We start from the raw sequence: 50348 nt of genomic DNA, 5'->3' as shown, positions 1-50348 counted from the left end.
TCCGCCACCACCCGATGCAGCAATCCCCACTCGAGTGCCTCGGCGGCGGTGAGCACGCGGTTGGTGAGCATGAGGTCCTGGGTGCGGCGCAGGCCGATCAGGCGCGGCAGGTAGTAGGACGCGCCGCCGTCCGGGCTCAGCCCGACCTTGGTGTACGCCATGGTGAATTTGGCGGACTCGCCCGCGACGACGAGGTCGCCGGCGACGGCGAGACTGAACCCGGCCCCGGCCGCGGTGCCGTTCACCGCGACGATGAGCAGCGCGTCCATCCGGGCCAGCGCGGACACCGCCTCGTGCAGGGTTCCCGCCAGCTTCTCGATGAACTGCCCGGTGTCGGCGCTGTTCGCCATGGCCTGCAGATCCCCGCCCGCGGAGAAGAACTTGCCCGCCCCGGTGAGCACGACGACCTTGACGGCCGGATCCTCGGAGCAGTAGGTGGCGGCGCGGACCAGCTCGTCGGCCAGGGCCTGGTCGATGCCGTTCGCGGCGGTGGGCCGGTTCAGCGTGATGCGGGCGATCGGGCCGGCGGGCTCGAAGCTGATGTTCTCGTACGTGGTCATCGGATGCGTGCCTTCCGTCTGTATTCCTGGACCCAGCATGTCAAACGCGGCCGCTCACCCCGGTTCGGGACCGAATTCGACGCGGACGCCGAGCAATCGGATGGGGCGGTCCAGTTCGAAGGAGTGCAGGACCAGCAGTGCGGTCCGCACGACCTCGTCCGGGTCGGTGGTGGGCGCGCGCAGTTTCTTCTGTTTGGTGCGGGTGAAGAAGGTGCTGGTGCGCACGGTGACGCCCACCCGCCGCACGGTGCGCCCCTCCGCGAAGGTCTCCTCGGCCACCACGGTGGCGAGCCGGGTGATCGCCGCGTCGAACTCGGCGCGTTCGGTGAGATCGGCGGCGAAGGTCTCGGAGTGACTGCGCCCGACGGGTTCTCGTGGTTCGGCGACGTCGGTGTCACCGGCACCGTGCCCGAGTACCCACAGATAGGGTCCGGTATTCGGGCCGAATTCGGCGGCCAGCGCCGCGCGGTCGGCGGCGGCGAGTTCACCGATGGTGTGAATGCCCAGGGCCGCCATGCGTTTCGCGATGCGACCGCCGACGCCCCACAGCGCGGTGGTCGGCCGGTGCGCCATGAGCTCGGTCCAGTTGTCCGCGGTGAGCCGGAAGACGCCGGTGCCCGCGCCGGGAATCGGTTCCTCGGTGGCGCCGGACTTGCCCACCGCCTTGGCGAATCCGGTGGCGAGTTTGGCGCGAGTCTTGTTGTCCCCGATGCCGACCGCGCTGGTCAGTCCCAATCCTTCGATGGCGGAACGGATGTCGCGCGCCAGTTCTTCGGGGTCGTCGGTGTCGGCGGCCAGGAAGGCCTCGTCGAAGCCGAGGACCTCGACTCGCCCGGGAAAGGTGCGCAGCAGCTCCATGATCTCCTCGGAGGCCACCGCGTAGGCGGGCAGATCCTGGGCCAGGAACACCCCGTCGGGGCAGTGCCGCAGCGCGGTGCGCAGCGGCATCCCCGCGTGCACCCCGCACGCGCGGGCCGGGTACGAGGCGCACGAGACGACCTTGCGCGGCTCGTTCGGATCCCCGTTGCCGCCGACGATGACCGGGAGTCCGCGCAGCTCGGGACGGCGGCGGAATTCGACCGCGGCCTGGAATTGGTCGAGGTCGACGTGCAACAGCCAGCGCGCCACCCCTCCGTCATACCGCATGGTCTGTGGAAATGCCGGGATTCGGGGTTGCGGGATCGGGCAAAACAGAACTAAATTCTGGACATGAAGATTCGAGATCGGTTGCTGCTCGCGGCCGAGCGGCAGTTCGCCGAGCACGGCGCTCTCGACGCCACCCTCACCCAGATCCGGGACGCGGCCGGGGCGAGCGTCGGCGCGCTCTACCACCACTTTCCCGACAAAGCCGAGCTGTACCGGCAGGTCTGGGCACACGCGCTGGCCGACTACCAGCGGTGTTTCTGGGCGGCGGTGGGCGAGAGCGCGGACGCCGAGTCCGGGGTGCGCGCGGCGGTGACCGAACATCTGCGCTGGGTGACCGAGAACCAGTACCGCGCACAGGTTCTCACCTCAGCGCGACCGCCGGGGGTGCGCGAGAGCGAGAGCAACCGCGAGTTCATGCGCTCGGTGCTGCGCTGGTGGCGCACGCACGCGAGCTACGGCGCGGTGCGCGAACTGGATTTCGACCTGCTGTACGCGCTGTGGCTGGGGCCCGCGCAGGTGTACGCGCGGCAGTGGCTCGGCGGCGAGATCGTCACCGCGCCGATCGAGGTGGCCCCGCAGTTGGCCGACGCCGCCTGGCAGGTGCTGCGCGCCGATCGAACCGAGGCGAAGGAAGAACGATGACCACCACCGAATTGAATCTCGAACTGGGACAGCGGATTCTCGAGGCGCAGGGCTTCAGCCGGCTCGTCGGCGCGGAGCTGACCGCCTTCGGCGACGGCCGCGCGACCCTGGAGATTCCGGTCCGCCCCGAACTCGGCCAGCAGTTCGGCTACGTGCACGGCGGCGTCCTGGCCTACGCCGCGGACAACGCGCTCACCTACGCCGCGGCCACGGTGCTCGGCGCGAACTTGCTGACCGGCGGCTTCACCATCACCTATCTGCGGCCCGCGGCGGGGGAGCGGTTGCGCGCGGAGGCGAGCGTCATCGACGCCACGCGCCGCCAAGCCGTCTGCCGCTGTGAGGTTTTCGCCGACGGCCCGGACGGCTCGGTGCTCTGCGCGGTCGCGCAGGGCACGACGCGCGGCGTCGAACGGCCGCTCAGCGGGAACGGCGCAGCCACTCCATCGGAGAGCGATACGCGTAGCGCGCCTTGACGACCCCGGTCTCGATCTGACCCACGACCCGGATCAGCGGAGCGCCCGGAAAACGCGGCAGGTTCACCCGATCGGCGACGGTCGCGTCCGCGCCGCGGCGCAGGCCGTCGAGGTCGACCCGCCAGCCGCGCGGCACCACGATCACGATGGTGCCGGACCCGGCGTGCAGCTCGAGATCGATTTCCCGGCGGGTGCAGTGCGCCCGGGTGAAGTCGATGACGACCCTGCCCGAAGTGCAGTGGGCGACAAGCTGTTTCGGTACCGTCCACTGCTCCGGGGTGCGCTGGAAGCCGGAGGTCACCCGCAGTTCCAGCGGGTGCTCGGCCAGCGGCGACCGCTGCGGGGCGGTACGGCTCGCCGGGTGCGCGCCCTCGGGGAAACGGTAGGCGGAAACCCGCTGCTGCTCCGTCGTACGACTCACTGATACTCCTCCCCCGGCCTGTGAAACAAGCATCCGATCGGCTGTGCCAGGGAAGTCGAATTATGCCGTACACCAGGGTGTTTCGGACCGGCCGGACCTTAACGGTCCGGTTACGGGCCGGTCTCGCTCCGGCACCCTTCGGACATCATGTTCAACCCGGAATCGCTGCGGCACTGGTCCCGGCCCGATCCCGGTGATCCGGGGTCCACGATCACTGGCGTGGCGCCGCGCAGGACGCGGCTCAGCGCTGCCCGAGATAGATGGTCGACGCGCCGAGCATGAAGATGTCCTCGCGCGCGGCGACATGGGTGGGCGCGGTGGAATCCAGCAGGGCGTCGATGGTTTCGCGATCCGCGGCCGCGATGTCGTCGCCGATATGGGTGCGCAGCGCCGCGAGCCAGGCGACCACGCTCTCGCGGACCTGTGTGCTCGGCGGCGCGGGATGTTCGGTGAGCACGCTGAACGAGGTGACGGTGTGCAGGCCCGCGCGTTCGAGCGCGCTGCCCCAGCCGTACGGCATGCGCACGGCCGCCGGGATTTCCGCGCGCATGCGAGCGAATCCCGCGTCGCGCGCGGCGAGCAGCCGGTCCTGCAGGCCCGGTTCCCCGATGCCGAGATCCCAAGGCAGGCAACGGGTCGTGAGCCCGCCCTCGGACAGCGCCAGCCAGCCCTCCGGGTGCAGCAGCCGGGCCAGTCGGTCGGTGCCCGCCTGCTGATCGGGCAGGTGATGCACCATGCGCGAGGCCCACACCACGTCCGCGGCCGGGACGAGATCGAGCAGCGCGTCGTCCGCGGCGTCGGCGTGCACGGTTTCCACGCGAACCCGGTCGTCCCCGGCGAGCGCGTTGTCGACGGTCTCGCGCGCGGCCTCGATGAGTTCGGGCACCGCGTCGACGATCACCAGCCGCCCGCCGCCGCGCCCGGCCAGCTCCCGCGCCAGCGCCGCGCTCTGCCCGCCGGCCCCGGCGCCGATGTCGACGATGGTCGGCAGATCGGTGGTCACGAGGCCGATGAGCCTGCGCGCGATCAGCGCGCTGCTCTCCTGGCCCATCGCGTCGTCCCGCCGCAGGTTCGCCAGCTGTTCGGTCCAGTCGATGCCGTCATGGGTGTGCCCATGAGCGTGGCTGTGGTGCCGGCCGTGTGAGTGCCCGTGCCCGTGCCCGAGCCCGTGTGAGTGCCCGTGCCCATGACTGTGCGTGTGTGCTCCCATGGGTTCGACGCTACTGCGCGCCCCGGGCGGCGAGCACGAACGCCTCGGATCGGCCGGTGGGCCCGGGCGTTCGCCACACACGGCGGAGGCCGGACGCGTGGTGCGCGTCCGGCCTCCGGTCGGTGTGGTGACCCCGGCCCCGCGTCAGGCGGCCGCCGAGTCGGCGTCGTCGGCGAACTGGGTGCGGTACAGCTCGGCGTAGCGCCCGCCCGCGGCCAGCAGCCGGGTGTGCGTTCCGCGTTCGACGACCCGGCCGTGCTCGAGCACCACGATCTGATCGGCGTTGCGGATGGTGGAGAGCCGGTGCGCGATGACCAGCGCGGTCCGGCCGGTCAGGGCCTCGGCCAGGGCTTCCTGGACGGCGGCCTCGGAGGTGGAGTCCAGCGAGGCGGTGGCCTCGTCCAGGATCACGACGCGGGGTTGCTTGAGCAGCAGCCGGGCGATGGTCAGGCGCTGGCGTTCCCCGCCGGAGAGCCGGTAGCCGCGCTCGCCGACCACGGTGTCCAGGCCGTCGGGCAGCGAGGCGATCAGCTCGCGCAGGCGCGCCCGCTCGAGGGCGTCCCACAGTTCCGCCTCGGTGGCGCCGGGGCGGGCCAGGGTCAGGTTGGCGCGGATCGAGTCGTGGAACAGGTGGCCGTCCTGGGTGACCAGACCGACGGTGTCCTGGATGGAACGGCTCGTCAGCTCGCGCACGTCCTGCCCGCCGAGCCGCACGGCGCCCGAATCCACATCGTAGAGTCGCGAAACCAGTTGGGCGATGGTGGATTTGCCCGCACCGGAGGAGCCGACGAGGGCGACCATCTGCCCGGGTTCGGCGCGCAGCGACACCTCGTGCAGCACCTGTTCGCCGCCGCGGGCGTCGAGGGTGGCCACATCCTCGAGCGAGGCCAGCGACACCTTGTCCGCGGCAGGGTAGCCGAAGTTCACCCGGTCCAGCTCCACGGCGATGGGGCCGTCCGGCGCAGGGGTGGCGTCCGGCGCGTCCTGGATGAGCGGCTCGAGATCCAGGATCTCGAAGACCCGCTCGAAACTCACCATGGCGGACATGATGTCCACGCGGGCGCTGGCCAGTGCGGTGAGCGGGGAGTACAGGCGGGTGAGCAGCAGCGAGAGCGCCACCACCGAACCGGCTTCCAGCTGTCCGCGCAGCGCGAACCAGCCGCCGAGCCCGTACACCAGCGCCAGCGCGAGCGCCGAGACCAGGGTCAGCGCGGTGATGAACACCGTCTGCAGCATGGCCGTGCGCACCCCGATGTCGCGCACCCGCCCGGCCCGCGCGGCGAATTCGCCGGATTCGCGGCTCGGCTGTCCGAAGAGCTTGACCAGGGTCGCGCCCGGTGCGGAGAACCGCTCGGTCATCTGGGTGCTCATCCGGGCGTCGAGCCCGGCGGCCTCGCGCTGGATCCCGGCCAGCTTCTCGCCCATGCGCCGCGCGGGGATCACGAAGACCGGCAGCAGCACCAGCGCCAGCAGGGTGATCTGCCAGGACAGGCGCAGCATCACCACGAGGGTGAGGACCAGCATCACCACGTTGGTGACCACGCCCGAGAGGGTGGAGCTGAACGCGCGCTGCGCTCCGATCACGTCGTTGTTCAACCGGCTGACCAGTGCGCCGGTCCGGGTCCGGGTGAAGAACGCGACGGGCATGCGCTGCACGTGATCGAACACCGCGGTCCGCAGATCGAAGATCAGTCCCTCCCCGATGCGCGCCGAGAGCAACCGGATCACCAGTCCCAGACCGGCATCCAGCACCGCGACCAGCGCGATGATCACCGCCAGCGTCACCACCGTCGAGGGCGCGGAGCCGCTGACGATGTGGTCGACCACGCGGCCGGCCAGAACCGGTGTGGCGACGGCCAATACCGCGGCCACGACACTGAACAGCAGGAAGGCCAGCAGTCGCCGATGGTGGCCGCGGGCGAATTCGAAGATCCGCCTGGCCGTCACCATCCGCAACGGTCGTTCATCCGTGTTGGCGTGCATCTGCCGATACAGCTGATCCCACGCCACCGATTCCATACTCATCGCCGAACTCCTCACCACGTCCGAGCTCATCGAACCCCGGACCACCGACACTAGAACCTCAACAAAGGTTCAGAGCAAGCGATGCCGGCGGCTTCTTCGCCGAGAGCGAACGGCGCTCCGGCGCCGGGATATACGTCCGGGCGCGACGCTCGTCGCGGGGCTCGGAAAAAAAATTTCGCCGCGACCGATGAGTTCCGAATCGGCCCGTCGTCCTAGCTGTTGAACGCGCTACCAACCCGGCGCGACGGACCAGAAGGACAAGACGATGACCACCGCGAACCCCACCGCCGCTTTCACCGCCGACCGCACCGACCGTCCCGGCAAGACCCGCAACCGGGTGCTGTGGACCCTGCAGATCGTGCTCGGCTTCTTCTTCATCATCGCCTCGGGCGGCCCGAAGCTCGTCATCCCGAACACCCTGATGGAGAACCCGCCGGAGAACCTGACGATCCCGATGGGCCTGCTCATCTTCATCGGCCTCGCCGAGGTGGCGGGCGGCATCGGCCTCATGGTCCCGAAGCTGACGGCCCTGGCGGCCGCGGGCCTGACGGTCCTGACGATCCTGGCCGCCGGCGCCCAGGGCATCGTCGCCGGCAAGCCCGAGCTCGCGATCTTCCCCCTGGTCCTGGCCGCGGTCTTCGCCTGGATCGCCTACGAGCGCCGCGCCTCCCTGACCGACCTGCGAAACACCTTCTCCCGGTGACGGTTTCCCCGCCCCCAAGTTCATAGCCCGACCCGGCGACCGGTGGCCCCCACCGGTCGCCGAGCTGCGGCTGAACACGTCGATCGCTCGTCGGGTTGGCAGCGATCGATCCGCGGCCACCCGGTCGCGCCCCCTCCCGGGCGGCGCACCGGGTGGCCGTTGCCCTGTCACGCGACGGCCACCCGGACCACGAAGCCCAGGGTCGCGGGTTGTCGTGTCGGTCGAGCAAGGCGTGCATGACGGGGGAGCGGGACCGCTGGTTCTAGGCTGGCCGGGTGAGTGAAACGTTGCTGCGTGAGCTGCGGGGGCGGCTCGGCGGCGAGGTCGACGGGTCGGAGCGGCGGCGGGTGGAGTACTCGTCGGACGCTTCGAACTATCGGGTGCTGCCGGTCGGTGTGGTGTTTCCGCGCACGGACGACGACGTCGCGGCGACGCTCGAACTCGCGCGGGGAGAAGGGATCGGGGTCACGGCTCGGGGTGCGGGGACATCGGTGGCGGGCAACGCCATCGGGGCCGGGCTGGTGGTGGACTTCAGCAGGCACATGAACTCGGTGCTCGAGGTCGACGCCGAGCGGCGGGTCGCGCGGGTGCAGCCGGGGACCGTGCTGCGGCAGCTGCAGGGGCGGGCCGCGCCACTGGGGCTGCGGTTCGGGCCGGACCCGTCGACGCAGAACCGGTGCACGCTCGGCGGGATGATCGGCAACAACGCCTGCGGGCCGCGTGCGGTGGCGTGGGGGCGAACCTCGGACACCGTGCGGGAGCTGCGGGTGCTCGACGGTCGCGGGCAGGCGCGGCGGCTGGCGAACGACCCGGCCGCGGTGCCGGGACTGGCGGAGTTCACCCGGGCCAACCTCGCCGTCATCCGCACCGAACTCGGCCGGTTCGAGCGGCAGGCCTCCGGCTACTCGCTCGAACACCTGCTGCCCGAACGGGATTCGGCCGTCGCCAAGGCGTTCGTCGGCACCGAGGGCACCTGCGGACTGCTGCTGGAGGCGACCGTCGCGCTGGTGCCGGTGCCCCGGGCCACGGTGCTGGTGGTGCTGGGCTATCCGGATATGCCCGCGGCGGCGGACGACATCGCCGCGGTCATGGTCGCCGCGCCCATCGCGGTCGAGGGCATGGACGCGCGGCTGGTGAACGTGGTTCGCGCCCATCGCGGCCGGATACCGGACCTGCCGCGCGGTGCAGGCTGGCTGCTGGTGGAACTGGCCGCGCACACCCCCGACCTGGCCCGCGCGGCGGCCGAACTGCTCGCCGGCGCCACGAACGCCGTAGACGCCCGCGTCGTACTGGACCCGCGAGAAGCCAAGGCGCTGTGGGCGATCCGCGCGGACGGCGCGGGTCTGGCCGGCCGCACCCCCGACGGTGCGCCGGCCTGGCCCGGCTGGGAGGACGCGGCCGTGCCGCCGGAACGGCTCGGCGACTACCTGCGCGAATTCGCCGAGCTCACCCGTGAACACGGCGTGGACGGCCTGGTCTACGGTCATTTCGGCGACGGCTGCATCCACGTGCGCCTGGATCTGCCGATAGCCGATGCGCCGCAACGCTTCCGCGCCTTCCTCGAGGACGCCGCCCGCCAGGTGGTGCGCTTCGGCGGCTCCCTGTCCGGCGAGCACGGCGACGGCCGCGCCCGGTCGGAACTGTTGCGCCACATGTACTCCGATACCGCCCTGGCCGCCTTCGCCGGCTTCAAGGCCCTGTTCGATCCCGACGACGTCCTCAACCCGGGCGTCCTGGTCCGCCCCCGTCCCGTGGACGCCGACCTGCGCGTCGCCGGTCTGCGCCCCCTGCCCACCGCAGGCGGCTTCGCCTTCCCTCTCGACGGTGATCTCGCCACCGCCGTGCACCGCTGCGTCGGACTCGGCGCCTGCCGCGCCGACAACTCCGCCACCGGCGGTTTCATGTGCCCGTCGTACCTGGCCACGGCCGACGAGAAGGACACCACTCGCGCCCGCGCCCGGGTGCTGCAGGAGGTGGTGCGCGGCGACCTCGACTGGCGCTCGGACGCCGTGGCCGAGTCCCTGGACCTGTGCTTGTCCTGCAAGGCCTGCCGCTCCGACTGCCCCGCGGGCATCGACATGGCCACCTACAAGTCCGAGACCCTCCACCGCCGCTACCGGCACCGCCTCCGCCCCCGCGACCACTATTCCCTCGGCCGCCTCCCCCAATGGCTCACCGCCGCAACCCGTGTGCCCCGACTGGTCAACCGGCTCACCGCCGCCCCGGCCCTGCGCCGCCTGGCCGCCCGCGCCGCCGGCCTCGATCCCCGCCGCCCGTTCCCGGCCCTCGCCGCCGAGTCGTTCCGCCGCGCGTACCGATCGACCCCCCTCGGCCCGGGGCACACGCCTCCCACCGGGGGCCGGCTCGGTCTTCACGACCGGCGCGCCGAGGATTCGGCAGGCACCGACCTCCTCGGTACAGGAGACGAACCACCCACCACCCGCGCTCGGGAACATGCCGTCGAGCCCGCGCGGTCTCCACGGCTTCCCGCCGATGGCTCACCGATCGACGCCCCCGAACTCATCGGCCAACGCGGCGCGAGCGTCCCGGCGCTGCCGGTGATGCTGTGGGTGGACACGTTCGGCGACGCCTTCGACCCGCAAATCCTCCGGGCGGCAACGGAATTGATCGAATCGCTGGGATACGAGGTGAGAATTCCGGACCGCCGCGTGTGCTGCGGCCTCACCTGGATCAGCACCGGCCAGCTGGACGGCGCGCGCAAGCGGCTGCGGGCCACGGTGGACGCGCTGGCCGAGCATGCCCGCGCCGGGGGAGTGGTGGTCGGGCTGGAGCCCTCGTGCACCGCCACCCTGCGCGAGGACCTGCCGCACCTGCTGCCGGACGACGCGCGCGCGGCCGCTGTGGCGGGCGCGGTCCGCACCCTCGCGGAGTTCCTGGAGGCCCAGCCGCACTGGCGGCCACCCGATCGGAGCGACCGCACCGTGGTGGTGCAGCCGCACTGCCACGAGCACGCGGCGTCCGGGTTCGCGGCCGACCGCCGCGTCCTGGAACGTACCGGCGCGACCGTGCGCGAGATCGCCGGCTGCTGCGGACTGGCGGGGAACTTCGGCATGCAGCGCGGCCACCACGAGGTCTCGGTCGCGGTCGCCGAGAACGGCCTGCTCCCGGCTTTGCGCGCGGCCCCCGGCGCCACGCTCCTCGCCGACGGGTTCAGCTGCCGCACCCAGGCCGACCACCTGGCCGGGCGGAAGGCCCAGCATCTCGCCCAGTTCCTGACCGAGCGCGCGGACCCCGGGGATACCTCTCGACCATGACCGCCGTCACTGGCGCAGAATGTTCCGGTGACCTCCGCCCCGCCCACCACCGCCGCCGCCGTGCGCACGGTGCGGTCCGAGCGGCCGATCGACCTGGCGGCCACCGTCACGCCCCTGCGCCGCGGTTTCGGCGATCCCACCCATCGCGAGACCCCGGACGGCGCGCACTGGCACGCCTCGCGCATGCCGAGCGGCCCGGTCACCTTCCGGCTGCGCCAGGCCGACCGGTGCGCGGTCGAGGCCCGGGCGTGGGGCCCCGGCGCGCAGGAGTTCCTGGACGGGCTGCCCGCCATGCTGTGCCTGGACGAGGACATCACCGACTTCACCCCGGACCACCCCAAGATCGCCGAGGCGCACCGCCGCAACCCCGGGCTCCGGATGCTGCGCACCGGCCTGGTCTTCGAAGCGCTGGTCCCGGCGGTGCTGGAGCAGAAGGTGCACACCAGGACCGCACACGAGTCGTGGCGGAAACTGGTGTGGCGCTTCGGCACCGAGGCGCCGGGCCCCGCGCCGCGCGGACTGCGCCTCATGCCGGACGCGGAAACCTGGCGGCGCATCCCGTCCTGGGAGTACCACCGCGCGAACGTGGGCCCGCAACGCTCGAAAACCATTGTGCTGGCGGCCCGTATCGCCGCGAAGCTGGAGGAGGCCGCGACCCTCGGGCACGCCGACGCGGCCGCCCGCCTGCGCACCGTCCCCGGTATCGGGGTCTGGACCGCCGCCGAGATCGCCCAGCGCGCCTTCGGTGATCCGGACGCCCTGTCGGTCGGCGATTTCCACCTCGCCGCCACCGTCGGCTGGACGCTGCTCGGCAAGCCGATCGACGACGACGCCATGATCGAGTACCTGGAACCGCTACGCCCGCACCGCTATCGGGCGGTCCGCCTGCTCGGCCTCGCGGGTTTCGCCCACAAACCCAAGTTCGGCCCCCGCACCCCTTACACCGACCACAGCCGCATCTGACGTACCCCCGCACGGCTGTGCCCGCAGCAGCGCAATGTTTCCGGCCGAGCCAGGCTCCCGCTCACCCCGGGAGGGATATTCTTCCCGCCCACAGCGAGTCCGACCGGATCCGACACGTTCCCCAACGCCGGGTGCGGCACGTCGGCGCTCGTCGGAGGGAAGCACCGATCCTGGCCCGCGCACCCGGCGCGCCGGGCCGAGAACCCTCAGCCCCGCACCGCGTCGGTGGCGGCGGCCTGGGCACGATCCAGCGCGACCGGCACCGGCACCCGCCCCAGGAACATCTCCGCCAGTATCGGATCCATCGCCGCGAGCGCGGCCGGAAAGCCCGGTCCGCCGCCGGCGCCGGTCTGCCCGTCCCGCAGGACGTCGAAGAACGGGGAGACATCCACCCCGCGCCCGGTCCAATAGTCCCGGTACACGCGTTGTTCGGACACCACCGCCGGGATGGTGTTCCCGTCCAGCCCGAGGTGCCGGTTGCCCGCCGCGCTCCCCAGCCAGGCCAGGACCCGGCGCACCTGGTCCGGATGGCGTGTCGCGGCGTTGCCCGCCACCCCCACCGCGTTGTTCGCGCTGATCCGCCCCGCCGGTCCGCGCGGGATCAGCGCGATCCCCCAGTCGAATCCGGCGTCCCGGTCGATGGTGGCGAGGGTGAACGACCCGGACTGGAACAGCGCCAGCTTCCCTTGCAGGAAGGCGTTCTTCGCGAAATCGCCGCTCGTGTTGGTGTCGGCGGCCGAGGGGGAGAGCCCGTCGGCGACCAACCGGACCGGGTACTCGAAGCCCACCCGCCCCGCCGCGTCGGCGAAGACGAAGTCACCGGCCGGGTTCTGCAGCGCCCCACCGGCCGACCCGAGGTACGGCAGCAGGATCGACTGAAAGTCGTTGGCCGCGTTGTACGGCCACGTCCCGGGCACGGCGAGCCGGCGCAGCAGCGGCCGGAAGGTGTCGACCGCGCCGTCGGGGCTCCAGCGCAGTTCGGCCAGTTCCCGGGGATCGACCCCGGCCGCGGCCAGCAGCGCCCGGTTGTAGTAGATCGCGCTGCCGCCGTCCACGAATTGCGGTACCGCCCACAGCTTTCCGTCGCGGGTGAACTGCGCGACGGCGAACCGGTCCCAGGTCGCCGCCGTCTCCGGCGCGGCCCCGATGTCCAGCAGCCGCCCGGCATCGGCGTAGTCCTCGTACTGCCCCGTCCAGAACATATCGTCGGCGATTCCGCCCGCGACATCCAGCCGCAGCTTGCTCGCGTAGGAGGCCCACGGCACCAGCGTGATACGCACCTCGATATCGGGATTGGCGCGTTCGAACTCGTCCAGCGAGGCCCGGTACGCCGCCACGAAACTCTGATCCCACACCCGCAGCCGCAGCACGGTGCGCCCGGAATCCCCCGGCTCGCGCCCCAGCCACAGCGCCGCGCCGATGAGCAGCGCCAGCGCCAGCGCGATCCCGAGCACCGCCCGGGTGGAGTCCCGGAGCCTCACCGCAGCCCCGGCCAGGCGATGGATCGCAGCACCTGCCGCTGGAACACCACGAACAGCACCACCAGCGGCCCGATCGCCAGCGTCGTCGCGGCCATGACCAGCGGCCACTGCGCGTCGTACCGGGTCTGCATGGTCGCCGTGGCCACGGTCAGTACCTGCCATTTCGGCCCGCCGACCGCGACCAGCGGCCACATGAAGTTGTTCCACTGCGCGACCACGGTGATCAGCGCCAGGGTGGCGATGATCGGCCGGCTCATGGGCACCACCACGCTCACCAGGATGTCGAGGGTGCGCGCGCCGTCGATCCGCGCGGCGTCGATGATCTCGGCCGGAATGGCCCGGAAGTACTGCCGCAGCAGGAATATGGCGTAGGGCGACCCGAAGACGAAGGGCAGCACCAGCGCCCAGAAGGTGTTGAGCAGTTCCAGCCGCGCGAACATCAGATACAGCGGTATCAGGGTCACCGCCGCGGGCACCATCATGGTCCCCAGATACACCCCGAACAGCACGTCCCGCCCGGGAAAGCTCAGGCGCGCGAACGCGTAGGCCGCCATGATCGAGCAGATCAGCTGGCCGAAGGTGATGAACGCCGTCATGAGCGCGGTCACCAGCACCGCCCGGCCGAGTCCCTGGTCCAGCACGGTGGCGAAGTTGGCCGCGGTCGCCGGATCCGGTGGGGCGAGCGCGGATTCGCGCGCGAACCCCTCGGGGGTCTTGGCCGCGGTCATGGCGCTGAGGACCAGCGGCGCGACCGTGAGCAGCGCGCCAGCCAGCAGGATCGCGTACGCGGCGATGCCGCGCGCCGCCCGGGTCCGGGACTCAGTACTCATACACGGTCCGATCCCGGAAGTACCGCTGCTGCGCGAGGGTGACGATCAGGACCACCGCGAACACCACCGCCGCCATGACCGCCGCCCGCCCCGGCCGCGCCGCGTCGAAGGCCTCCGAATACATCCGCATGGCAACGACATCCGTGCGGTGGTCGGGCCCGCCCCGGGTGAGCGCGTACACCACGTCGAAGGTCTGGAAGGTGCTCAGCACGCCGGTCGCCAGGACGAAGAACATGGTCGGGCGCAGCAGCGGCAGCAGCAGCCAGCGGGTACGCCGCCAGCCCGTCGCCCCGTCCAGGGTTCCGGCGTCGAGGATCTCGCCCGGTATGGCGCGCAGGCCCGCGAAGAAGAACAGGGCGACGTAGCCCAGATTCATCCACACGATGACGGCGGCCACCGCGGGCAGTGCCAGCGCCGGTTCGCTGAGCCATTCGACGCGCCGGCCCAGCAGCGCGTTCAGCGCGCCGTCGGTGGGCGCGAACATCCACTGCCACAGCACGCCGACCGCGACCGGCGCGCACATCCAGGGCAGGGCGTAGACCACCCGCAGCGCGGTGCCGCCGCGGCTACGGCGGGCGAGCAGCGCCGCGACGGTGAAACCCAGCGCGGTCTGCGCGGGGACCACCAGGGCGGTGAGGGCGAGCGTCACCAGCAGCGAGCGCCCGAACTCGCGATCGGTGAGTACCGAACGCCAGTTGTCGGCGCCGCTGAACTCGATGGGGCCCAGGAGATTCCAGCTGTGCAGGCTCAGCCACAGCACGACGGCGATCGGCAGCACCAGAAAGCAGCCGATACCGAGCAGGCTGGGCAGCAGCAGGGCATAACCGGTGGCGATACGCCGATACGACCGGCTCATGGGGGTGGACGCTACCGTGCCGGGGTACGGTCCGGTTCATCCACCGTCTGTGGAGCGGATGAACCGGACCGCGGTGCTGCCGGCGGGACTGCCAGCACCGTCGCGCGCGGAGGTCTAGGCGCGACGGCGATCGAAAGGCGTTGCGGCAGCGGTCTGTGCGGCCAGGGGCCTTCCCCGGACGACCCTGGTCGCGGCGGCGCCGGTGCGACGATCGAGCAGCCACCACAGCAGGCGATGCACGATGCGCTCGTACCGGTCGGGACCGCCCGTCACGGCAGTGCGCGCTCGTCGAGCACGCATCGTCCCTCCTCCACCAGCGTCGCCCGGGCTCGCCGGCGTACCTGGCAGGTCTCGACGGTGCAATCCAGATGGAGTTGCATCGCCGAATGGGCTTCGTCGACGCTCATGAGACCCGGATCCCTGCGACACCGCAGCAACCCGGCGACATGCATGTTGAGGGCGGTCAGTTGCATGTTCCGACCTCCGCCTCGAAAGGGTGAGAAGGGGTGACGACTTCGGCCATGACTCCTCGTTCCAGCAAGGGATTCCTGAAGTGCCCGGAGGACTCAGGAAAGGAAAGGGGCCTAGCAACACCTCTCCGGGCACATATCCAGCACACCACGAGCAGACGTCCGGCGGAGGAGTTTCGAAAAGGAGAACGCAAAATTGCGCGAATTCCCAGCAGCGAATCCGTTTGGGGGAGGAGGATTCCCCATAGTGGACGAAGCTCCCACGCGCTGCCGTGAAGCGGCCCGGGTCAGAGCCGTGTGGCCGGCCGGGTGACAGCCGCGAAGCGAGCTCCGGGCGGGAGCCGGTGTACCGCAACACTATCCCCGAGGGAAAGCGGGCGCTCACTCGCGCCGGCCCTTCCCGCTCGCGATCGAGACGGAGCTCGCCGTGTCAGATAGTCCTGCGTCATCCACCCTGCCTCGCCGTCAGCTGGGGCGCTATCTACGGGATTGGCGCAGTCAGGCCGGCCTGACCATCGCCGATGCCGCCAGGCTCATGGAGTGGGGCGCGAGCACGCTGCAGCGGCTGGAGAAGGGCAACGCGGATCGCATCCGCACCATCGACATCCACGAGCTGTGCCGCATCTACGGCATCCCGGCCGAGATCGCCGAGGGGCTCAAGGGTTTGGCGCAGCAGGCCGCGGTCAAGAGCTGGTGGCACTCCTACGGCGATCTGATTCCGGAGAACTTCGACGTCTACGTCGGACTCGAGGCATCCGCCCAGCAGTTGTCCTGCTACCAATCGGAATTGGTGCCGGGGCTGCTGCAGACGGCCGATTACGCAAGGGCCCTGAACGGCCTCGGCTACCCGGATGACACCGCCGCGGAGGTGGATCGGCGCGTTCAGCTGCGCATGCAGCGGCAGGCGATGATCACCCGGCGCATGCATCCGGCGACGGTCGCCATGGTGTTGCACGAATCGGTCTTGCGCCGCACAGTGGGAGGTGCAAAAGTGATGGCGACACAGGTGCGGCACTTGGCGGAACTGAGTACCCGGCCCAATGTCGATTTACGCATCCTGCCCTTCACAGCCGGTGTCCCCCTGGGACTTTCGACCGGTCCGTTCGTGATCCTGGAGTTCGGATCCGACACCAAGGGGCAGCCGGTGGAACCGCCCGTGGTCTATGTCGAAGGCTTCACGGGCGATCTCTATCTCGAAAGACAGGGCGACGTACAGCGTTATCGCCGGGCGCGCGATCACCTCGCGGACTGCGCCCTGGACGCACAGGACAGCAGGAACCTGCTGCGGCAGGTCGGCAAGGACTACTCATGAAGGACCGAGTGTGGGAAAAGGATGCACGATGAGCATGGAGCTGGCCGAGGCTCGCTGGTTCAAGAGCAGCCGCAGCGGCGCGGGCAAGGAATGCGTGGAGGTGGCGTTCCTGGCGGCCGCACGGGTCGGCGTGCGCGACAGCAAGAATCCGGACGGGCCGGCGCTGGTATTCGCCGCGGGGGAATGGGCGGCGTTCACCGCGGCCGTCGAAAGCGGTGCGTTCGAGGCCTGAATCCCAGCTCATGAGGCCGCCGGGCGGTGAACCCGCTGTTCGCCGCCCGCCGGTTCGGAAGATCACGATCCGGCGACCGTTGTGCAACGAAAACATGTTTGCCGCAGCTAAGCATGGGTAACCCATAAACCGTGGACCGTGGATTGAGAAATTATCGTCCCCGGTATCGGAAAATGGGTCCTGACGACTGGGTCGAACGGCTGATCGTGGGGATGCTCTTCGCGGTATCGGCGATGGGCATATACGTACTCACCGGAGCATTGATGCCCGCGCTGGCCGTGGGCGTACTAGTCGGCGCGGTGGCGCTCGGGGTCGTCGCCATGCTCTGACCCGGCGTTCCCGTGCTCCGAATCGGCATGGGACGCACCGGAAGATGTTCCGACCTCCGGTAAAGCACGAGGGTGGCACTCGATTTCGAGTGCCACCCTCCGCCGTATCGTCCGGGAACGGCGCCCCGCAGTCGCTAGCGGCGGAAGAGCTTGTTACCCAGCCAGACCAGCGGGTCGTACCGGTTGTCCACCACCCGCTCCTTGAGCGGGATCAGCGCGTTGTCGGTGATCTGAATGTGCTCGGGGCAGACCTCGGTGCAGCACTTGGTGATATTGCACAGCCCCAGCCCGGCGTCGTCCTGGGCGAGATCACGCCGATCACCGACGTCCAGCGGATGCATTTCCAGTTCCGCGATGCGCATCAGGTAGCGCGGCCCCGAGAAGGCTTCCTTGTTCTCCTCGTGATCGCGCACGACGTGACAGGTGTTCTGGCACAGGAAGCATTCGATGCATTTGCGGAATTCCTGCGATCGCTCCACATCGCGCTGCTGCATGCGATAGTCCCCGGGCTTGAGGTCGACCGGCGGGGTGAAGGACGGAATCTCGCGCGCCTTGCGGTAATTGAACGACACGTCGGTGACCAGGTCGCGAATCACCGGGAAGGTGCGCATGGGCGTCACCGTCACCACTTCGTCCTCGGTGAAGGTCGACATGCGGCACATGCACAGCAGTTTGGGCCGCCCGTTCACCTCGGCCGAACACGAACCGCACTTGCCCGCCTTGCAATTCCAGCGCACGGCCAGATCGGGGGTCTGGGTGGCCTGCAGGCGGTGGATGACGTCGAGCACCACCTCGCCCTCGTTGACCTCGACGGTGTAGTCCTGCAGTCCACCCCCCTCGGGATCACCGCGCCAGACCCTGAATTTCGCGTCGTAACCCATGGCTATTCCGCCTTTCCGGCGCCGTCCGCCACGGGGGCGAGTTCGGCTGGGCTGTAGTACTTTTCGAGCTCGGAACCGTCGAACAGCGCGAGCAGGTCCGCGCGCATGGGTTCCTGGTCCTCCGGGGTCACCGTCACCGCCGGCACCGAGAAGCCGACCTCGTCCGGGTCGATCCGGCACACCAGCAGTTTGTTGCGCCAGGCCGCGTCCATACCCGGGAAGTCGTCGCGGGTGTGCCCGCCGCGGCTCTCGGTGCGCAGCAGCGCGGCCTGGGCCACGCATTCGCTGATCAGGAGCATGTTGCGCAGGTCGAGCGCCAGGTGCCAGCCGGGATTGAACTGCCGGTGGCCCTCGATGGTGACGCCGTCGTAGCGGTCCCGCAGTTCGGACAGCTTCTCGATGGCCTGCTTCAGTTCGTGTTCCTTGCGGATGATGCCGACCAGGTCGTTCATGGTCTGCTGCAGATCCAGGTGCATGGTGTAGGGGTTCTCACCGCTGCCCTCACCCGGCGAATCGAACGGCGCGACAGCGGATTTGGCCGCCGCGGCGATGTCGTTGTCGGTGATCGCGGGGCGCTGGGCGAGCTGTTCCACGTAGGTGGCCGCGCCCAGGCCCGCGCGCCGGCCGAACACCAGCAGATCCGACAGGGAGTTGCCGCCGAGCCGGTTGGAGCCGTGCATACCGCCGGAACACTCACCGGCGGCGAACAGTCCGGGCACCGTGGCCGCACCGGTATCGGGATTCACCTCGATGCCGCCCATGACGTAGTGGCAGGTCGGGCCCACCTCCATGGGTTCTTTGGTGATGTCGACGTCCGCGAGTTCCTTGAACTGGTGGTGCATGGACGGCAGCCGCTTGACGATCTCGGCCGCGGGCATCCGCGAGGCGATGTCCAGGTACACGCCGCCGTTCTTGGTGCCGCGTCCCGCCTTCACCTCTTCGTTGATGGCGCGGGCCACCTCGTCGCGGGGCAGCAGGTCCGGGGTGCGGCGCGCGGAGTCGTTGTCCTTCAGCCACTGATCCGCCTCCTCCTCCGATTCGGCGTACTGCCCCTTGAACACCGCGGGGATGTAGTCGAACATGAACCGCTTGCCCTCGGTGTTCTTGAGCACCCCGCCGTCGCCGCGCACGCCCTCGGTGACCAGGATGCCGCGCACGCTGGGCGGCCAGACCATGCCGGTCGGATGGAACTGCAGGAACTCCATGTTGATCAGGGTCGCCCCGGCGCGCAGGGCCAGCGCGTGCCCGTCGCCGGTGTACTCCCAGGAGTTCGAGGTGGTCTTGTAGGACTTGCCGATGCCGCCGGTGGCCAGCACCACCGCGGGGGTCTCGAAGAGGATGAACCGACCCGATTCCCGCCAGTACCCGAAGGCTCCCGAGATCCGGTCGCCGTCCTTGAGCAGTTCGGTGACGGTGCATTCGGCGAAGACCTTGATGCGGGCCTCGTAGTCGCCGGTCTGGGCGAAGTCCTCCTGCTGCAGCGAGACGATCTTCTGCTGCATGGTTCTGATGAGTTCGAGTCCGGTGCGGTCGCCGACGTGGGCCAGTCGCGGGTAGGTGTGCCCGCCGAAGTTGCGCTGGCTGATGCGCCCGTCCTTGGTGCGATCGAACAGCGCCCCATAGGTTTCCAGCTCCCAGACCCGGTCCGGCGCTTCCTGCGCGTGCAGTTCGGCCATCCGCCAGTTGTTCAGGAACTTGCCACCGCGCATGGTGTCCTTGAAATGGGTCTGCCAGCTGTCCTTCTCGTTGGCGTTGCCCATGGCGGCCGCGCAGCCGCCCTCGGCCATGACGGTGTGCGCCTTGCCGAACAGCGATTTGCACACCACCGCGACCGAGAGGCCGTGTTCACGGGCTTCGATGACCGCGCGCAGTCCGGCGCCCCCGGCGCCGATCACGACGACGTCGTACTTGTGCCGTTCGACTTCAGGCATAGGACCGAATACTCCTGGGAGACATGTGAATTAGGAATCAGCCGATGAATCGGAGATCTTTGATCGTTTCGCTCGCGACCAACATGACGTAGAAGTCGGTGAGCACCAGGGTGCCGAGCGTGGTCCAGGCCAGCTGCATGTGACGGGTGTTGAGCTTGGACACCTGGGTCCAGTACCAGTAGCGCACCGGATGTTTGGAGAAGTGCTTGAGCCGCCCGCCCGCGATGTGGCGGCAGGAGTGACACGACACCGTGTAGGCCCACAGCAGGATCACGTTGCCCAGCAGCACGATGTTGCCCAGGCCGAACCCGAACCCGCCGTCCTTGCCGTGGAACGCGGCGAGCGCGTCGTAGGTGTTGATCAGCGAGACGATGATCGCCACGTAGAAGAAGTAGCGGTGCGCGTTCTGGATGATCAGCGGAAGTTTGGTCTCACCGGTGTATTTCGCGTGCGGCTCGGCCACCGCGCAGGCCGGCGGGGAGAACCACACGGACCGGTAGTAGGCCTTGCGGTAGTAGTAGCAGGTGAGCCGGAAGCCGAGCAGGAACGGCAGCACCAGGAAGCCCAGCGGGATCCACATGGGCAGCTCGCCCAGCGGCGTGCCGAAATGGGCGGAGCCCTCGACGCACGAGTCGCTCACGCACGGTGAGTAGAACGGCGTCAGGTAGTGGTAGTCCGCGACGTAATACGCCGAGCGCACAAAGGCTCTGACGGTCGCGTAGATGATGAAGGCGGACAGCCCCAGCACGGTCAGCAGCGGCGGGAGCCACCACCGGTCGGTACGCAGCGTGCGCGCGGCAATCGCGGCGCGACTCCTGCTGAATACCCCGGTCGCGTTCGATTCGGGAGCCTTGATCGGTGCGGCGCTCACTGCTGGATGCCTCGCTGCTCTATCCCGTGGAACGTCATCGTTACCTCCGGCATCGAATGTGATGGTGAGCACCCTACGACAGGGCGGCTATCACTCGAGCTGGGTACGGCGAATTCGTGATCGAGTGATTTGCAACACAATCCGGCGTTCGCACGGCCGGTCGTTCGATTGGTGAACGAACGGCTATCTCGCGAAGAACGCGGCACCGCAGTGAGTTTCGCGAATAAGACGAAACGCCCGCGGAAAGCACGTACGAACAGCGCAATCATCCGTTCCCGCTCCGTCACACCCCAGCAACAAGGGTGTGGTGACCTTTTCTCCGAAGCAGGAAACCCCTCGGCGATCCGAATGCGAGGGGAAGCGGGAAGGAACACCGGCGATGAGGCGAGCCGCGATCGTAATGCCCATGCGCACACCCGTCGGGCTCCCGGGCGGGGCGCTATCGGGCGTCGCGCCGCGGCGCTTGATTTCGACCGTGCTCAGCGCTGTGGTAGGGCGCTCGGGCATCGACCCGCACCGGATCGACCAGCTCGTCACGGCGACGCCGGACGCGGCCGCCGTGCGCGGCGCGATCCCGCTGGCCGGGCTGCCGTGCACCCTGGACGAATTCGCGGTCGGCGCGGCCACCGGCGGCGGCCTGCGCGCGCTGATCACCGCCGCCATGATGGTGCAGACCGGATCGGCCGACGTGGTGCTGGCGCTGGGCGCCGAATACCCCGGTACGCCGCCCGCGCCGGTTCCGGCGCAATCGCCGGGGGCGCAACGGCATCCGGGCGTGCCACGGGTCGACCCGCCGGGCGGGTCACGAGGTGACGGGCCCGGTGGACCGCGAGGCAACGGCCCCGGCGGCTTCGATCTCTCCATCGCCGGCGGGCTGCGCGGCAACCAGCGCCCCGACAATCGCGGCGGCCCGGGCTTCGTCCTGCGCGGCGGCCCGCCGGGGCCGGACACCGGCGAACAGCTCGCGGTCTGGGCGAACGCCGAAACCGCGCACGGCGGACGGGAATCCAAACAGGTCGAACTGCTGGCCCAGCACTACGGCATCGGCCGCGCCGAGGCCGACGAGTTCGCCGCGGCCAGTCACCGGCGCGCGGCCCGGGCCCGGCGCCAGGGCATCTTCGGCGCGGAGATCGCGCCGGTGGTGGTGAACGCCATCCCCGACGACGTGAATTCCGGTGTGGTGCAACTGGTCGACCGGGACGAGGGCCTGCGCGACGACGTCTCGCACCGCGCCTTCGCCGCCCTCGAGCCCTTCGTGCCCGGCGGCGTGCGCACGGTCGGCAACTGCAGCGCCCGCACGCTCGCCGCGTCCGGCTGCCTGGTGGTGGCCGAGGACCGGCTCGACGAACTCGGTCTGCAGGCCCTGGGCTACGTCGTCGGCTGGGCCACCGCCACCGCGGAGCCCGACGCCGTCCTGCCGGTCGCCGGGGTGGCGATGGACCGGGTGCTCGCGCGCAACGGCCTGACCGCCAACGATCTGGATCTGGCCGAGATCGACGAGACCAGCGCGGTGGAGGTGCTGGCCCTGACCCGGGTCTGGGAGCGCGAGAACAACGGCTTCGATCCGGTGGAACAGCTGAACGTGCACGGCGCGGCCATCGCGCTCGGCGACCCGGGCAATGCCGGGGGCCTGCGCATGGTCACCACGCTGATGCACGAATTGGACCGCCGCGACGGCGGTTTCGGCCTGGTCGCCGCGCCGACCGGGCCCGGCCGGGCCCTGGCCGCGCTGTTCGAGTCCGCCGACGCCGAGCGGCTGGCCCCGGCCCCGCGCGGCGCCCGCTTCCACGGGGCGCGGCAGAGCCGGATCGGCCGGGGGCGGCACCGCGGGTGATCGGCGCCCGGGGGTGATCGGTCCGGCCGCGCCCGGACCCGGACACACGGCGGCACCCGCCGCGAGGGGCGCGGCGGGTGCCGGGGGTGCTGCTACTTGGTGCGGGGCCGGGAGTGGAAGCCCAGCCCCTCGTCCTGTGCGCCCATCCAGGCGGCTTCGTCGGACTTGCTGTCGGGGACGTAGATGACGTCCTGGGCGCCGCGGGTGACCTGGGCCGGCGGGGCCTGCTCGAATTCATCGGTGTCGATGACGAGTCGTTCCAGATCGTTTTCCAAGCGGCGGACCATGCTGGCCTCTCCGTACTGCGAGCGCAACGCGCCGACGCACTGCCGGAGCTGGCCGACCGCGTAGCGAAGTTCCGCAATCTCGCTGCGTGTCATCGAAACCTCCTCGGGGCATGTGATCGAGCCGTGTGACAGACCACACATCGTGATCTACAACACAGTACGCGACGAATCGCGATCCGTCTCGCCGGAGTGAAAGAACCGCTGGTCAGTGCGCCGGGCGCGAACGCCATTCCGGCCGGTTAGGGGGACATTCGGGGCATTCGCGAACCGCCTGCGCGACCGCTCGCGCCGCCGCCGGATCAGCCCGCGATGGCGTATTCCGGCCCGCATCCGGGCTCGCGCAGCCGCGCCACCGCCCGGTCCACCAGTCCGGTGATGGCCGCCGCGACCTCCTCGACGCGTTCCATGATCACGCTGTGCCCGGCGCCGTCGAGCCGGATGAGTTCGGCGTCGTCGAGCTGGGAGGCCAGCACCACCGAATGCGCGAACGGGATCACCACGTCCGCCGATCCGGCCAGCACCAGCGAGGGGATCTCGCCCAGCCGGTGCAGGGCGGCCATCTCGTCGAATCGGATGAGCGAGTCCAGGAATCCCGACATGGTCAGCAGCGAGGTCTCGTTGAGCATGGCCGTGGCCACCGCGAGCAGGCGCGGGCCGACCTTGCGGGTGCCGTGCGTGGCCTCGCGCATGATGGGCTCGAAGATCCTGCGGCTGAAGTGTTTCGAGGCCTGCATGGCCCGCGGCGCCCGCCGCATGGCCGCCTGCAGCGAGGCCACCGCGGGCCCGTTCAGCAGGCGTCCCATCCCGACCCGGGTGACGCTGCTCGCCGCGCCCGCGAGCAGGCCGACGCCGGCGACGCGGCAGCCGATGCTCTCGGGGAAGATGCGCGCGTAGGCCAGGATCGTCATGGCGCCCATCGAATGACCCACCAGCACAACGGGTCCGGTGGGCGCGACCGCGCGCAGCACCACGTCCAGGTCCCGGGCCAGCTGATCGATCGTGTAGGTGGCGGGGTCGGCCGCGCCCGAATCCCCGTGTCCGCGATGGTCGTAGAAGACCAGGTGGGTGTCCTCGCCCCAGGCCGGGCGCAAGTGGTCGCGCAGCAGCGCCCAGGACTCGGTGCGCAGGCAGTGCCCGTGGATGAACACCACGGTGAGGGCGGCGTCGGGGGCGCCGAATTCGTGTACCGCGATGGGCACGCCGTCGGCGGCCGGAACGGTGAAGTGGTGGCCGTCGTTGTCGGCGGCGCGGCGGGTGATGGACATGACGTACTCCTTGGGAGATCGCCTCTTGCCCGGTTGTCGAGAGAGATTGCCGGTTCGTTAACCGCTCACACCTGGCGTTATGCACAAGTTGCCCAACTGTCGCCGCCGATCGATATACCGATCGCCGGTCGAATCCGCGATCACCTCGCCCGGCCGCCGGTCGGCGGTGGATTTTGTGCCATCACCGCACATCGGGATCTATATGTGAATCTAGAGAATTGGCTAGAAAGCTGTAGACCTCTCACGACGGGCTATTTCGCACAAGAATCTGCCCCTCTCTAGCCAAGTGACTAGAGAGGGGCAGATCCGGCTCGATTCCCGCCCGAGGTTAGGTGCCCGCCCCCGCCTTGGTCGACGGCAGGAACGTGCGCAGCAGGTTCTGCTCGGTACTCGGCCCGATCGACCACTCCGAGATCCACGGCCCGGTGCCCTCGCTCGGGTCGAGCGCGCCGCCCTCCAGGAACGTGTAGCGCCCGTCCAGGACGCCGCGGGTCAGTTCGGTGTCCGCGTCATCGGTGTTGTCCCACAGCGCGTCGAACAGCCGCCCGATCCGCAGCCGGGACTGCCGGCAGAACACCTCGGCGAGCTCCTCGGCGGCGACGCCGTCGGGATCGCCCGCCACGCGCAGGGATTGGGCCTTCACGCAGGCCGCCGAGATGGCGAACAGCTCCGCCCCGATGTCGACGATCCGGCCCAGGAAGCCCTGTTTGTACTCGAGCTTGGCCTGCCAGCGCGCCATCCCGTACATCAGGGCCCGGGCCTGCTTGCGCGACATGCGCTCGACGAACCGCATATGCCGTGCGAGCGGGCCGAATTCGCTGAAGGTGGCCGGCACCGTGCCCGAGCCCACCGCCAGCTGCGGGAACCACTTGGCGTAGAAGCCGCTCGCGCCGACCGCGGCCTTGGCCTTGTCCCTGAGCTCGGCGTTGCGATCGACCAGCGCCCCGGCGGCGGACATGTGCGCGTCGGCCATCTCGCGGGCGATGAGCAGGCGCATGATCTCGCTGGAGCCCTCGAAGATGCGATTGATGCGCAGATCGCGCACCATCTGCTCGGCGCCGACCGCGCGTTCGCCGCGCGCCGCCAGCGAGGCCGCCGTCTCGTAGCCGCGGCCGCCGCGGATCTGCACCAGTTCGTCGGCGATCTCGCACGCCATCTCCGAGGCCCACAGTTTGGCCAGCGCCGCCTCGATGCGGATGTCGTTGCGGTTCTCGTCGCACATGGTGGCCGACAGGTCCAGCACCGCCTCCAGCGCGAAAGTCGTTGCGGCGATGTAGGACAGCTTGGCGCCGACCGCACCGTGCTCGCCCACCGGGCGGCCCCACTGCACCCGGGTGCCGCTCCACTCGCGGGCGATCTTGAGCGACCACTTGGCCGCGGCGGTACACATCGCCGGAATGGCGAGGCGGCCCGCGTTCAGGGTGGTGAGCGCGATCTTGAGGCCGTCGCCCTCGCGGCCGACCAGATTGCCCTTGGGCACCAGCACCTTGTGCATGCGGGTGACGCCGTTCTCGATGCCGCGCAGGCCCATGAAGGCGTTGCGGCGCTCCACCGTGATGCCCGGGCTGTCCGCCTCGACGATGAAGGCCGAGATGCCGCCGCGGTGCCCCTCGCTCTTGGGCACCCGCGCCATCACCACCAGCAGTTCGGCCACCACGCCGTTGGTGGTCCACAGCTTCACGCCGCTGATCTCGTACGCCTCGCCGTCGGCGGTCGGGACCGCGACCGAGGCCATGCGCGCGGGGTCCGAACCGACATCGGGTTCGGTGAGCAGGAAGGCGCTCACCGCGCCACGAGCGCAGCGCGGCAGGAACTCCCGCTTCTGTTCGAGCGTGCCCGCCAGCTTCAGCGGTTCCGGGACGCCGATGGACTGGTGCGCCGAGAGCAGGACGCCGAGGCTGGCGTGCGCCGAGCCGACGAGCATGAGGGCCCTGTTGTAGCCGACCTGCGACAGGCCGACCCCGCCGTACTCCTCGGGGATCTTCAGGCCGAAGCAGCCGAGATCGGCCAGCCCCCGGACGTATTCGTCCGGAATGCGGCCCTCGGCCTCGATGCGATTGCCGTCGATCGTCTCGCAGAAGGCGCGCAGGCGGTCCAGGTACGCGGTGTTCTTGCGCTCCTCGGCGGCGGTCGGGCGCGGGAACGGATGAATGAGATCGAGGCGGAAGCGCCCGAGGAACATCTCCTTGGCGAACGACGGCTTGGCCCACGTGGTTTCGCGAGACTCCTCGACGAGTGCCCGGGCCTGCTCCTCGGTGGCGTCGACTTTCGCTGTTGTCGCCATATGTCCTCCTCGGACGTGATGGGAATCACATTCGAGTGTAGGAGTCTTTGTTACCCATCGGTAGTCGTTGGCAAAGATCGAAAGCGCCTGTCGTTCAATGATCTTGAAGTGCTGGCTACCGAATAGCAATCGCCGATGGCGGGGTGCGGCGCAGCTGTTCCGCCCGCCTATTCAGTGCCGAAAGCTATTGCACGCCACGCAGATAACGCCCGAAATGCGGCACCGTGAAACCGATCGTGCCGCGCTCGGCCGAATAGATCAGTCCCTTCTTGATCAGGCCGTCCCGGGCGGGGGACAGCGACGCCGGCTTGCGATCGAGTTCGCGCGCCACCGCGGCGGTGGCGACCGGACCGTCGTCACCGGACAGATCGGCCATGGCGCGCATGTACTCCCGTTCGGCGGGTGTCGCCCGTTCGTAGCGGGAGCCGAAGAAACCGACCGCCAGCTCTTCTTCGGCGGCGGGCGCCGCGAGTTCGACATCCCGCGCCGAGATCGGATCGCGGGCCGCGGTGTCCCAGGTCGCCTTGCCGTACGCCTGCACGAAATACGGGTAGCCGTCGGCCTTGCGGTACAGCGCGGCGAGCGCGTCGTCGTCGTATGTCACCCCCTCGCGCGCGGCGGGCGCGATGAGCGCGTGGTCGGCCGCCGCCCGGTCCAGGCGATCGATGCGGTGATACGAGAACAGCCGCTCGGAATAGGACTTGGACGCCGAGAGCACCGCGGGCAGATGCGGCAGGCCCGCGCCGACGACGATCACCGGCGCGGCGTCCTGGCTCAATTCGTGGCAGGCGCCGCAGATGGCCGAGATGTCCGCCGGGCCCAGATCCTGGAGCTCGTCGATGAACAGCGCGATGCCGATCCCGGCGTCCCGGGCCAGCTGCGCGGCCTCCAGCAGCAGCTCCACCAGATCGATCTCGATGTCGCCGGAATCGGCGCGACCGGTCAGCGCGGGCACGTCGATACCCGGATTCCAGCGCTCGCGCATGCCCTTGTCGGCGGTGGCGCGCAGCGCGAAAGCCTTGAGAATGCCCAGGAAGTCGTCGATCTGTTCGGGATTGCGATGCTCCACCGCCAGCGCGCGCACCGCCATGTGCAGCGCCGCGGCCAGCGGGCGGCGCAGCTGCTGATCCGGGCGGGCCTCCAGCTTGCCGGTGCCCCACCCGCGCGAACGCGCCGCCGAGCGCAGCTGATTCAGCAGCACCGTCTTGCCCACCCCGCGCAATCCGGTCAGCATGACGCTGCGTTCGGGGCGGCCCCGGGCGATCCGCTCCAGCACGATGTCGAACGCGTCGAGCTGGCGGTCGCGGCCCGCCAGCTCGGGCGGGCGCTGCCCGGCTCCGGGGGCGTACGGATTGCGCACGGGGTCCATGCCGCCACACCGTAGCGCCAAAATTCGGGATTATCGCGGCGTCTATCGAAGTCCCTAGACGGCACCGCGCACGGGCATACCCGGTGCGGCCCTTCCGTTTCGGCGCGCGGTGCGGACGTACGCCCGGGTAGCTCCCGCGCTGTCGCGTGCCCGGCGGCGCGCATCGCTACCCTGGTGACGGAATGCGCCTGCGCCGGGGCCGGGCCGTGTACGAGGAGGCGTCATGCCGGAAGAGCCGACCAGCGTCGCCGAGGTGGTGCGGTCCTGGAACGTGCCCGGCGAGGCCGCGGTGGCGGGCCGCATCCGCAACAACATCCTGTCCGCGATCGAAAGCGGTTTCGACGACCCGCAACTGGTGGCGGACCTCGCGGTGGGCCCGCTGGTGATGGCGCTGGCCACCCTCGAGGTCGACCTCGCCGACGCGCGCCGGCGCATCGCGCAGCTCGAGCGAGCGCTTGACCAGCGCTGATTCGACGAATGGCGGATCGCTGGAAGATAACGGCGTATTCGATCAGGTATATCGAGTCGTGATCGGCGCGCCGAGACCAGGATTCGCGTGTCTGCCGGGGAGTTTGCCGCGAATCGCAGCGCGCCGCGCGTGTGGGGTGGACAACACGGCTCGGCAGTCGTAATCTTCTCGTGACTTAGTGGAGTCTGTCGCTTCATCGGAGACGCGGCCCACTGCGTTACGTAAGAAGGATCGGAGATGGCGCTCGGTGGGTAAGCACAGCATGCAGCGGGAATCTCGCGTTACGAATTCCGTGAAGGGCGCTATCGTCATGGGCGCCATGGCAGCAACGACAACCGGCGCGTTCCCGGCGATCACCGCCCAGGCCGCCACCGTCGAGATTCCCGGCCTCGGCAACTTCGACGTGCCGGACGCGTTCGCACCCCAGGTGCAGCAGTTCAACCAGGCGGTCAAGGACTTCCAGGAAGGCCCCGGCCTCACCGTCGGCGCCAACCCGAGCGTGGGCAACGAGAACGGCTTCACGCTTCCCGGCCTGCTCGGCCAGCAGAAGCAGCAGGGCGTGGGTGACATCGCCCTCGAGGCCGCCGCCACCAAGGTCGGCGCGCAGTACTCCTGGGGCGCCTCGGGCCCGTTCAGCTTCGACTGCTCCGGCCTCGTGCAGTGGGCCTACAAGCAGGCCGGAATCGAACTGCCGCGCACCAGCTTCGAGCAGTCGCACGTCGGTGCTCCGGTGGCGTTCAAGGACCTCGTCCCCGGCGACATCGTCATCACCAACGGCGGCGGCCACGTCGGCATCTACGCCGGCGACGGCAAGCTGCTGAACGCGGTGCAGTCCGGTACCCCGGTCTCCTACACCCCCCTCAAGGCCGATCAGGTCGTGACCGCGCGCCGCGTGGTGGCCTGACCCGATATCCTTCAGCGCGTGCCATCCGCGCTGCCGAACGAACCGGCCCACGCCAGAGTCGACTCCTGGGTGTGAGCCGTCCGGCTTTTCAAGACCAGGTCCGAGGCCGCCGCGGCCTGCCGGTCCGGGCACGTGCGGGTCAACGGCGTCGCGGTCAAACCCGCGCATTCGCTCAAACACGGTGACGAGATCCGGGTGCGCGTCAACGGTATCGAGCGCATCGTGATCGTCGAGCGGCTGCTCACCAAACGCGTCGGCGCGGCCGTGGCCGTGCAGTGCCTGATCGACAAGAGCCCGCCGCCGCCGGACCCGCAGCTGATCGCCGCCCAGCCGCGCCGCGATCGCGGGAGCGGCCGCCCCACCAAACGTGAACGCCGCGAGACGGATCGGCTGCTGGGCCGGGACGACTGACACACCGCGCCGGTGCGCGTCAGGACTTCCCGTCGAGGCCGGGCGTCCGGCCCGCCCCGGTTCCGGCCCCGCGTGCCGTCCGTGCCGCGTGGGCCGCGGCCCAGGCGGTCGCCCCGACGGTCACCAGCGCACCGAGCACGATCGCGGACGCCTCGCCCGGCGCCAGCACCCCGAGTTCGGTGCCGACCGTCACCGCCGCGACCGGCACCCCGATCTGCGCCGCGGCCATGACCCCGTAGCCGATGGGCTGCCCGGACAGGCGCATCAGCACGTGGGTGAGCAGCGCCGCCGCGCCCAGCGCCAGCCCGAGCCCGATGAGCTCTGGCTGCTCGCCGAACTCGCGGAGATTCAAGCGCGCGCCCAGCCAGACGAAGAACAGCGGCGTGAGGAAACCGTCGCCGATGGCGAAGAGCTGACGCGCCACCCGGCGCGGTTCGCCGATGGCCGACACCGCGAGCCCGAACGCGAACCCCGCCAGCATGATCGAGACGTGGGTCCGGGTGGCCAGCGCGCACAGCCCGAACAGCAGCGCCAGGCTCACCCGCAGCTCCAGGGCGTACTGCCGATCCTGCGAGACCTTGTGCAGGCGCCGCCGGGCGCCCGAGTCCTCGAGGTAGCGCAGCACGGCGAACAGCACCAGGGCGGCTCCGCACACCGTCACCGCGCCCACCGCCGCGCGCCCGGCATTGCCCGGATCGATGACCAGTGGCAGCGCCACCACGCAGGCGGCGTCGGCGACCGCGACCTGGGCGGTCAACTCCAGCACGGGCTTTCCGGTGAGCCGTTGCGCGTCCAGTATCGGCAGCACGAGCGCCGCCGAGGACGACGCGATGAGCACCGCGTACAGCGCGCCGTGCCCGATGCCGAAGGCGGCGGCCACCGCGTGCCCCGCCACCGCGGCGAGCAGCCCGACACCGGCGGCCCGGGCCACGCCGACCCCGAGCGCGGAGCGAATGCCGGCATCGCGCATGGGCACGTGGGTGCCCGCCACGAACATGACCACGGCGAACCCGATGTCGGCCAGGAACGCGAAGGTCGGATCGCCGGCGTCCAGCACGCCGAAACCCGTTGTCCCGAAGACGATTCCGGCAGTCAGCTCGCCCAGCACGACCGGCAGCCGCCAGGCCCGCCGCCACGCGAGCAGCGGGCCGGCCAGGCCCAGGACCATGATCAGGGCGAGGGTTCCGAAGTTCACGGCAGGGACGCGAACTTCACCGGGATCAGAATGTTCTCGTCGGTGTAGTAGATGGCGCAGACCCGGTGGTAGCCGTCGGCGATCTGGGCGGGCACCCCGCGCCGGAAGTCCCCGCGCACCATCAGGATCGGCGAGAGCGCCTTCCCCGCCATGATCTTGGTGAGATCGCGCCGGACGTACGGGTTGTAGGCGGGCAGGATCTCGAGCTGCGCCGCCCGCAGGATGTCCTTGGCCTTCTTGTGGATGATCGGCGCGGCCCGCAGTTCCTCGACCGCGGTCTCCACCACGTCCGGCTCACCGAGCATTTCGAGGAAGTCGGCGGCGGCCGGATAGTCGTGCTCATCCGGCTTGCTCTTCCATGTCACCTGGATGCTCGCATCGGCCATGGCGTCATCATTCCGGGGCCACCAGCGGGTTTCAGCTCGACACGCGGGACAGCGGCTCCCACCCGGCGGTGGAGAAGCCGATGGCGAAATCGGTCGGATCGCTCGCGGTCAGCGCCACCAGATTGGCCGTGGCGATGCGATCGCGCTCGCGGCCCGCGTGCACCACGCCCCGGATCGGCGAACCGCATTCGCGAATGTCGTGCAGCGCGTTGGCCAGATCATCGCGATCGGCCGCGTCGCACCGCACCAGCACGATCCAGTCCTCCATGCCGTCCAGCGGCGGCGGCAGCGCGCGCGGCTGCCGGGTCAGCACCACCACGTCGCGCGCGCCCGCGTCCAGCAGCCACCGCACCGCGACGGCCCCGGACGCGCCGAGCCCGCCCGCCACCACGTAGGTCCCGTCCCCGCGAATGGCCACCGCGGGCACTTGCGGCGCGAGGCCGCGCCCCGAATGCGCGCGCCGCCACCGCCGCCGGGGCGGCGCCGCGAGCCGGGGACCCGCCGCCGTCCCGTCGATGTCGCGGCCCGCCACGTACAGCCGTCCCACCGCCCGCAGGAACGCCTCGGCCTCGTCCGCCCGGGCCCCGGCCGCGTACGTCGAGTCCCGCAGGCGCGGGTGCTCGCGCACCGCGCCCGCCGCCACCGCCTGCGGACCGATCTCCAGCACGGTCGAAATGCCCTCTCGCACAGCGGTGTCCAGCGCGCCGGCCAGATCGACCGGCGCTCCCACCCCCGCACTCCAGTACGCGGCATCCAGCGCGACCTTTGCGGGTGGGGTGGGCCGGAGCACCGCGCCGGGGCGCGAGGTGGAGAAGAACGTGATCCGGGGTGACCGGGGCGTGAGTCGGGACAGCTCCGGGATCAGGTGTGGCGCGAGGGCCCGGGCCTGCGGAATGTGCGGGATCAGCTGTGCCGCGGGGGAGTCCGGGGTCACGCGCTGGGCGAAGATGGCGCGGCGGTGGGCGCGGCGGACGAGGGTGTCGATGTAACGGGGGTCGCCCGAGACCGTGACCGAGCGCGCGCCTTCGATCGCGGCCACGCCGACGTCGGCGCGCATCGGCTCGAGCAGCCGCCCGACCTCGGCGAGCGTCGCCTCGACCACCGCGGCCGCGCCGCGCTCGGGAATCTTCGCCAGCAGCCTGCCCCGCACGACCGCGATGCGGGCGGCGTCCGTGAGCGAGAGCGCCCCGGCGACCGCCGCCGCCGCGACCTCGCCCGGGCCGTACCCGGCCACCGCGTCCGGGGCCGGGCTCCAGGCCCGCAGCAGCGCCGCCAGCGCCCACTGGAACACGAACAGCGCGGGCTGGGTGTCGTCGTCGTGGGGACCGCAGCTCGCGAAACCGTTGCGCGGGGTCCACACTCGCGGCCCGCCCGCCTCGACCACCGCGTCCGCGGCGTCGGTCAGCGCCGCCGCGAACACCGGGTGCCGGGCCGCCAGCGCGCGCCCCATCCGCGGGTGCCCGCCCCCGCCCGCGAACAACCACAGCAGCCCGCCCGGTCGAGCCCCCTCGACCGGTTCCAGCACGGCTCCCGTGCCCGCGGCTCGGAATCGCGGGCCCGGGCCCGGCTCGTGCTCGCCCGCGTCGTCCTCGGCGCGGGAACCGCCTTGCGTGCCTTCCGGATCGGCGGGTGTGCCGTCGTGCGCTCCCGCGTGGGCGAGGCGACCGGTGTGCGTGGCGTGCGGATCGCCGAGCGACCCGGTGTGCGCGTCGTACCCGTGAGCGTGGGAGTCGTCGTGTGCGGCGCGCGTCCCGGCGACGGCGTGCGAGCCCGCCGGATCGGCGGGCGCCGGCTCGCGGGTGAGGTGGCGGGCGAGGCGGTGGAGCTGGGTGCGCGCGTCGTCGATGTCGTGGGCGAGCACGGCGGCGCGGACCGGCTCGGGGACGAGTCTGCTTACCCCGGAAGCGAATTCGCTGAGAGACCGGTAGGCGGGCAGGCGTTCGGCCCAGTGCTCGGCCAGCTCGCGCAGGGCGTCGTGATCGCGGGCGGAGAGCGGCAGCAGCAGGGGCGGCTGGGCGCCGCGCGCGGCGGGGGCGGGCCGCGGATCGGCGGCCAGGGCGATATGGGTGTCGTACGCGCCGGCGGCGGGGAAACCCATTCCGGCGCCGGTGATCTCGGCGTAGCGATGGCTGCCGGTGCGGTGGGTGTCGGCGGTGCGCTGCAGGACCAGCACGGTGCACAGGCCGATGTCGGTGGGCACCGCGATGCCCGAAAAGCGGGGCAGCAGAGTCAGATCCACGCCGCCGGTGATCACGAAGGGTACCGACTCGTCGGCCAGCAGGCGCACGGCGGTGTCCACCGCCACCAGCGGCGACAGCCGGTCGCTCTGCACCAGCAGACTGGGTCCGCGCAGGTCCAGGGCGCGCGAGAGCTGATGCGCGCCGTTGGGTGCGGCGTCGCCGAAAACCGCTGCGGCGCCGAACACCACGGCCGCGTTCGAGCCGCGCGCCAGCCAGCCCAGCCCGGAGTCGTCCAGCGCCTCCACGGCGACCTCGAGGGTGACGCGCCGGCGCGCGTGCATACCCGAGGACTCCACCTCTCCGATGCCGAACCAGTCCCGGTCGAAGGCCGCGCCCGTCGCCCGGGCGCCGACACCCACGATGGACACCCGGGGGAAGGGTGTTCCGGTATCGGTCGAAGCTTTCGTACTCTGCCGCACAGGAATCCCTCCCGCGTCCGGCGACGTGCGCGCCGAGGTACCTCGGGCGATTCTGCCAAGATTTCGCTCGGCCCAGCCGGGCTTTCGCGCAGGTAGATTGTGACTCAGCGCCGTCCCGGCGGGTTACACCACCCCCGCCCGTCGCGGCACGCGGACGCGCCGGAACGCGTATCGAGCAGTGCGGGGTTCGATCACACCGATCGGTATGGTGCGCAGGCCGATTCGCGCGCGACCCCACGCCACCGGAGGTCGCCGGGCACTACCGCTCGGTAGGGCTCCGGCGCCGTCCGGCTCAGGCGTTGGCGGCGCGCCGCTGCGGCGGCTCGAAGTCCGCGGCGGTGGCGTGCGAGGAGAAGAAACGCAGCGCTAGGTTCACCGCGTCCTGTTCGGTGTCGACGCCCGAAATCGCCATGGCCCGGCGTACCGCGTTGTCGTCGAGATAGATTCGAGTGACTGCCATTTCGGCACCTCCCACACGTCGGTCGTGTACTCAAAGCATGACGGATCGCGGGGCGCGGGGCAGCCGAATGGGCAACAGCCATTAGCAAATCGGGCTAATAGATCTTCGCCCGAATTATCTGGTACGCACGGACTTTCGGACCGGACAAATGCGCGATGCCCCCTCGCGCGGGCGAGAGGGCATCGGAACCGTGAAGTCCGGTACTAGACGAGCATGCCGCCCAGTCTCGCCTTGATCAGTTCCTCGGCCTCGGACACCATGCGGCCGACCAGCTCCGCGCAGGTCGGGATGTCGTCGATCAGGCCCTGGACCTGGCCCGCGGACCAGATGCCCGCGTTCAGATCGCCGTCCTCGAACACCTTGCGACCGCGCGCGCCCGCGACCAGATCGCGCACATCCTCGAACTTGCCGCCGGCCTTCTCGATTTCGACGACCTTGCGGCTGATCTCGTTGTCCGCCACGCGCGCGGTGTTGTGCATCGTGCGGAAGATGAGCTGGGTCGCGCGCTCGGTATTGGCGACGATCTGCTCCTTGACCGACTGGTGGATAGCCGATTCCTGGGTGCACATGAAACGCGTTCCCATATTCACGCCATCGGCGCCCAGCGCGAGCGCCGCGACCAGGCCGCGCGCGTCGGCGATACCACCGGAGGCGATGACCGGGATCTCCAGCGCCTTGGTGGCGGCCGGGATCAGGATCAGGCCGGGGACGTCGTCCTCACCCGGGTGGCCGGCGCATTCGAAGCCGTCGATGGAGACGCCGTCGACGCCGATCTTCTGCGCCTTGAGGGCGTGCCGGACGCTGGTGCACTTGTGCAGCACCTTGATCCCGGCTTCCTTGTAGTACGGCAGGAAGGGCTCGGGGTTGGAGCCCGCGGTCTCCACGATCTTGATGCCGGACTCGATGATCGCCTTGACGTACTCCTGGTACGGCGGCGGGTTGATCGAGGGCAGGATGGTGACGTTCACGCCGATCGGCTTGTCGGTGAGCGCGCGCGCCTTGTCGATCTCCTTCAGGAGATCCTCGGGGGTGGGCTGGGTGAGGGCGGTGATGATGCCCAGGCCGCCCGCCTCGGACACGGCCGCGGCGAGTTCGGCGCGGCCGACCCACATCATGCCGCCCTGCACGATCGGGTGTTCGACCCCGAAGGTCTCGGTGAACCGGGTACGCAGCATTGAACGCCGTCCTCTCATGCCTCTCACAACTGGCTCGATACTCGCATAGTTGCATATGCGGGACAAGCCCGATGTGAGCCAGAGTTTGCAGCGATACGGACCGCTTCGCGGCCGGCCTGGGGATAACCTGACCGGCACGAATCGGGCAGCATGATCGATTTACCGCCCCTGAGCTGGTCAATGAATCGATGACAAATTTCCTACGGAACCTTCTCTGTAACCCTTGTCACGCCAAAAAGTTAGTTGGTATTCTCACGCTCGTTCAGCCGTCGGCGGCATCGGAACAGCCGGTGCCGCGGTGACGGTCCGAGAGGAGTACGTGGCATGACGGTGTTACAGCCGCTCGATCAGCCCATCCGGTCGCGGCGCAATCACTGGGTCAACCAGATCGCTACCCACGCCGTCATGCGCCCGGACCACACCGCGTTCCGGTGCAAGGGCGTGGACACCAGCTGGAAGGCGCTGCACGAGCGGTCCGAGCGCTTCGCCGACGGGCTCGCCCGCCGCGGCGTCGGGCTCGGCGATCGCGTGCTGCTGCTCGCGCTCAACTACACCGAATACATCGAAGCCGTCATCGGCATCAACGCCGTCGGCGCCATCGCGGTGCCGGTGAACTTCCGCCTCACCCCGCCCGAGGTCGCGTACATCGTCGGGGACAGCGGCGCCAAGGCCATCGTCACCGACAACCTGCTGCAGCCCCTGGCCACCGCCATGGTCGCGCAGGCCCCGGCGCTGGAAACCTGCGTGGTCATCAACGGGCAGAGCGCGGACGGCGTCATCGGCTACGAGGACTTCCTCGCCGAGGACGGCGAACCGCATGCGCCGCTGGACATTCCGGAGGACACGCCCTGCCTGATCATGTACACCTCGGGCACCACCGGCGCGCCCAAGGGCGCGGTGCTCTCGCACGCGAACATGAACTCCCAGGGCCTGACCTGTATCCGGGCCATGGACATCACGCCCGAGTCGGTGGGCTTCTGCACCTCGCCGCTGTTCCACATCGCCGGCCTGGGCAGCCTCACCCCGTACTTCCTGCTCGGCGGCAAGACCATCCTGCATCCGCTGGGCGCGTTCAACGCCACCGAATGGCTCGACGCCGTGGAGGCCGAACAGGCCACCACCGCCTTCTGCGTCCCCGTGCAGTGGCAGCTCATCTGCGAGGAGCCGACGGTCCGGGAGCGCAAGCTCGCGCTGCGCATGCTGTGCTGGGGCGCGGCCCCGGCCTCGGACTCGGTGCTGCGGGCCATGGCCGACTGCTTCCCGGACGCGCAGAACGTCGCGGTGTTCGGCCAGACCGAGATGTCGCCCATCACCTGCGTGCTCGAGGGGCGCGACGCGCTGCGCAAGCTCGGATCGGTCGGCAAGCCCATCCCGACCGTGCAGGTGCGCGTGGTCGACGACGAGATGAACGACGTCGCCCCCGGTGAGATCGGCGAGATCGTCTACCGCGGCCCGACCATGATGTCCGGCTACTGGAACCGGCCCGAGGCGACCGCGGAGTCGTTCCACGGCGGCTGGTTCCACTCCGGCGACCTGGTCCGCCAGGACGAGGAGGGCTTCGTCTACGTCGTGGACCGCAAGAAGGACATGATCATCTCCGGCGGCGAGAACATCTACTGCGCCGAGGTGGAGAACGTGCTCTTCGCGCACCCCAAGATTCACGAGGCCGCGGTGATCGGCCGCCCGCACGAGAAGTGGGGCGAGGTCCCGGTCGCGGTGGTCGCGCTGGTCGAAGGGGTGGACGAGCTCACCCTCGAGGAGCTCACGCCGTTCCTCAACGAATCGCTGGCCCGCTACAAGCATCCCAAGGACCTGGTGATCGTGAGCGAGCTGCCGCGCAACGCCAGCGGCAAGGTGCTCAAGGTCGAGCTGCGCAAGTAGCGCGACCCCCGAGCGGCGCGCGGAGCGGTCACTACGCGCGCCGTGCGAAAAGCCCGCCGGACCGGGCCCGATGGGCCTGTCCGGCGGGCTCTTTCGATGATCTGCCCGGGTGTGCGGTTACGGCAGCGGCAGCCCGAGGAGCTCGCGGACCGGCTGCCCGAACAGCTCGGCCGGCTGGTCGAGCAGCGTCCGGACCGGTTCCTCGATGAGCGTGCGCACCGGTTCCTCGACGAGGGTGCGCACCTGCTGGTCGAGCGCCGCCGGTGCGACCGCGGCGAGCGCGGGCGCGACCGCGGCGGCCACGTCGGTCGGCACCGCCGCGGCGATCTCGGCCGGGACGGCGGCGGCCAGCTCGGGGGCGATGCCCGCGCTCACCAGCCGGTCGCGCTCGGCCTCGGCCATCGGGTGCGGTGCCGAAAGCTGCTGTGCCACGGCGATATCCGCGGCGATCGGCTTGCGCGCCACGTCACCCTGCAACCGCAGGGTGTTGTAGGCGTTGACACCGGAGATGATGCCGACCGGCACGCCGATCGCCAGACTGCCGATCGTGGTGCCCATGGCGCCCAGCAGGGACGCGCCGGTCAGGCAGCCGCCGGCGAATCCGGTGGCGGTGCCGGCCAGCGCCGCGGAGAACGTGCCCGCCGCGCCCACGCCGATGCCGCCTGCCAGGCAGCCGACGACCAGACCGGTCATGCCGCCGATCAGGCCGCCGATCGCGACCGCCAGGCCGAACTGGGTGCCCACGGCGCTGTACGCGTCGTTGATGTCCTTCTGCCGCTGCACCGGATCCTGATTCGGCTTGATGCCGCCGGGCGGGGGCGCGGCGCCGTCCGGCGCGGCCGGATCGTCCGCGATCGGCACGCTCGCGGGCGCCTTGCACACCGGGTCCGGCAGACCCGCCGCGCTGGCGTTCTCCGGCATGCGGTCCAGCTCGTCGCGCGGTACCCGCGAGATCGGCACCGTGCCGATCGGGCAGGGCACCGCGGCGTTGGGCCACAGCGCCATCGGCGAGCCCAGGGTCAGGGTGTTGCCCATGACGTAGCGGCCCTGCGCGTCCAGCACCTGGAAGTTGTTGAGCAGTCGCAACTCCCGATCGCCGCCGGGGCCCGGCAGCAGCGGATCCGCGCCGGTGCCCGGGGCCTGGATGAGGACCGAGCCGATCGGGGTGGTCAGCAGCGCCGACATGTCGGTGAGATCACCGGTGTAGACCACGCCCTGCATGACGCCGACCGTCACCCGGGACAGGCCCTCCTGCAACGCCAGCTCGTGCGGGGTGAGATTGCTGAGGTTCTCCGACCGCGGGCGCGGGATCTCGCGGCCGAACGGGATGTGATGCAGGGTGCTGCGATCCTCGCCCAGGATCAGATTGCCCGAACGATCGCGCAGCTGGAAGTGGTTGTTGCCGATGATGCTGACCGCCACGTCCGGCCCGTAGATGGTCGACAACCGGCGATAGGCGTTGCTGCGCAGGTAGATGTCGCCGTAGAGGTTCAGATCGTTCTCGCCGCACAGCGGATCGCGCTCGGGGATCGGGGCCATCGGATCGTCGGCGTCCGGGGTCGGCGGACAGCTCAGCAGGATCTGATCGGCGCCCGGATCGTCCGAGCTGGTGGCGCTCGGCGGGGCGGGGGTGTCAACGGTGACCGGCGTGGCATAGGCGGAGACCGCGGTGACGATCGCGGTCAATCCGGCGAATGCCGTGGTCAGAGCGACGGATGAGCCTCGCAATGGAACCTCGCAATCCACATACTCGCGCACGGAAAAGGCGGAAGTACTACAGACGAGCAAGATCTGAAATGCAGGCTATCAAGGGTGGATCCGATTCCCCGGCAGCCGCGATCGGGCCGCGATTCGGGTCAGATCATGTCCTTGGCCGTGAGCCAGCGCATGATGGGCCAGCCGCAGAACACCGGCAGCCAGCAGGTCAGCACCCGGTAGAGCAGCACCGCGGGGACCGCGATGGTGGCGGGCAGGCCGAAGGCGGCCAGACCGCCGATGAGGGCGGCCTCCACCGCGCCGACGCCGCCGGGGGTCGGCGCGGCCGAGGCGAGCGTGCCGCCGATCATGGTGACGATGGTGACGGTCACGAAAGTCGTACTGCCGCCGAAGGCTTCGATGCTCGCCCACAGCGCCAGCGCCATGCCCAGGGTGGTGGTGGCGCAGCCGCCGACGATCATGGCCAACCGGCCGGGGCGCCTGCCCAGATCCTTGAGCTGGACCACCACGTCGGCGATCTGCGGGCGCACCTCGTTGAGCAGCCAGCGCCGCATCTTCGGAATCAGCATGGTCGCGCCGACCAGTCCGAGCACCGCGCCGGCCACCAGGTACAGCACGGTGGCGTTGGGCACGAAATGCGACAGGTCCGTCGACACGCCCGCCGCCACGGAGAAGAACAGCAGCAGCGCCACGTGCGTCACGACCTGGATCGTCTGCTGCAGCGCGACCGCCGCGGTGGCCCGCACCGCGCCGAGCCCGCCCTTCTGCAGGAAGCGCACACTCAGCGCGAGCCCGCCGACGCCCGCGGGGGTGGTGGTCGCGGCGAAGGTGTTGGCGATCTGCATGAGCAGCAGATTGCGGAACTTCACCGCCTCGGAGGCGCACGCCCACAACGCCATCGCCGCGCCGACGTAGGTCAGCGCCGAGACCGTCAGCCCCAGCAGCGCCCACCACCAGTTGGCCGAACTCAGTTCCGAGAAGAAGCCCGGCACCGCGCTGATGTACGGATACGCCACGTACACCAGGCCGATGAGCAACACGAGCTGAATGAATTGATTGCGGGAGAACCGCGTGATCTGCGCGGCCTGGATCTTGTCCTGGCCGGTCTGCTTGGCCACCTCTTCGCGGGTGCTCTTCATGAGCGCGCCCGGTTCCTGGACCGACTTGCGAACCAGTTCGGGGATGGCGGTTTTGGTGAGCCGGCGCGAGGCGCTCAGGACGCGCTGGGTGCCCAGGGCCGCGATGGCCGTGCGCACGGAGGTCTCGGTGCCGAACAGGGCCGACCCGGTGAGCAGCAGCTGTGCCACGTCGGATTGGAACCGCACCTCGTACGCCCCGAACTCGGACTGCATGAACCCGCCGAATCGCACCTGCCCGTCCTCGAGAATGCGAATGTCCTCGGCTCTGAGGTCACCGTGCGAGATCTGGGCCTTGTGCATCTTGTCCAGCGCCTGCCACACCGCGGTGAGCGCTGTCTCCCCGTCGTCGGCGGTGAGCGGGTGGCCCTGTGGTTCGGTGTGCGCGTACAACATCCAGCCGCGGTCCACCGCCGCCACCGTGAGCGGCTTGTTGCTGCCGAGTCCGAGATCGCCGAGCGCGATGCCCATGAGCGCGCGATGTTCCACGGCTCTGCGCATGGAGGCGAACAGGGACGGATACTCGCTGCTGCGAATGGTCAGCCACCACCGCAGTTGCCGTAGTGCGCTGCGGCTGCGCTGGTTCTGCCCGTACATCTCGATGATCAGCGGATCGGCGTCGGTCTTGGCGGCCAGTACCAGCGGCCCGCGCCCGGCGGGGCGCACCACCTGGAAGGCGGTGACCCGGAAACCGCGCTGGGCCAGCAATCTCGCGGCCGCGTCGAGCGGAACCTCCAGTGCGGGAGTGCCGACCACCAGCACGATGACCGCGCCGACGAGCCAGCCGACCGAGAGTCCGAGCAGGGCGCGGGCCGGGACCACGAGGCTGACCACCAGGTGGATGGGCACGAAGGCCAGCAGCAGCGTCCACCACCAGCGTCTCCATCTGGTCGGCAGCCACGGGCTCGCGACCGTCAGGGTGGCGGCGAGCATCGCGATCCAGCGCGGGTCGTCCAGGAACTGCGACAGGAAGGTGTTGACCTGTTCGGGCTCGGACAGATGCCAGCGCGGAGCCTTGAATCCGGCCCCGGTGATGGAGAACAGCAGCACCGCGATCAGGCCCGCGGACAGGAAGCCGCCCAGCAGTTTCCACTGTCTGCCCCAGACCAGGCGCACCAGGATCGCGAAGGGCAGCGCCAGAATCGCGATGCCGTAGAGGATGTAGACGAGGTTGGACTGCTCGGGGGTCAGGAAGCCGACGATGTTGGAGACCGAGCTCTCCAGGTCCTCCCACTGCGGGCGCGTGATGAGCGAGCCCGTGATGACGAGCGCGACCAGGAGCGCGGACAGCACCACGCGCAGTATGTCGCTGGTGCGCCGGATCCGCGGCTGCAGCAGGCTGCCGGAGACAGGAATTTCCCGTCCGTCGACTCGCATGTCCTATGGGCGCTTTCGGATCGTGGGAACGTCTGCGGTCCCATGGTCGGTTCGTCTGGGCGTGTGGCAGGGGGTCTGACCATCTACCGGCACGCTGGTTACCGTAACCCGTCGCGCGCCCGTCCAGGGACGTCCCCGGGTCGGGGCGACCGTCCGGCGTGTCTGTTTCGTCCGCTGTGTGACTATCGCCTCGGTGGGCGGGGACCGGGCATACGTCAGGGGTCGGCGCGGTCGGCGGCCGGCGGATCGACCGGCCTGCCCGCCACGTGCCTGCCGGTGTCCGGGCCGAGCAGTTGATCGACCATGGGCGTGATGCGCGGCGGCTTCTTGGTCGCGACACCGGAACCGACGATGACGCCCAGCGCGATCGCCAGCACCGTCAGGGTGGTGGTGACCAGCACGTGCAGTCCGTCCGCGTTGGACCGGGCCACCAGCTCCGACACCCCGGTGAGCCCGATGCCGCCGGGCACCAGCATCCAGAACGCGGGCAGGAACGCCACCTGCGTGGGCGGGGCATTGCGGTTGCGCTGCACCAGATACGCGGCCGGGACCGCCACCAGCCCGCCCAGGAACGACCCGAGCAGCCCGCCGCCGATCAGCACCCCGAGCTTCTGCGCCGCGAACGCGGCGTAGAGCACGACCAGCAGCCAGGGCAGCGATTTCGGCGGTGCGCTCGAGCGCCAGGAATGGCCGAAACCGATCAGCAGCACCCCGAGAATGGGCGCCCACCAGCCCAATTGGCGCAGGTGTTCCGGACCCGCCGGGGATTGCGGGCCCAGCAATTGCAGACCGATGAAAACCCCGAATGCCAGCAGCACCAATTTGTTCAGGCCGTAAATGGTGCGACTGGCCCCGGCCACCATCGACCCCGACGCCAATTCGATGGAACCGTTGGTGAGGGTCGAACCCGGCAGCAGCGAGGCGACCCCGGGCACCAGCAACTGCTGGGGATTCCCGCCGCCGAGCGCGTGCGGAAAACCGAAGGACAGCAGGGTGACCGCGCCGCCCGCGACCACCGGCAACCCGGTGGACAGCAGCGGCATCCGCTCGGCGGCCATGATCAGCAGCTGCACCACCAGGCCGATGACGATGTAGCCGCCCAGGGCGTTGGCCGTCGGATTGAGCATGAGCCCGAGACCGATGGTCAGCACCACGTTGCCCAGCAACTGCAGCCACACCGCGGTCGGGGGCGGTGATCGCAGGATCTCCTCGAGGTCGGCGGTGGCCTGCACCGGCGGCGGCACCGTCCGCTTCACCTTGTCGATGAGCCGGTAGAGCCGCCCGATCTGATCCAGGCGCAGGGAGTCCACGCCGGCTTCGAGCAGGTCCACCGCGGTGCCGCGGGAATCGTGCACGCGCACGAAGATTCCGGTCGGCAGTACGAAGAAGTGCACCTCTTCGGCGTCGTAGCGGTGCGCGAGATCGTCGAGAATGACCTGCACCTGATTGGTCGTCTCCCCGGAGGCGATGAGCGCGACGCCGATGTGCCGCAGCAGATCGAGCAGATCGGCCGAGACCGGCGGCTCCTCCGGCGGCGGGGCGTCCTCGGGCGCGTCCGGCGGGACCACGCTGACCCGGCGCAACCAGCGGTCCATGGAATCGGTGGCGCGGCGGGTGATGCCGTACAGCCGCCGGGACGCCTGCGCACCGGTGGCGCGCCGATGCCGTGCCGGATGCGGGGGATGGTTATCGGGCTCCGGGGGGTGCACGCGCGCCTCCTTCCGATCGCGGACGGATTGGCAAATTCTTGGCAAATTTCACCCTAGCGCGCATTCGACGCGGATCCATCGTGGCGCGTATCCCACTGTCGCCATTCCGCCGTGCGCGCACACCCGGGTCGTCTCTAATGGGCGATGTGCCAGTACCGACCGGCGGGTCAGAACCGCCAATAGCATCCGGCGCCGTCCCCGCGGTCGCGGCCGGGGTATGCCTAACGGTTGCCGTCTCCATAACCTGAGTGGCATGGATATCGACACGCGACTGCTGCGTTACTTCCTGGCGGTCGCGGAGACCGAGAGCCTGCCGCGCGCCGCGCAGCGTCTGCACGTCGCCCAACCGGCCCTGGCCACCCAGATCAAACAGCTCGAACAGCAGATGGGCGTCGAACTCTTCATCCGATCCCGTGCCGGATGGACCCTGACCGCCGCCGGAAAAGTGCTGGCCGCACAGGTTCCGAGCCTGCTCGCGGTCTGGGATCGCATCCTGCGCGACACCAAGAGCGACGCCAGCCGCGCGGCCCGGGTACTGCGCCTGGGCTGCGTCAACAGCGCCGCCGACAGCCACATCCCCGAGATCATCCAGGTCTTCCACCGCCTGCACCCGGACTGGCAGATCGACATCCACCAGGGCGGCTGGACCGATCCCACCGCCGGCCTCGACGAGGGCGACGTGGACGTGGCCCTGCTGCGACTACCGTTCCCGGGGCAGGACGGGTACCACGTACGCGAGCTGTTCACCGAGCCACGCTGGATCGCGCTGCCGCACAGCCATCCCCTGGCCGAACGCGAGGACATCGCCTTCCGCGAACTCTGGGACGAGCCGTACGTGGCCTCGCCCGCCGAAACCGGGTGGTGGCGCGACTACTGGATGGGCCTGGACGCGCGGCCCGCGGACACCGCCATCATCGGCGCCATCGCCCGCAACACCGAGGAATGGCTGCGCGCGATCGCCGACGACTACGGCGTGAGCTTCACCCCCGCCTCCACCGCGCGCGCCAATCCCTTTCCGGGCGTGGTCTTCCGGCCGGTGCACGGCATCGCCCAGACCCGGGTCGCCCTGGTCTGGCCCGACGCCTCCGAGGCGGATCCCATCGTGCGGTACTTCATCCGGTGCTGCACCGACATCATGGGCCACCAGGCGGGCGACGGCCGCCGCACCTCCTAGCGGTCGCGGCCCTCCAGGACCGCCATGGCGGCGTTGTGGCCGCCGATCCCGCTCACCCCGCCGCCCCGCACCGCGCCCGCGCCACACAGCAGGATCTCCGGATGCGCGGTGGCCACGCCCCAGCGCGCGGCGGTGGTGTCGGAATCGCCTGTGCGGTAGGGGAAATCGAGATCACCGTGGAATATGTGCCCGCCGGGCAGGGCGATGTCGTGCTCGAGATCGAGCGGGGACCTGGCCTCGAGGCACGGGTTGCCGTCCGCGTCCGAGGCCAGGCAGTCGCGAATGGGCTCGGCCAGCACCGAGTCCAGTTGCGCGAGCGTTGATTCCAGCAGAGCAGCCTTCGCGCCCGCCGGATCTGCGGCGAAAAGGCGTGCGGGAACGTGTAATCCGAACAGGGTGAGGGTGTGCGCACCCTGGGCGGCGAGGTCGGGGGACAGGATGCCGGGATCGGTCAGGGTGTGGCAGTAGATCTCCGAGGGCGGGGCGCCGGGCAGCCGCCCGGCGGCGGCCTCGCGGTAGGCGTGGTCGAGCTGGGAATACGACTCGGCGATATGGAACGTCCCGGCGAACGCCGCGGCCGGATCGACCGCGGTGTCCCGTAGCCGGGGCAACCGGCGCAGCAGCATATTGATCTTGAGCTGGGCGCCCTCCGGCCGTTCGGCCCGCTCGCCCAGCAGCCGGGCCAGCTCGAACGGCGCGGCGTTCACCAGCACCCGCCCCGCGCCCACCGCGCCCGCCCGGCCGTCCGCGCGCTCGAACGCCACATCCGCTGTGCCGCCGCCGGTCTCGATACCGGTCACGGTGCACCCGGTGATCAGCTCGGCCCCGGCGGCGCGGGCGGCCGCCGCGAGCGCGTCGGTCAGCGCGCCCATGCCGCCGATCGGCACATCCCAGTCGCCGGTGCCGCCGCCGATCACGTGATAGAGAAAGCAGCGGTTCTGCAGCAGCGACGGATCGTGCGCGTGGGTGAAGGTCCCGATCAGCGCATCGGTCAGCACCACCCCGCGCACGGTGTCGTCGGCGAACTCGCGCTCCACCCACTCACCCAGCGGCCGTGCGAAGATCGCCTCCCACAGCGCGGAATCGCCGACCACGCCGCGCAATTCGTCCCGGGTCGGCAGCGGCTCGGTGAGCGTCGGGAACACCCGGCGCGCCAATTCCCCGGTGCGGCCGTAGAACTCGCGCCAGGCCCGGAAATCCCGGTCCGACCCGGTGACCCGGCGAAAACTCTCGCGGGTATCGGACTCGGAGCCGTTGTCCACCAGCAGCCCGCCCGCGCCGACCGGGGTATAGGACGAGATGCGCCGGCGCCGCGTCTCGAAGCGCAACCCCAGGTCCCGCACGATCGTGTCCGGCAGCAGGCTCACCAGATACGAATAGCGCGACAGGCGGGCGTCCACACCCGGGAACACCCGCGCGGACACCGCCGCGCCGCCGACGTGATCCTGGCGCTCGAGCACCGCCACCGATCGCCCCGCCCGAGCCAGATACGCGGCGGCGACCAGGCCGTTGTGGCCGCCGCCCACCACCACGACGTCGTAGCGCGCCCGGCTCGGCGCGGACGGGGACTTCGGGTCGCCGGTGCTCATGGCTCGACTGTAGAGCGCCGGGCCGCGCGCGCCGGTGAGCTCGCTACCGCGCGGCCATGTCCAGCGCCGCGAGATGACTGAACAGCACCGAGGCCCCGATGGGATTGCCGCCGCCGGGATAGGTGGTGCCGCTGACCGCGGCCATCGTGTTGCCCGCCGCGTACAGCCCTGGAATCGGTGCGCCCGAAGGGGTCAGCACCCGCGCGGCGGTGTCGGTGCGCAGTCCGCCCTTGGTGCCCAGATCGGAGATGCCGAACGCGGCCGCGTGGAAGGGACCGCGCACGATCGGGGTCAGCGGGGGAGCGCCCTTGGAGAACGCGCGATCGTAGGCCTCGTCCCCGCGCCCGAAATCCGGGTCGACGCCCTTGTCCGCGATGGCGTTGAACCGCTCCACCGTGGCCACCAGCGCCGAACCCGGCACGCCGATCCGCTCCGCCAGCTCCTCCAGCGTGTCCGCGGTGTGCCAGAGTCCGGCCGCCACATACTCTTCCGTCGCCACCATCGGCACGTTGCTCGCCTTGACCGGCGGCACCGGGCCGTGCGCGTCGTCGTAGATCATCCAGTACGGCAGGGTCACGTCGCCGCCGTCCAGATGCTCGATGATCTCCCGGCCCAGCCGGTCGTAGGGCGCGGACTCGTTGACGAACCGCTCCCCGTGCCGATTCACGAAGATGCCGCCGGTGAACCACAGCGCGAACGCCGCGCGCCCGTCCGGATGGATCAGCCCCGGCGACCACCACGCCTGATCCATGAGGTCGACATCCGCGCCCGCGGCGATGCCCGCCTCGTGCGCCCGGCCCAGATTTCCCCACGGCCCCATGGTGTCTCGGGCCAGGCCGGGCACGCCGAAGCGTTCGCGCAGCGCGTCGCTGCCCTCGAAACCGCCCGCGGCCAGCAGCACGCCCCGGCGCGCGCGCACCGCGCTGCGCACCCCGTCGCGCTCGATGATCGCCCCGGTGACCGCGCCGTCCTCGAGCACCAGCTCCACCAGCGCGGTGTTCAGGCGCACCGCCGCCGCCGGATACGCCGACAGCGCCAGCAGGAACCGGCCCACCAGCGCGCGCCCGCCGATGAGCAGGTCCGGCGGCGGTTCGCCGTACCGGTCGGTGCCCAGCGGGCCGCGCACCGACGCGCTCAGCTCACCCAGCTCGGCCGCCGGCAGCGGGGTCGGGACGATGTGGCGCTTGCCGTCGAGGCGGGCCTTGGGGGCTTTGCCGTAGTAGTCCGGCCACGGGAACATCTGGAACGACAGGTTCTCGTCCTGCTCCAGGTACTCGATGACGCGCGCGCCGCCGCGCACGAACGCCTCCTGCAACGCGGCCGGCGTGCGATCGCCCACCACCGCGCGGAAGTACTCGAGCGCGTCCTCGACGGGTTCGTCCACCCCCGCCCGGCGCAGCACCGGATTACCCGGGAACCACATGCCGCCGCCGTTGGAATAGGAGGTGGTGCCGCCGAACTTCTCGGTGGCCTCCACCAGCAGCACCGACAGGCCCTCGCGCGCCGCGGTATAGGCCCCGGCCAGGCCGCCGCCCGACCCGGCGACCAGCACATCGACCTCTTCGTCCCAGTCCGTCACCACAACTCCCTGCTCTCGCTCCTGCCCGACGGTAAGCGCACGCGGGCACGAATGCGGGGGATATGTCCCGATAGGCAGGAACGCGGGGCGGCTCAGCCCACCGGCGCCGGCGCGCCCTTGACCGCGAGCAGATACCCCTGCGGCGTGCGCTCGTCCGGGCGCGCCACCCGCTGGATCCGCGCGGTCACCGCGAACCCGGCGTCCTGGAGCGCCACCGCCAGGGTGTCCGGCGCCCAGCGATACGACGTGGTCACCCGATGCTCGTAGGGCTGCACACCCGTCACCCCGTCGGCCGCCTGGAACGCGAACAGCGCGTGCCCGCCCGGACGCAGCACCCGCGCCAGCTCGGTGAGCACCGCGGGCACCCGCGCCGGCGGCAGATGAATGATGGAGTACCAGGCCACGATCGCGCCCAGCGCCGCGTCCGGCAGCTCCAGCCGCTCCATCGAACCGACCTCGAAACGCAGCCCGGGATACTCGATCCGAGCCAGGCGAATCATCTCCGGGGACAGGTCGAGACCGAAGACGTCCAGGCCCGCGCGGTGCAGATGATTCGTGATTCGGCCCGGGCCGCAACCGACTTCGGCCACCGGGGCCCCCGCGTGCTCGCTCTCGCGCACCGCTTCGGTGAACACCTCGAGCACGGCACGGTCGTACACGCTGGTGAGCAGGTGATCCCGGAACATCCCCGTATACAGCTCGGCCACTTCGTCATAGGCCGCGCGGGTGATGCCGACGTCCTCGGCCTCGATCATCACTCGACTCTAACGCGGCGCTCAGCGCTCGGTCGCCCCGATCGAGGGGGTCCGCACCGGACGATCCGCGCCGTCCGCGCTGACCAGCAGCAGCGTGTGCGCGGCCAGCCGGGTCCGCAACGGCCACAGCGCGAACTCCACGAAGTGCCGGAAATCGCGGAACAGCACCGGATCGTGCAGACTGTGCCGCCACACCGCCGTCGCCACTTCCGGTCGCTGCCAGCCGTTCGCGCGCATGAGCTCGGTGACGCGCGGATGCAGGCCCGCGCCCGCCTCGGCATCGAGGTACACCCGCAGCGATTCCGGGCCGCGACTGAAATGCACGGATCCGCGATCGCCCGCGTCGACCGCGGCCGCACCGCCGGGCGGCAACTCGGCCACGATGGCGGTCAGGTCGTCGAAGAACTGCCGCCACTCGCGCTCGGTGGCGCGGCGGGCGGTCTGCTGCTGCTCCAGCACCAGGCGGCGATCCCGCTCGGCCGGATTGACCAGGTACAGATCCACCGTGTCGGTGCCGGCCACCACGCCCACCGACAGCCGCTCCGACATCCACACCGGGCCCGGGGTCCGCCACAGCGTGCCGTGCACCGGCGTCCCGAGATCGCCCCGGAAGCCGTCCGCCGCGCGGGTGAACGCCGCCGCCAGCTGCTCGCTCACCTCGGCGGGCAGACCCTCGTCGTACAGCGCGGATTCGATACTGTCGCTGAGGGTTACGCACACCGACTCCAGGCGATCGCCGTCGAAACTGAACAGCGCGCGCTCCTGCTCCACCCGCAGCGTCGTGTGCGCCGGCACCAGCCGGGGCCGCGCCTCGTCCGGCCGCAGCGCCCAGCCCGCCCGCTCCGCGAAAGCCGGCACATCGGCGCGGGTCCAGGTCCACTCGAAGTCCCGTGCGGCCTTCGCGATTTCGAGACCGCCGGGCACATCCACGCGCAGCGGGCCCGCGTCGAAACTCGCCACCGCGTGCTCGCGCAGGAACTCCGCGCGCTGCGTACGGGCCGTGGGATGCGGGGCGATCCCGAGCCCGGAGATGTCGATATCCGCCTCGCCCTCGACCCAGCCGTCCGCGACCAGATCGGTGACGGCCGCCACCCCCAGCGCGCGCAGCGCCTCCACCGCCCGAATCACGAACCCGCTCACCGCCGTTCGGCCCGCCAGCCGCGACATCCGGCAGGACCAGTTCGATTCCGCACCCGCCGACCAGCCCCGGGCCCGCAGCGTCTGCTCCACCTCCGCGCCGTACCGCCACGTCGGATCGATGAACTCGCTGCGGCTCAACTCCGCGGATAGCTCGCCGTCGGCGTTGGTGAGCTGCACGTACCGTCCGCCCGCCGCGCTCAAGACCACGTGCGCGTCCGCCGGGAGCGTGTCCACCAGCGCCGCCAGATCCGCGGTCAGCCTGCCCCAGCCACCCAGCGCCGCGCGGCGGCGCGCGCCCTCGTGCCGCCGGTCCATCCAATACCGCTGCTCCACCGGATTCACCAGCAGCAGATCCACGCAGTCCGCCGAGGTGGTCAGGCCGACAACCACATTCGGGAACACCCAGGCCACGCCCTCGTCCGCACCGGCGCTCTGCTCGGCCGGCTCGCCCCACAGTTCCACGAACCGGGCCCGCACCCGCGCCAGCGCCGCCGCCAGCGAATCCCCGCCCGGCCCCGGGCAATCCGACACCGTCACCCGCACGTACGCCAGCCCGCGCACACTGCCCCAGAACATGGCCGAATCCGCCCACACACCGAGCCCGGTCCGCGCGAACAGCGGGCCCTGGCGCATCGTGCCCACCGTCTCGGGTCCACTCCAGCCCGCGACCGCGGCGAAACGTCGAATATCCGGGGCGCCCCACCGCCAGCCGAATCCGACTGCCGCCCGGACAATCTCCACCGCGCCCGGCACATCGACCCGCACCTCGAATCTCACCCCCGCGACCCTAATCTCCCGGTCCGATCCACCCCGCGTGTTTCGCGGCCGATCCGGTCTCACCGGTACTCCCGGCCCGCCTGACTCCGATGCTCGCACCGCATGTGGCTCCGGCCCGCACGGGCCGGACGCGGGTACCGTCGGGACGATGCGCACAGGTACGAGACTGCTCGGAATGTTCGTTGCGTCGGGGCTCGCCCTGACGC

At 70.4% G+C, this 50348-nt stretch carries 43 protein-coding genes and 1 pseudogene (1 of these 44 running past the window's edge); 15 read left to right on the top strand and 29 right to left on the bottom strand.

The window, feature by feature from the left end; genetic code table 11:
* Both ACWDOP_RS20495 and ACWDOP_RS20490 read right to left on the bottom strand, forming a co-directional pair.
* The coding region (locus ACWDOP_RS20495) for an enoyl-CoA hydratase/isomerase family protein (RefSeq protein ID WP_456346349.1) at nucleotides 1-560 on the bottom strand (560 nt) is incomplete at its 3' end.
* A 54-nt stretch (nucleotides 561-614) separates the two neighbouring features.
* Nucleotides 615-1688: a DNA polymerase IV gene (locus ACWDOP_RS20490; protein ID WP_456346357.1), complete on the bottom strand. Its 1074-nt coding sequence runs from the start codon at nucleotides 1686-1688 to the stop codon at nucleotides 615-617.
* A gap of 81 nt (nucleotides 1689-1769) precedes the next feature.
* On the opposite strand from ACWDOP_RS20490, the gene ACWDOP_RS20485 reads away from it, so the two are divergent.
* The gene (locus ACWDOP_RS20485; protein WP_456346348.1) at nucleotides 1770-2348 is read left to right on the top strand and encodes a TetR/AcrR family transcriptional regulator; all 579 of its coding nucleotides are present in this window, start codon (nucleotides 1770-1772) and stop codon (nucleotides 2346-2348) included.
* Nucleotides 2345-2821: a PaaI family thioesterase gene (locus ACWDOP_RS20480; RefSeq protein ID WP_456346347.1), complete on the top strand. Its 477-nt coding sequence runs from the start codon at nucleotides 2345-2347 to the stop codon at nucleotides 2819-2821. Before ACWDOP_RS20485 ends, ACWDOP_RS20480 begins: the two co-directional genes overlap by 4 nt.
* On the opposite strand, the gene ACWDOP_RS20475 is transcribed toward ACWDOP_RS20480, so the two are convergent.
* The 3 genes from ACWDOP_RS20475 to ACWDOP_RS20465 all read right to left on the bottom strand — a co-directional run bounded on the left by ACWDOP_RS20475 (nucleotide 2766) and on the right by ACWDOP_RS20465 (nucleotide 6477).
* The gene (locus tag ACWDOP_RS20475) at nucleotides 2766-3242 is read right to left on the bottom strand and encodes a hypothetical protein (RefSeq protein WP_456346346.1); all 477 of its coding nucleotides are present in this window, start codon (nucleotides 3240-3242) and stop codon (nucleotides 2766-2768) included. The genes ACWDOP_RS20480 and ACWDOP_RS20475 overlap by 56 nt on opposite strands.
* A 241-nt stretch (nucleotides 3243-3483) precedes the next feature.
* The gene (locus ACWDOP_RS20470) at nucleotides 3484-4452 is read right to left on the bottom strand and encodes a class I SAM-dependent methyltransferase (protein ID WP_456346345.1); all 969 of its coding nucleotides are present in this window, start codon (nucleotides 4450-4452) and stop codon (nucleotides 3484-3486) included.
* Nucleotides 4453-4596: 144 nt separating this feature from the next.
* Complete coding sequence (locus ACWDOP_RS20465) at nucleotides 4597-6477, bottom strand: ABC transporter ATP-binding protein (protein ID WP_456346344.1); 1881 nt, start codon at nucleotides 6475-6477, stop codon at nucleotides 4597-4599.
* Between the two features lie 265 nt (nucleotides 6478-6742).
* On the opposite strand from ACWDOP_RS20465, the gene ACWDOP_RS20460 reads away from it, so the two are divergent.
* From ACWDOP_RS20460 to ACWDOP_RS20450, 3 genes are all read left to right on the top strand, one after another.
* Entirely contained in the window at nucleotides 6743-7180 is a 438-nt protein-coding gene (locus tag ACWDOP_RS20460) for a DoxX family protein (protein WP_456346343.1), read from the top strand.
* A 275-nt stretch (nucleotides 7181-7455) separates the two neighbouring features.
* A complete protein-coding gene (locus ACWDOP_RS20455) occupies nucleotides 7456-10455 on the top strand; it encodes an FAD-binding and (Fe-S)-binding domain-containing protein (RefSeq protein ID WP_456346342.1) in 3000 nt (999 codons plus the stop codon).
* Nucleotides 10456-10482: 27 nt separating this feature from the next.
* On the top strand, nucleotides 10483-11418 hold the full coding sequence (locus ACWDOP_RS20450; protein ID WP_456346341.1) for a DNA-3-methyladenine glycosylase family protein: 936 nt from the start codon (nucleotides 10483-10485) through the stop codon (nucleotides 11416-11418).
* Nucleotides 11419-11624: 206 nt separating this feature from the next.
* On the opposite strand, the gene ACWDOP_RS20445 is transcribed toward ACWDOP_RS20450, so the two are convergent.
* The 5 genes from ACWDOP_RS20445 to ACWDOP_RS20425 all read right to left on the bottom strand — a co-directional run bounded on the left by ACWDOP_RS20445 (nucleotide 11625) and on the right by ACWDOP_RS20425 (nucleotide 15058).
* Nucleotides 11625-12899: an ABC transporter substrate-binding protein gene (locus ACWDOP_RS20445; protein WP_456346340.1), complete on the bottom strand. Its 1275-nt coding sequence runs from the start codon at nucleotides 12897-12899 to the stop codon at nucleotides 11625-11627.
* A complete protein-coding gene (locus ACWDOP_RS20440; RefSeq protein ID WP_456346339.1) occupies nucleotides 12896-13729 on the bottom strand; it encodes a carbohydrate ABC transporter permease in 834 nt (277 codons plus the stop codon). The genes ACWDOP_RS20445 and ACWDOP_RS20440 overlap by 4 nt, the downstream gene beginning before the upstream one ends.
* Nucleotides 13719-14585, bottom strand: a complete 867-nt coding sequence (locus ACWDOP_RS20435; RefSeq protein ID WP_454200893.1) for a carbohydrate ABC transporter permease — start codon at nucleotides 14583-14585, stop codon at nucleotides 13719-13721. Before ACWDOP_RS20435 ends, ACWDOP_RS20440 begins: the two co-directional genes overlap by 11 nt.
* A gap of 114 nt (nucleotides 14586-14699) precedes the next feature.
* Entirely contained in the window at nucleotides 14700-14858 is a 159-nt protein-coding gene (locus tag ACWDOP_RS20430; protein ID WP_454200894.1) for a hypothetical protein, read from the bottom strand.
* The gene (locus ACWDOP_RS20425; protein WP_456346338.1) at nucleotides 14855-15058 is read right to left on the bottom strand and encodes a hypothetical protein; all 204 of its coding nucleotides are present in this window, start codon (nucleotides 15056-15058) and stop codon (nucleotides 14855-14857) included. Before ACWDOP_RS20425 ends, ACWDOP_RS20430 begins: the two co-directional genes overlap by 4 nt.
* 424 nt (nucleotides 15059-15482) lie before the next feature.
* On the opposite strand from ACWDOP_RS20425, the gene ACWDOP_RS20420 reads away from it, so the two are divergent.
* The 3 genes from ACWDOP_RS20420 to ACWDOP_RS20410 all read left to right on the top strand — a co-directional run bounded on the left by ACWDOP_RS20420 (nucleotide 15483) and on the right by ACWDOP_RS20410 (nucleotide 16928).
* On the top strand, nucleotides 15483-16367 hold the full coding sequence (locus ACWDOP_RS20420) for a helix-turn-helix domain-containing protein (protein ID WP_456346337.1): 885 nt from the start codon (nucleotides 15483-15485) through the stop codon (nucleotides 16365-16367).
* A gap of 28 nt (nucleotides 16368-16395) precedes the next feature.
* Entirely contained in the window at nucleotides 16396-16599 is a 204-nt protein-coding gene (locus tag ACWDOP_RS20415; RefSeq protein WP_454200897.1) for a DUF397 domain-containing protein, read from the top strand.
* Nucleotides 16600-16772: 173 nt separating this feature from the next.
* Nucleotides 16773-16928 carry a hypothetical protein gene (locus ACWDOP_RS20410; protein ID WP_454200898.1) on the top strand — a complete coding sequence of 52 codons (156 nt, stop codon included), beginning with the start codon at nucleotides 16773-16775 and terminating at the stop codon, nucleotides 16926-16928.
* Nucleotides 16929-17062: 134 nt separating this feature from the next.
* Here the strand turns inward: ACWDOP_RS20410 and ACWDOP_RS20405 are convergent, their stop codons facing one another.
* Genes ACWDOP_RS20405 through ACWDOP_RS20395 form a run of 3 tightly spaced genes read right to left on the bottom strand, consistent with a single transcriptional unit; the run spans nucleotide 17063 to nucleotide 20611 of the window.
* Nucleotides 17063-17809, bottom strand: coding sequence for a succinate dehydrogenase/fumarate reductase iron-sulfur subunit (locus tag ACWDOP_RS20405; RefSeq protein ID WP_454200899.1), 747 nt, complete (start codon nucleotides 17807-17809; stop codon nucleotides 17063-17065).
* 2 nt (nucleotides 17810-17811) lie between these two features.
* Nucleotides 17812-19740 carry a fumarate reductase/succinate dehydrogenase flavoprotein subunit gene (locus ACWDOP_RS20400; protein WP_454200900.1) on the bottom strand — a complete coding sequence of 643 codons (1929 nt, stop codon included), beginning with the start codon at nucleotides 19738-19740 and terminating at the stop codon, nucleotides 17812-17814.
* Nucleotides 19741-19777: 37 nt separating this feature from the next.
* Complete coding sequence (locus ACWDOP_RS20395) at nucleotides 19778-20611, bottom strand: hypothetical protein (RefSeq protein WP_454200901.1); 834 nt, start codon at nucleotides 20609-20611, stop codon at nucleotides 19778-19780.
* A 379-nt stretch (nucleotides 20612-20990) separates the two neighbouring features.
* On the opposite strand from ACWDOP_RS20395, the gene ACWDOP_RS20390 reads away from it, so the two are divergent.
* Nucleotides 20991-22445: a thiolase family protein gene (locus ACWDOP_RS20390; RefSeq protein ID WP_456346336.1), complete on the top strand. Its 1455-nt coding sequence runs from the start codon at nucleotides 20991-20993 to the stop codon at nucleotides 22443-22445.
* Between the two features lie 92 nt (nucleotides 22446-22537).
* Here the strand turns inward: ACWDOP_RS20390 and ACWDOP_RS20385 are convergent, their stop codons facing one another.
* The 4 genes from ACWDOP_RS20385 to ACWDOP_RS20370 form a co-directional block, all read right to left on the bottom strand.
* Nucleotides 22538-22825, bottom strand: coding sequence for a hypothetical protein (locus tag ACWDOP_RS20385; protein WP_454200902.1), 288 nt, complete (start codon nucleotides 22823-22825; stop codon nucleotides 22538-22540).
* Between the two features lie 206 nt (nucleotides 22826-23031).
* Nucleotides 23032-23997 (bottom strand): alpha/beta fold hydrolase, encoded by a 966-nt coding sequence (locus tag ACWDOP_RS20380; RefSeq protein ID WP_454200903.1) that lies wholly within the window; start codon nucleotides 23995-23997, stop codon nucleotides 23032-23034.
* A 328-nt stretch (nucleotides 23998-24325) separates the two neighbouring features.
* Entirely contained in the window at nucleotides 24326-26281 is a 1956-nt protein-coding gene (locus ACWDOP_RS20375) for an acyl-CoA dehydrogenase family protein (RefSeq protein WP_456346335.1), read from the bottom strand.
* A gap of 184 nt (nucleotides 26282-26465) precedes the next feature.
* A complete protein-coding gene (locus ACWDOP_RS20370; RefSeq protein ID WP_456346334.1) occupies nucleotides 26466-27650 on the bottom strand; it encodes an AAA family ATPase in 1185 nt (394 codons plus the stop codon).
* Nucleotides 27651-27873: 223 nt separating this feature from the next.
* On the opposite strand from ACWDOP_RS20370, the gene ACWDOP_RS20365 reads away from it, so the two are divergent.
* The 3 genes and pseudogenes from ACWDOP_RS20365 (at nucleotide 27874) to ACWDOP_RS20355 (ending at nucleotide 29434) form a co-directional block, all read left to right on the top strand.
* Complete coding sequence (locus ACWDOP_RS20365) at nucleotides 27874-28119, top strand: hypothetical protein (RefSeq protein WP_456346333.1); 246 nt, start codon at nucleotides 27874-27876, stop codon at nucleotides 28117-28119.
* 310 nt (nucleotides 28120-28429) lie between these two features.
* Nucleotides 28430-29023 carry a C40 family peptidase gene (locus ACWDOP_RS20360; RefSeq protein ID WP_454201027.1) on the top strand — a complete coding sequence of 198 codons (594 nt, stop codon included), beginning with the start codon at nucleotides 28430-28432 and terminating at the stop codon, nucleotides 29021-29023.
* 18 nt (nucleotides 29024-29041) lie between these two features.
* Nucleotides 29042-29434 (top strand): annotated as a pseudogene (locus ACWDOP_RS20355) (RNA-binding S4 domain-containing protein).
* A 19-nt stretch (nucleotides 29435-29453) separates the two neighbouring features.
* On the opposite strand, the gene ACWDOP_RS20350 reads toward ACWDOP_RS20355, so the two are convergent.
* From ACWDOP_RS20350 to ACWDOP_RS20330, 5 genes are all read right to left on the bottom strand, one after another.
* Nucleotides 29454-30629, bottom strand: coding sequence for a cation:proton antiporter (locus ACWDOP_RS20350; RefSeq protein WP_456346332.1), 1176 nt, complete (start codon nucleotides 30627-30629; stop codon nucleotides 29454-29456).
* On the bottom strand, nucleotides 30626-31015 hold the full coding sequence (locus ACWDOP_RS20345; protein WP_456346331.1) for a hypothetical protein: 390 nt from the start codon (nucleotides 31013-31015) through the stop codon (nucleotides 30626-30628). The genes ACWDOP_RS20350 and ACWDOP_RS20345 overlap by 4 nt, the downstream gene beginning before the upstream one ends.
* 31 nt (nucleotides 31016-31046) lie before the next feature.
* Nucleotides 31047-33623, bottom strand: a complete 2577-nt coding sequence (locus ACWDOP_RS20340; protein ID WP_456346330.1) for an acyltransferase domain-containing protein — start codon at nucleotides 33621-33623, stop codon at nucleotides 31047-31049.
* Between the two features lie 343 nt (nucleotides 33624-33966).
* A complete protein-coding gene (locus ACWDOP_RS20335) occupies nucleotides 33967-34134 on the bottom strand; it encodes a type II toxin-antitoxin system VapB family antitoxin (RefSeq protein WP_456346329.1) in 168 nt (55 codons plus the stop codon).
* 203 nt (nucleotides 34135-34337) lie between these two features.
* Complete coding sequence (locus ACWDOP_RS20330; RefSeq protein ID WP_454200911.1) at nucleotides 34338-35309, bottom strand: NAD(P)H-dependent flavin oxidoreductase; 972 nt, start codon at nucleotides 35307-35309, stop codon at nucleotides 34338-34340.
* A gap of 324 nt (nucleotides 35310-35633) precedes the next feature.
* Here ACWDOP_RS20330 and fadD5 point away from each other — a divergent pair, with 324 nt between their 5' ends.
* Entirely contained in the window at nucleotides 35634-37190 is a 1557-nt protein-coding gene (gene fadD5 / locus ACWDOP_RS20325; RefSeq protein ID WP_454200912.1) for a fatty-acid--CoA ligase FadD5, read from the top strand.
* Between the two features lie 117 nt (nucleotides 37191-37307).
* Here fadD5 and ACWDOP_RS20320 read toward each other — a convergent pair whose 3' ends face one another.
* The 3 genes from ACWDOP_RS20320 to ACWDOP_RS20310 form a co-directional block, all read right to left on the bottom strand.
* A complete protein-coding gene (locus ACWDOP_RS20320) occupies nucleotides 37308-38918 on the bottom strand; it encodes a hypothetical protein (RefSeq protein ID WP_456346328.1) in 1611 nt (536 codons plus the stop codon).
* A gap of 128 nt (nucleotides 38919-39046) precedes the next feature.
* Complete coding sequence (locus tag ACWDOP_RS20315; protein WP_456346327.1) at nucleotides 39047-41419, bottom strand: lysylphosphatidylglycerol synthase transmembrane domain-containing protein; 2373 nt, start codon at nucleotides 41417-41419, stop codon at nucleotides 39047-39049.
* A 215-nt stretch (nucleotides 41420-41634) separates the two neighbouring features.
* Nucleotides 41635-43128: a threonine/serine ThrE exporter family protein gene (locus ACWDOP_RS20310; RefSeq protein WP_456346326.1), complete on the bottom strand. Its 1494-nt coding sequence runs from the start codon at nucleotides 43126-43128 to the stop codon at nucleotides 41635-41637.
* Nucleotides 43129-43381: 253 nt separating this feature from the next.
* On the opposite strand from ACWDOP_RS20310, the gene ACWDOP_RS20305 reads away from it, so the two are divergent.
* Nucleotides 43382-44302: a LysR family transcriptional regulator gene (locus tag ACWDOP_RS20305; protein WP_454200916.1), complete on the top strand. Its 921-nt coding sequence runs from the start codon at nucleotides 43382-43384 to the stop codon at nucleotides 44300-44302.
* Here ACWDOP_RS20305 and ACWDOP_RS20300 read toward each other — a convergent pair.
* The 4 genes from ACWDOP_RS20300 to ACWDOP_RS20285 all read right to left on the bottom strand — a co-directional run bounded on the left by ACWDOP_RS20300 (nucleotide 44299) and on the right by ACWDOP_RS20285 (nucleotide 50142).
* Nucleotides 44299-45891 (bottom strand): phytoene desaturase family protein, encoded by a 1593-nt coding sequence (locus tag ACWDOP_RS20300; protein ID WP_456346325.1) that lies wholly within the window; start codon nucleotides 45889-45891, stop codon nucleotides 44299-44301. The two genes, ACWDOP_RS20305 and ACWDOP_RS20300, sit on opposite strands and share 4 nt — an antisense overlap.
* Nucleotides 45892-45934: 43 nt before the next feature.
* Complete coding sequence (locus ACWDOP_RS20295) at nucleotides 45935-47470, bottom strand: FAD-binding protein (protein WP_456346324.1); 1536 nt, start codon at nucleotides 47468-47470, stop codon at nucleotides 45935-45937.
* Nucleotides 47471-47562: 92 nt separating this feature from the next.
* Entirely contained in the window at nucleotides 47563-48225 is a 663-nt protein-coding gene (locus ACWDOP_RS20290) for a class I SAM-dependent methyltransferase (protein ID WP_456346323.1), read from the bottom strand.
* A 21-nt stretch (nucleotides 48226-48246) separates the two neighbouring features.
* On the bottom strand, nucleotides 48247-50142 hold the full coding sequence (locus ACWDOP_RS20285) for a DUF6301 family protein (RefSeq protein ID WP_456346322.1): 1896 nt from the start codon (nucleotides 50140-50142) through the stop codon (nucleotides 48247-48249).
* Between the two features lie 175 nt (nucleotides 50143-50317).
* On the opposite strand from ACWDOP_RS20285, the gene ACWDOP_RS20280 reads away from it, so the two are divergent.
* A protein-coding gene (locus ACWDOP_RS20280; RefSeq protein WP_456346321.1) for a penicillin-binding transpeptidase domain-containing protein crosses the window boundary here: on the top strand, nucleotides 50318-50348 show its start. Its footprint extends 1706 nt past the window's final position; 31 of the gene's 1737 nt are visible here — the first part of the coding sequence; it begins with the start codon at nucleotides 50318-50320; the stop codon falls past the right edge of the window.

This window comes from Nocardia sp. NPDC003693 (assembly GCF_053981095.1).
The sequence above is the reverse complement of the archived record's forward strand: the minus strand, read 5'-3'. Positions and strand labels throughout refer to the sequence as shown.

What these genes read in the sequence shown, in the direction of transcription:
- ACWDOP_RS20330 (WP_454200911.1), bottom strand. Translation starts at nt 35,309, where the DNA reads ATGCTGCGTACCCGGTTCACCGAGACCTTCGGGGTCGAACACCCGATC.
- ACWDOP_RS20435 (WP_454200893.1), bottom strand. Translation starts at nt 14,585, where the DNA reads ATGAGCCGGTCGTATCGGCGTATCGCCACCGGTTATGCCCTGCTGCTG.
- ACWDOP_RS20360 (WP_454201027.1), top strand. Translation starts at nt 28,430, where the DNA reads ATGGGCGCCATGGCAGCAACGACAACCGGCGCGTTCCCGGCGATCACC.
- ACWDOP_RS20300 (WP_456346325.1), bottom strand. Translation starts at nt 45,891, where the DNA reads ATGAGCACCGGCGACCCGAAGTCCCCGTCCGCGCCGAGCCGGGCGCGC.
- ACWDOP_RS20465 (WP_456346344.1), bottom strand. Translation starts at nt 6,477, where the DNA reads ATGAGTATGGAATCGGTGGCGTGGGATCAGCTGTATCGGCAGATGCAC.
- ACWDOP_RS20370 (WP_456346334.1), bottom strand. Translation starts at nt 27,650, where the DNA reads ATGGACCCCGTGCGCAATCCGTACGCCCCCGGAGCCGGGCAGCGCCCG.
- ACWDOP_RS20405 (WP_454200899.1), bottom strand. Translation starts at nt 17,809, where the DNA reads ATGGGTTACGACGCGAAATTCAGGGTCTGGCGCGGTGATCCCGAGGGG.
- ACWDOP_RS20485 (WP_456346348.1), top strand. Translation starts at nt 1,770, where the DNA reads ATGAAGATTCGAGATCGGTTGCTGCTCGCGGCCGAGCGGCAGTTCGCC.
- ACWDOP_RS20290 (WP_456346323.1), bottom strand. Translation starts at nt 48,225, where the DNA reads ATGATCGAGGCCGAGGACGTCGGCATCACCCGCGCGGCCTATGACGAA.
- ACWDOP_RS20375 (WP_456346335.1), bottom strand. Translation starts at nt 26,281, where the DNA reads ATGGCGACAACAGCGAAAGTCGACGCCACCGAGGAGCAGGCCCGGGCA.
- ACWDOP_RS20345 (WP_456346331.1), bottom strand. Translation starts at nt 31,015, where the DNA reads ATGGCCGATGCGAGCATCCAGGTGACATGGAAGAGCAAGCCGGATGAG.
- ACWDOP_RS20470 (WP_456346345.1), bottom strand. Translation starts at nt 4,452, where the DNA reads ATGGGAGCACACACGCACAGTCATGGGCACGGGCACTCACACGGGCTC.
- ACWDOP_RS20460 (WP_456346343.1), top strand. Translation starts at nt 6,743, where the DNA reads ATGACCACCGCGAACCCCACCGCCGCTTTCACCGCCGACCGCACCGAC.
- ACWDOP_RS20440 (WP_456346339.1), bottom strand. Translation starts at nt 13,729, where the DNA reads ATGAGTACTGAGTCCCGGACCCGGGCGGCGCGCGGCATCGCCGCGTAC.
- ACWDOP_RS20335 (WP_456346329.1), bottom strand. Translation starts at nt 34,134, where the DNA reads ATGGCAGTCACTCGAATCTATCTCGACGACAACGCGGTACGCCGGGCC.
- ACWDOP_RS20480 (WP_456346347.1), top strand. Translation starts at nt 2,345, where the DNA reads ATGACCACCACCGAATTGAATCTCGAACTGGGACAGCGGATTCTCGAG.
- ACWDOP_RS20315 (WP_456346327.1), bottom strand. Translation starts at nt 41,419, where the DNA reads ATGCGAGTCGACGGACGGGAAATTCCTGTCTCCGGCAGCCTGCTGCAG.
- ACWDOP_RS20365 (WP_456346333.1), top strand. Translation starts at nt 27,874, where the DNA reads ATGCCGGAAGAGCCGACCAGCGTCGCCGAGGTGGTGCGGTCCTGGAAC.
- ACWDOP_RS20410 (WP_454200898.1), top strand. Translation starts at nt 16,773, where the DNA reads ATGGGTCCTGACGACTGGGTCGAACGGCTGATCGTGGGGATGCTCTTC.
- ACWDOP_RS20305 (WP_454200916.1), top strand. Translation starts at nt 43,382, where the DNA reads ATGGATATCGACACGCGACTGCTGCGTTACTTCCTGGCGGTCGCGGAG.
- ACWDOP_RS20400 (WP_454200900.1), bottom strand. Translation starts at nt 19,740, where the DNA reads ATGCCTGAAGTCGAACGGCACAAGTACGACGTCGTCGTGATCGGCGCC.
- ACWDOP_RS20415 (WP_454200897.1), top strand. Translation starts at nt 16,396, where the DNA reads ATGAGCATGGAGCTGGCCGAGGCTCGCTGGTTCAAGAGCAGCCGCAGC.
- ACWDOP_RS20425 (WP_456346338.1), bottom strand. Translation starts at nt 15,058, where the DNA reads ATGCAACTGACCGCCCTCAACATGCATGTCGCCGGGTTGCTGCGGTGT.
- ACWDOP_RS20385 (WP_454200902.1), bottom strand. Translation starts at nt 22,825, where the DNA reads ATGACACGCAGCGAGATTGCGGAACTTCGCTACGCGGTCGGCCAGCTC.
- fadD5 (WP_454200912.1), top strand. Translation starts at nt 35,634, where the DNA reads ATGACGGTGTTACAGCCGCTCGATCAGCCCATCCGGTCGCGGCGCAAT.
- ACWDOP_RS20390 (WP_456346336.1), top strand. Translation starts at nt 20,991, where the DNA reads ATGAGGCGAGCCGCGATCGTAATGCCCATGCGCACACCCGTCGGGCTC.
- ACWDOP_RS20380 (WP_454200903.1), bottom strand. Translation starts at nt 23,997, where the DNA reads ATGTCCATCACCCGCCGCGCCGCCGACAACGACGGCCACCACTTCACC.